The organism is Phytoactinopolyspora limicola (assembly GCF_011320225.1).
Taxonomy (GTDB): Bacteria; Actinomycetota; Actinomycetes; order Jiangellales; family Jiangellaceae; genus Phytoactinopolyspora; species Phytoactinopolyspora limicola.
In genome coordinates, this window is record NZ_JAAOEN010000007.1 from 183,253 (window position 1) to 240,923 (window position 57,671).

The window sequence follows — 57,671 nt, forward strand, 5'->3', positions numbered from 1 at the left end:
CCGGTTACCTGGGGCTTTTCCCTCCCGGTCCGTGTCCCAAAATCCAATGCACCCCCGGGACTGGGGAGGGTTGGTGTCTGGATCGATCTCCGCGACGTGGACGTTGACCCCGCGGTCCCGCAGCGCCCGGATGGTGTCCGGTGCCGCCCCGCCGTCGACGACCACGTCGTCGAACTCCGACAGCGGCGCCAGCTGGTGCAGGGCCGTGTTCCCGAGTTTGGTGTGGTCGATCAGCAGGACACTACGCCCGGCCGATCGCATCATGGCCCGCTTGACCAGCACGATCTCCTGTTCCTGGTGGAACGCGTGGCTGGTGGAGACGGCCGAGGTCGACGTGAAGAGCACGTCGGCCCGCAGAGACTCGATGGCCTCGATACATGGGACGCCGAGGAAGGAGTCATGGGTCGGGTAGTACTCCCCACCCAGCGACAGCAGCCGCATGCCCGGCACCTGGCTGACCGTCTTGATCACTTCAAGGAAGTTGGTGATGACCGTCAGCGGGGTGATATCCGGCAGCAGGTGGGCGAGTTCGAGAGTGGTGGTGGAGTCGTCGAGCATGACCGCCATCCCGGGCTCGATCATCACCCGGGCATACTGCGCGATGGCCGCTTTCTCCGCCTTGGCGGTGCGCAGCCGGAAGGCGACGTTGCTCTCGAAGACACTCGACGGTTGGGCGCTGACGCCACCGCGGAACTTACGCACCACACCCTGGCGTTCAAGCTCGTCGAGGTCGCGGTGCACGGTCATGAGGCTGACCCCGAACAACTCGGCCAGCCGGCTGGCCGATACCGACCCTTCGCGGAGCACGTAGTCGGCTATCTCACTCTGCCGGGTCGCCCGCGAGTTGCGTGCCGCCGCGGCGGGCTCAGGTGACTTGGACACCGGACACCTCTTCGTTCGGGACGGTGGATGGCGTTCGGTTGTAATACTGGAGCATCACCGGCTGGTCTGGGGAGAACAACAACCGGGTGGTCGCCACCGGATCCAGCCCGCGCAGCACCGTACGGTAGCGGCCCATCGGAACTCCCAGGTAACGGCAGACGATCAATCTGATGAGCGTGTTGTGACAGATCACCAGCACGTGCTCACCCGGGTGCCGGGCGGCGATATCGGTCAGCGCGGCCGTGGCCCGGTCGGCGGCCCGTTCGGGATGTTCACCACCTGGCAGATGGTGCTGAGCCGCGTCGGCCTCGAACAGCGCCACCACCTCGGGATGTGTCGTCCGCAGCTCGGCCAGCGTCGTCCCCTCGGCGGCACCGAAGTCCAACTCGACCAGCCGGGCGTCGGTGTGTACCGGCACCCCCAACACGTCGGCCACCGGCCGGGCGGTCTGGCGGGCTCGGCGCAGCGTGGACGCGTACAGCACGCTGGGACGTTCATGTGCGGCCCAGGCGGCCAGCTGGTTGGCCTGGCGGCGGCCGACATCGTCGATGTCGACGTCGCTGGACCCGGTGTATCGGTTGCCCTTATGCCACGGGGTGCGTCCGTGCCGGGCCAGAGTGACGATGGTCGAGCTGGTCATGGTGTGCTCCACTCCCTGTCTGCCACGTCGTGTTCGACGTAGCCCCGGTCGACGAGTTCGGCGACCAGCCGAACGTATCCGGCCGACAAACGCTCGTGGCCACCCGGACGTGGCTGGACCACGCCGCGGCGGGACACCATCCCGGCCGCTCGCGCCGTGACGGCGTCGTGTCGCGCGGAGGCCAGCACCGCCATGCCGAACGCTGGTTCGGGGGTGGCGGGCAGGACGAGTGGCCGGCCGAGCACGTCGGCGCGGAGCTGATTCCAGTACACGTTGCGGGTGCCGCCCCCGGTGATGGCGATGTCACCGCTGGTATCGGCGCCCAGCGCCGCCAGGTGCTCGAAGCACAGCCGCTCGACGAAGGCGACCCCTTGCAGCAGGGCGGCGAACCGTTCGCCCGGCCCGCCGGGGTCACCTGCCTGGAAGCGCACGGCGTCGGGCCGGACGAACGGGAACCGCTCACCCGGCGCCGTCAGCGGGTAGACCACCGCCGACGCCGGCTCGAATCCGCTGGCCGCGACGCTGAGCGCGTCGAGATCGGCGTCGGGGAACTCGTCGGCCAGCACCCCGGCGCCAACGTTCGAGGCACCGCCGGGCAACCAGCCACCATCCGGATGGCGATGACTGTAGACCGACCCGCCGGCCACGTCGATCAGCCGCTCCGACACCCCCTTGAGCACCAGGGTGGTGCCGAGCACCGAGTTCCACGACCCCGGCGAGAGGGCACCGGCCGCGATCTGCGCCGCACATCCGTCCGTCATGCCGGCGACGACGGGTGTTCCGGCCGGGATCCCGGTGTGCGCCGCTGCCCGCGGGGTCACCACCCCCAGCGGCGTGCCGGGCCGCACCACGTCGGGCAGGACGGCCGGATCCACCCCGGCCGCCTCCATCAGCTGGTGATCCCAACGGTCGTGCTGGAGGTCGTAGCCGGACTTCAGGGCGTGACTGTTGTCCGTGCAGACGCGGTGTCCGACGAGCGCGGCGGCGACGACATCGGCGCTGTGCGCGACGTATCTCACCGCCTTGTCGGGGTGGCGTCGCCGGAGCAGCCAGCCGATCTTCGGCAGCGCCCACGAGAGTTGTACGTCGGGTCCGCCGCCGTGGTGCACCGAGTTGTTGATCCGGGCCAGCTCGTCGACCGCGCGAGCGTCGTCGTACATCAGGGCCTGGCTCACGGCTGCGCCACTGGCGTCGGTGAGTGCGATGGTGCCCGACGTACTACAGATCGCCAGCGCGCCGACGGGACGGCGGATCACCGGTGGCGGCAGACTGGCGAACGCCTGCCGGGCCGCCTCGCCGATCGCGGCCCACCATTGCCTGGGGTCCTGCTCGTGGTGCCGGTCCGGTGCTGCGCTCCGCCGGCTCTCGAGGGCGGCCGCCCCCAGGGCCAGGACGGTGCCGCCGTCGTCGACGATCACCACCCGGACACTCTGCGTGCCCAGATCGATGCCGGCCCACAGCTGGTCACTCGCGGGATCCCCCACCACACCTCCGTCGTCGCAGCACCTGAATGCGGTCAATATAACAGCGATTGCTGTTATAACCACACAACCAACGCCCCCGACGCGCACTCCCGTAACCTTCCAGGCTGGCCTCATGGTGCACGGCTCGCCACCACATGGCGCTCATTAATGGGCGACGACGCTGGCCATCCACCCTGACCAGCGAGCTGCGGCAAGGCGTCGTACGACACCTGAGCGACGCCCGCCATTCATCTCGACATTAGGTTAAGTCTATCGCTCATTGATGTTAAGTCTGTTATGGTCATGGCCACGCCGCACCGAGCGGACCCACCAGGCAGTGGCCCTCGGCACGGAGCGACAAGGCCATTCGTCCATCTCGGGGAGGCACTTCGGTGGCATCTCGGACCGCGTCGACCACCACCGGGGCACCAGCGCCGCGACCGGACCCAGGCAGCACCCCTGGCTCGCCCCGGACGATCGACCGCCGGGCACAGCGCCGCCGCGGCTGGCGTCGGAACCGGGGCGAGTACGCCCTCTTCCTCCTGCTCCTGTCGCCCAACCTCTTGATCATCGCGACGTTCGAGTATTGGCCCGTCATCTACAACGCCTACCTGAGCATGACCCGATGGAACATGCTCTCCGGCGTACCTCAGTGGGTCGGCCTCGACAACTACCACACGCTGCTCAACAGCGAGACGTTCCACCAGGTCATGCGGAACACGCTGGCCTTCACCGGCACGGTCGTCATCGGCAGCGTCGTACTGGGGTTGGCTTTGGCGGTCCTGTTCAACCAGCGCCTCCACGGCCGTGGACTGGTGCGGACCGTTGCTTTCGCGCCACACATCGTCAGTGGGGCCGCCGTGGCCACCCTCTGGCTGTTCATCTTCGACCCCAACTACGGGTTGTCGCGTGTGGTGCTCAACCAGTTCGGCTTCGGTTCTCCCCGGTGGGTGACCGACAGTGATTGGGCGCTCGCCAGTCTGATCATCGTCTACCTCTGGAAGGGGGTGGGCTTCGTCGCCATCGTGTACCTCGCCGGCCTGCAGAGCCTGCCGGAAGAGCTGTACGAGGCGGCGAAGATCGACGGCGCCGGAGCGTGGACGACCTTCCGGCGGATCACCCTGCCCCTGCTGTCGCCAGTGACGTTCTTCGTCATGGTCATCACCATCATCGGCACGTTCCAGGCCTACGACATGATCGCGGTGTTGACCGGCGGTGGTCCAGGCAACGCCACCACCACTCTGTCTTGGTACATCTACGAACAAGGCTTCCAGGCGTTCGACGCCGGCCGGGCAGCGGCCAGCGCCATGATCCTCTTCATCATCCTGCTCATCGTGACCGGGCTGCAGACGAAGTTCGTCCAGCGCAGGGTCCACTACCAATGAGGAGAGTCGGCCACCACCATGAGCGAGCACACCACGTCCCGCGAGCCGACCACCGGGCAGCCGCCACGCCGGCGCTCCCCGGATCGGCCGGCGCTGACCAAGCGGGTATCGTCGCGACGCCGCCGGCTCAACGAGGACCCACTCGTGCGTCGCGTCCTGCTCTACGCTGCCCTCGTCTTCGTTGCCCTGCTGTTCGTCGGCCCGTTGTACTGGCTGTTCACGTCGGCCCTCAAAGAGCCCGGCGACATCTACCAGTATCCGCCGGAGTGGGTGCCCAGCAGCCCGCACGTGGAGAACTTCACCGAGGCGTGGCGCGCGGCACCGTTCGCGAACTTCTTCGTGAACTCGCTGATCGTCACCGCGGGTGGTGCGGCCATCAAGCTGATCAACGCCACCCTCACCGCCTACGCCTTCGTGTTCCTGCGGTTCCCGTTCAAGAACGTGATCTTCCTGGTGATGCTGGGCGCCTTGATGGTGCCCAACAACGTCACCCTGATCGTCAACTACATCACCGTGTCGAACCTCGGGTGGATCAACACCTACCTCGGGTTGATCATCCCGAGTGCCGGCTCGATCTTCGGGATGTTCCTGCTGCGGCAGTACATGATGACGTTGCCCAAGGACATCATCGAGGCGGCCCGCGTCGATGGTGCCGGACATCTACGCACTATGTGGCAGGTGGTCCTGCCCATGTGCAAACCCATGCTGGTCACCGTCGGCATCATCGCGGTCGTCGACATGTGGAACGACTTCATCTGGCCGCTGATCGTCACGAACACGGTCGAGATGCGCACCCTGCCCATCGGCCTGCTCTACCTCAGGACTACCGAGGGTTACGCCAACTGGGGCGCGATCATGGCGGGCACCGTCATGGTAGCGCTGCCCATGCTCATCCTGTTCCTCTTCGCTCAGCGGCATATCGTCCGCGGCCTCACCGGCGGCGCGGTCAAGGGATGAGCGCCTACGCAAGCACCCACTTCCATCGAATCCTCCCGAAAGGACGTGCTGGATAATGCGATACCGCACCGCTCAGCGCCCGTTGACCGGACGCCGGCACAGCCGGCGCGATTTCCTCGGCCTCGCCGCGGCCGCCGGCATCAGCGTGCCGCTGCTCAGCTCCTGCGCCGGAGGCGTCGGCGGCGATGACGACGATTCCGGCGGCGGGATGGGCCAGGTCGACGTCAACCCGCCCAGCCAGTACCGCGACCGCGAGTACAACGTCGTCATGTGGAGCGCCATGGGCGGCGTCAACGGCGAGGCGCTCGACGCACTCGTCGAGAAGTTCAACGAGTCGCAGGACGATATCTACGCCGAGGTCCAGTTCCAGGGTCCGTACCACGAGTCCGCACCCAAGCTGACCGCCGCGCTACAGGCTGGGAGCATCCCCGACATCGCCATGCTGGCCGACACGTTCTGGGGCCGGTTCTTGCTCAACGACGTTCTGGAACCGCTCAACGGGTACCTGACCGACGACTTCAACCGGGACCACTACGTCGAGACATTGTTCGACGAAGGCCTGGTGGGCGACGAGCTGTACTGGCTCTCGTTCGGCCGCAGCACCCCGCTGTTCTATTACAACAAGGACCTGTTCGCCGAGGCCGGCCTGCCCGACCGTGGCCCGGAGACCTGGACCGAGCTGCGCGAATGGGGTGCTGAACTGTCACGGCTCACGGTGGAGGGACAGTCGCTGAAGACCCACGCGTTCACCCGCGACGACGACTGGCAGTTCATGGCGGCTGCCTGGCAGTTCGGCGGCCGGCTGTCCGACGGGCTCGACGTCACCATCAACGACGGTGGCGCGGTCGAGGCGGCCGAATGGCAGAAGCGGTTCGTCTTCGAGGACGAACTCGGATACATGGCGCAGAGCTCGGCGACCGACTTCGGCGCCGGTGTCGTGGCTACAGCCATGACGTCCACCGGTGCTCTGCGCGGGATCTACGAAAACGCCCGGTTCGAGGTGGGCGCCGACTTCCTGCCCGCCGAGGTGCAGCGCGGCGTGCCAACCGGCGGTATGGGGTTCTCCATCCTCAAAGGGGCGTCGCAAGAGCGCAAGGATGCCTCCTTCGAGCTGCTCAAGTTCCTCGGCCAGCCGGCCAACGCCGCCGAGTGGACGCTGGCCACGGGGTACTTGCCGATCATCAAGGCCGCTATGGACGAGCCGGAGCTGGCGCAGAGGATCGCCGAAGACCCCAATTACAGCATCGCCATCGACCAGCTTCCCGAAGCTGAACCCAGCGACGCGATCCGCTCCTACCTACCGAACGGGACCGACCTCATCATCGGTGGCATCCAGCGTGTGTACGGCAACCGCAGTGAAGCCGTGCAGGACGTGTTCGACCAGGTCGCCGACGAGTTGCGGGCCGGCGCGGACAACATCCGGGACAGCTACGACCGCTACTTCGGCTAGCCCCTCCCCCTCCCCCCTCCCCATGATCATGAACACTTTGCCGTGCTATCGCACGGCAAAGTGTTCATGATCATGGGTGCGAATCAGGAGTGTGAATGGACTTCGTCAACTGTGGGCATCGCGGAGCGATGGCGGTAGCCCCCGAGAACACCATGGTGTCGTTCCAGCTCGCCGCCGAACTCGGCGCCAACGAGGTAGAGCTGGACCTCCGACTGTCCAAGGATGGCGTACTCGTGGTGGTGCACGACGCCACCGTAGAGCGCACCACCAACGGTGCCGGTGCGGTAGCCGACCTCACCTATGCCGAGTTGCGTTCTCTTGACGCTGGAGACGGGCAGCCGATCCCGACGTTCGAGGAAGTACTCGACGGCACCACGGTCGCGCTACAAGCGGAGATCAAAGCACCTGAGGCGGTCGACCCGCTCGTCGCGCTGCTAAACCGCCGCCCGCGGGATGCCGCCCGCGTCTCGCCGTGCTCTTTCGACCCCGACGTGGTGGCCGAGCTAGCCCGCCGGCGCCCGTCGAACCTCGTTGGCTGGATTGGTCGAGAAGCGTCACCGGCCGCGGTACACCGGGCCCGGACACTGGGCGCCGGCCGGATTCTGTTCGGCTGGCCGGGAATGGACGACGATCTAGTAGGGCTGGCCAGAGAGCTAGACCTGCACGTCAACGTGTGGCCGGTGAACACGCCGGACCAGGTCCATGCCGCGGCGGCGCTGGGTGTCGACGGATTCACGACGGATCAGCCGTCACTGCTGTTCGACACCGGATACACCATCCGCGACGGCCGCCTGGCACCGAAGGCGAGCTAACTGCCCGGCCACTAGTGGCCCACCCAGGCCACTAGCTTGATCATGTGCGAGTTACACCCCGCAGGGTGGGGGTAACTCGCACATGATCATGACCAGGCGCTCAACCGGCCCCGGCCCTTATCGGAGGGTGTCCTTGTAGAAGATGGTGCACAAGCGGTCGTCGGCCGGGTCCGCCGTCAGACTGGTCCCGAAGGCGAACCCGAGTCGAGCGCTCGACAGCCGGCCCGGCTCGGCCAGCCACACACCCATACCCTCTGGCTCACGCCGGTGCAGTTCGTGCCCGTCGATAGTGCGAACTCGCTGCTCTACCTCACCGGTACGCCAGTTGACCCTGGTCAGGTGCGCGTTGCCTTTGCCTTCCGGTGGGTTGGTGTCGCTGTAGATCTGCCCGTCGAGCAGGTAGAGGTACTGCCCGAACGTCGCGTATCCCTGGAAGACGGTGCCACTGAGAACCCCTGGCTGGGCCACGTCGGCGATCGGTGTATACGACGAGCGTTCTTGTCGGACGTGGCTCAGCCGGAATAGCCCATATCGGAACAGGCCGTCCCTGCGATAGCGCATGACCAGCGTCTTGTACACCGGGTCGACGTTGACCGTCGTCCGGTCCACACCCGGCAGGAGTTCCCGGCGCTGAAGGCCGGCGGTGGCGTCGGCATCGATGACCTGACCATCGTGGAACGGAAACCGCACCAGCCTGGTGCCCCAGCCGTTGGCGCCCTCCGTCACCGCGTCGATCTCGGTCCACAGATGGACGTGTGGGCCGATGCGCTCGACCCCGATGGCCACGCCGTGACCGAACCGCTTCAGGTACATGTGGCCGAGCAGGGTGCCGTTCATGTCGAGCTTGCTCAGGGTCAGGTCGCCGCGGGCGGCGCGCCGCGCATACGCCTCGTCGCCAGGTTCGTCACCGGGCAGCGTCGTCCCGGCCTGGGTGACCTGCACGACGTAGACATGCCCACCGATGCTGTCCACCGCGAACGACTGCATGATGGTGCGATAGTCGCGTAACCGCTGGTTGACGAACAACGGTTGGCCGGGCGTGTCCAGCTCGAACCACCTCGACGACGGCGGCCTGGGTAGCACCGCGGAGGCCGCCCCTGCCGCGGCCGTACTCCCGACTGCCCCCAGGCCGAAGCCGGCAGCCACGGCCCCGCCACCCCACTGGAAGAGTCGCCTGCGGCTCACGGCGTCGGAGTGGCTGCTCCCCGGGGGAAGGTTGCGGGTGTGGGGACGGTGTGACTGCTGTGTCATGTTCCCTCCTCGACATGCGGCCCGAGGGCAGTGTTAACAATGTTCCGTTAACTTAACAGCAAATTTAGTTAAGCGACAAGATCCCCATCATGAACTCTTGGTGGCGTTTGACTGGACGAGCCACCCAGCTGACTGCCCGCAGAACCAGACACCCGCGTCGAACAGGCGTAACACGCCAGCGACGTTCCGCTTCGGAGTGCCGGCGGACTGATCAGAGTGCTACCCAAAGTTATCGACGAGGTGTTACAACCGGCCGCTGTACCACCTGACGGCACGTTCCAGCCGGTGCACGACGCTTAGGGCAACAAGGATCAGCCCCGACGGATCGAGTTGACCCGCCAAGCGAGCGATGGCGCCTCGACCATGACCGACCAATGATGACGACGGCCCTGGCCGGGTGCGACACCAGCGAACGTGTCGCACCCGGCCAGGGCCGTGGAACCGGTCAACTCCGCCGCGTCGGTCAACTCCGCCGCGTCGGTCAACTCCGCCGCGTCGGTCAACTCCGCCGCGTCGGTCAACTCCGCCGCGTCGGTCGACTCCGCCGCGTCGGTCAACTCCGCCGCGTCGGTCAACTCCGCCGCGTCGTCTCGCTCAGCTCAACTACGCGAGTCGTCACCTACCGGCACTCGGCGTCTCGCCGCGGGATAGCGGATCCGCTCCACCATCTCGGACAACTCTCTCGACGGCGGCGCGGTCAGCTTCGACACCACGATCGCCACGGAGAAGTTCACCAATGCGCCGATGGTGCCGATACCCTCCGGACTGATGTTGAGGATGTGCTCGTTGGCCGACGTTCCGAAGACTTCGAGCGTGTACACCATGTAGGTGATGGTCAGTGCCAGCCCGGCGATCATGCCGGAGGCCGCACCCACCGCGTTGCATCTCTTCCAGAAGATCCCCAACACCAACGCGGGGAAGAAACTCGCGGCCGCGAGGCCGAAGGCGAAGGCGACCACTTGTGCCACGAACGCCGGCGGGTTCATTCCGGCCACCACGGCCACCACTACGGCACCGGCCATCGCGATCCGGCCGACCAGGAGCCGCTCGCGATCGTTGGCGGTCTTGCGGATCCGCCGGAAGTAGAAGTCGTGTGACACCGACGACGAGATGACCAGCAGCAGCCCGGCGGCCGTGGACATCGCCGCCGCCATTCCCCCGGCGGCCACCAGACCCACAATCGGCGCTGGTAGGCCGGCGATCTCCGGCGAGGCCAGCACCAGGATGTCGTTGTTCACCACTAGGTCGGCTCCGGACGCTGCGTTGTTGCCGACCGATGTGATCACGTCGACGTCGTCGCCGATGGTCACCAGGCCCGTGGCGGCCCAGTTCTCGATCCATTGCGGAAGTTCCGACACCGGCGTGTTCCGTACACCCTCGAGGAGGTTGAACTTGGTGAAGGCACCAACCGCCGGAGCTGTGGTGTACAGCAACGCGATGAAGAACAGCGCCCAGAAGGCCGAGTATCTGGAACCACGGACGGTTTTCGTCGTGTAGAACCGGATGATCACGTGTGGCAGACCGGCCGTGCCGATCATCAGCGCCATCGTCACCATGAAGATGTCCACCTGCGGCCGCTCGGTGAACGCCTGCGTGTACTCGTTCATCCCGAGTTCGGTGCCGAGTGAGTTCAGCGCGTCGAGCACCTGCCCGAAGGACACCTGTGGAACTGGTACCCCGGTGATCGTCTGCGCCACCGCGACCGCCGGGATCAGGTAGGCGGTGATCAGCACGGTGTATTGGGCTACCTGGGTCCACGTGATGCCTTTCATCCCACCCAGTACGGCGTAGATGAAGATGATCGCCGCGGCGATCATCACACCGCCGTTGAGGCCGATGTTGAGGAAGCGGCTGAAGACGATGCCGCCACCGTTCATCTGCCCGACCACATACGTGAACGAGATGATGATGGCCGCGCCGGCCGAGATGGTCCGGACCAGCTCCGAGTACCGGTCGCCTACGAACTCCGGGACCGTGTACTTGCCCCACTTGCGCAGGTACGGCGCTAGGAGCAGGGCCAGCAGTACATAACCGCCGGTCCATCCCATCAGGTAGATGGATCCGTCGGAGCCGAGGAACGCGATGAGCCCGGCCATCGAGATAAACGATGCCGCCGACATCCAGTCGGCCGCGACGGCCGCACCGTTCGCCACGGTCGGGATGCCGTGTCCGGCGACGTAGAAGCCCTCGGTCTCCTTCACCCGGCTGCGCCAGGCGATGAAGATGTAGGTTCCGAAGGACAGCGCGATGAAAACCGTGGTCCATGCCTGGATGTCGCTCACCGCTGCCCTCCGTCCCGAGAGTCCCCACCGGCGTCCGGACCAGCGTCAGCATCGGCGCCCGGCCCATCGTCGTCAGTCTCACTGACCCCGAACTGCCGGTCCAAGCGGTCCATGCGCAGCGCGTAGACGAGGATCAGAACGACGAACGTGTAAATGGACCCTTGCTGTGCGAACCAGAAGCCCAGCGGGTAGTCGAAGAAGGTGATCTCGTTCAGCTGCTCGACGAACAGGATCCCGCAGCCGAACGAGACGGCGAACCAGATCACGAGGAGCACGGCCATCAGGCGTAGGTTGCGCCGCCAGTACTCACGTCTCCAGTCGTCCGACGGCGGCGGGCTTTCCTGCCGGGTCGTGTCGGTTTGGGTCACGCCCGCTCCCTTCATGTCGGCCACATCCCGCCGTCCCGCCCGTGATCGTCAGCGGCTTCCTGTCCCCCACCCCGGTGATCGTCGGCGGATCTGCGTCGCTATAGCGACCGGAAACGGCTAACGATCACCGGGGGTGGGGGCGGGATTGCGGCAACGATCACGGCGGATGCGGGTCGGGCATTCAACGGTGGATCAACGAACCCACCTCGAGACACCCAAGGACAAGACCCACCCACACGAGTGGCGGGTTTCGGCTTCCGAGCGGTCGCACCAACGGCGATGTCAGCCGTGGTGGACCCCGCCGGCACCGCTCGGGCGCCGATTCTCGCCGCTCGGACGTCCCCGCCGACCTCTGGCGAACCAGCGCTGCCAGTGGTCGCCGCAACCGCGTTACACTCCGGAAACACCCAATTCACCAGGGCGTTTCTCATCAGAGGCGGTGCCTCTTGGTCTCGGCCTTCGCCCACCGCGTAGGTACGGACCGGGATCTCGAGAACCCAGGAGGTCACGCATGGCAACGACCGCTCATCCGACCACCACCGTCGGTCGCCGCCGCGTCCTGCACGTGGGCAGCGCCGGCATGATCCTCGGGGGCCTGCTCGTAGCCGTCGGGTCGTTGCTGCCCTGGGTGGCCACACCGGCCGGCAGCCTCTCCGGGGTGGCCGGCGGCGGGTTGTGGACCCTGTGCGCGGGCATGATCGCGATCGCCGGGGCGCTGCTCCCCTTCCGCCGCCTGGCACTGGCCCATGCCGCGCTACCAGGCATCATCGCGGCCGGCATCGTGGGATGGCAGCTCGTCCGGCTGGCGGAGTTGAGCGCGGTCACCGGCAGTTGGGGCAAACTCCTGCCTGGTGTCGGCCTCGTCATGGTGGGTGGTGGTGCGGTGTTCCTGCTCCGCTCGGCCTTTCGGATCCGCTCGGCAGGCGTGGCGACCACCCCTTAGAGTGCCAGCGTGGCACTGCGCTGGAGGTCGTTCAGCCGCGGCCGCGCTGCACGGCGCGCCGGGCGCTCAGATCCGCACGGGCAAACCCCCGCCCCGGACCCATGGGTGTTCGACTCCCCCGACGAGTACGACATGCCTGCCGAGGTGGACGCGAGCGTACGCACCCTTCGGCGCGTGGCCATCGCCCACTTCGCGGTCTTCCTGGGGGCGGTGCTGCTGGTCCCGCTTCTCACGGTGGCCCTCGACTGGTGGTCCGAAGGACGGCTGTTCGGCGGGATGAGCCCTAACTTCGCGATGGCGGCGTTCGGTCTCTACCTGTTCTTCTTCGTCGTCGCCGTCGCCGCGGCACGCTTGTCGAACGCCATCGAGCATCGCATGCTCGGGGGCTCCTCCGCCCAGAACGTCGAGGAGCCGCGATGACCGTCAGCGTGCTCATGCTCGTTGGTCTGCTGGTCGCGGTGCTCGCCGTCGGGGTGTTCATCCAGCCCCGCCGGGCCTCCACGCTGGACTTCTACCTGGCCGGCCAGCAGGTTGGTGTGGTGACGAACGCCTGCGCCATCTGCGGTGACTATTTCTCGGCGGCGTCGTTCCTCGGGGTAGCCGCCGCCGTCTACGTGTCGGGGTTGGACGGCGTCTGGTACGCCACCGGATTCGCCGCCGGCTTCATCCCGGTCCTCCTCTTCGTCGCGGCACCGCTGCGTCGATTCGGTGAGTTCTCGATCCCCGACTTCCTCGCCCGGCGGCTCCAGTCGGAGCGGGTCCGGCTCACCGCCGTGACCGTCGTCCAGCTGATCATTCTGTCGTATCTGGTCCCGCAGGCGGTCGGCAGCGGTATCACGTGGGAGTTGCTGGTCGGCACCGGCATCGCCGGCCTCTCGCCCTACGCCACCGGGGTGCTGGTGTCCACCACTCTCATCACCGCCCTGGTGACACTCGGTGGTATGCGCGGTACGACGTGGACCCAGGCGGTGCAGTTCCTGCTTCTCCTCGCGGCCTTCGTCTGGCTCACCGTCGCCGTACTCGGCTCCGGCTTCGACTATCCCGACGCGGTCTCCGAGCTGAGCAGGGAACCGCTGACCAACCCGGACATCGTCGACGGCGTTTGGCAGCTCGAAGGTGATGCCAACCGACTACACCCGGACCAGCCGGTCTACTTCGGCGAGCCAGGCGGCCGGTTCGGCCACCTCGGCCAGTTCGCGTTGATCATGACACTCGTGATGGGCACCGCCGGGCTGCCACACATCATGAACCGCTATTTCACCAGCCCCACCGGCACCGCCGCCCGGATGACGACGGTGTGGGTGCTCGGCCTGGCCGGCCTGTTCTACGCCCTGGCAGTGCTGCTCGGCACCGCCGCCCGGGCGCTGATCCCGCAGGCCGTGCCAGACCATCCGTGGCTCGACAACCTCACCGTCGACGGAGTACTGCGCGTCCCCGAACACGCGCTGCTGGTGTTGGGCCGGATCTACGGTGGCGACGCCGGACTCGGCTTCATCGCCACCGGCGCCCTGATCGCCGTGTTGTCCACCATCGCCGGGCTGCTGCTGGCGTCCGCGGCATCGTGGGGCCACGACGTCTACGAACGGCACATCAATCCCCGTGCCACCCAGCGTCAAGCGATCTGGGCCGGCCGTGCCGCCGTACTTGTCGTCGCGGTGTTGTCCGCGCTGATAGCACTCGGGCTACGCCCGGATTCCATGGCCGCTCTGCTCCCCTCCATCGTGGCCACCATGGTCACCTGGGCTTTCGCCCTGGCCGGATCGGCGTTGACGCCCGTGTTCATTCTCTCGATCTGGTGGCGCGGCACCACGGCACCCGGCGCCGTCGCCGGAATGATCACTGGTGCAACCGTCGCCATCACCCTGTTCGCTACCGGTACTGTCTCCGGTGGACAGGGCTTCGGAGAACTGATGCTCACCCCGACCATCATCGCGGCTCCGCTGGCCACACTGGTCACCGTCGTCGTCTCCCGTCGCACCAACACCCCACTCGATCTGGAGCAGCTGTGGCTGCGGCTCCATGGCACCGCGGCGGACCGGCAGGCCGAACGGCTGGCCCGGCTCACCATCGCCGGCATCACCACCCGGGCCGGAAGCCGGCGGGAAGGGTCACGATGAGCAACGGCAGCCTGCCCCTCGCCGGCGCGGTCTCCTTCACCTGGGGCCTGGTCTACCTGGTCACGCAGGTCATCGCCGACCCGTCGCTGGGAATGGGACCTACGTTGGTGCTCGGGGTCGGCCTGACGGTGGTATTAACCGTTGGCTACCCCTCGGCCCTGCGGGGGCTCCGCAGCACAAGGCGGCAGCCCGGCCGGCACGGCACCACCATCGCCGCGGTGGGTGGGTCGATCCCGTTGCGGTCCGGGCTGACGGCCGAGGCCGCGCGGCGCACGGCACAGCTGTTGCACCCGCTGCTCGGCGGCGACTCCGTGGCCATCACCGACCAACACCAGGTGCTGGCGTTCGTCGGCCCCGGCTCCGATCACCACACCGTCGGCGATCCTCCTCAGACGGAGTCGTCGGCGCGCGTCCTGGCCAGCGGAAAAACCGTCGTCGTCCGGCAACGCGTCAAACTCGGCTGCCCCCATCCCGGCTGCCCGTTGCAGACCGCCGTCGTCGCACCACTCGCGAACGGCAAACGCGTCGTCGGCACCCTCAAGGTTTACCGCCTCGACGACAACCCACCACACCGCAGCCTGGTCGAGGGACTGGCCGGCATCCTGTCGCTGCATCTGGAGCTGGCCGAGTTCGACCGCGAACGCAAACTCGCCGTCGACGCCAAACTCGACGCGCTCCGGGCGCAGATCAATCCACATTTCCTGTTCAACACGCTGAACACCATCACGTCCAAGGCGCGCACGCATCCGGAGGAAGCCCGGCAACTGCTGCTGCGGCTGTCCGACTTCTTCCGCTACGCGGTCCGGCAGGACGGTCACTTCGCGGAGTTCAGCCAGGAGTACTTCTTCGTCCGCACGTATCTCTCGCTCGAACAAGCTCGATACGGCGAACGGCTGCGGGTCCGCTACGACGTCGACCCCCAGGTCCTCACCGCACACGTACCCGTCCTCACCATCCAGCCGCTGGTCGAGAACGCCGTCAAACACGGGCTGGCGGCCAAGGTCGACGGCGGCACGGTGACCCTCAGAGCCCGAGTGGACCCGCTGACTCGCACCACCACCATCCGGGTAGCCGACGACGGCGTAGGCATGACCAGGGACGTCCTCGCCGAACTCACCAACGGCGAATGCACGAAGGGCGGTATTGGCCTGCCCAACATCTCCGAGCGGTTGGCGGCCCTGTACGGTGACCGTTACCGTCTCGACATCCAATCCGATGAAGACACGGGAACGGTCGTCGACCTGCGGATTCCGTTGGGGTGATGCGATGCGTGCGCGATGCCTGATCGTCGACGACGAAGCCCCGGCCCGGGCCGAGTTACGCTACCTGCTCACCCAGTTCGACCACGTCCAAGTCGTGGGCGAAGCCACCAATGCCGAAGAGGCCCTCACCCTGCTCCGTTCCATCAGCTACGACGTGGTGCTCCTCGACATCCGGCTTCCTGGCGGCACCGGGCTGGAGGTCGCCGAGACGCTGCGGGCGGCGCCGAGCCCACCCAAGGTCATCTTCACCACCGCCTATCCGGACTACGCCGTCGAGGCGTTCGACCTCGAAGCCGCCGACTACCTGGTTAAACCGTTCGACGCCGAACGGCTCGGCCGCGCTCTCGACCGTGCGCTGTCGGCCGGCCCGGACGACGAGGCCCTCCCCGCCGCACCCACGCCGCCCGAGCCGCGCACCTCCGACCCGCTGGGCCGCATTCCCGTGCAGCAAGGCGACCGGACCGTACTCGTCGACGAGGCGACGATCATCTACGCCACCGCGGCCCGCGGGTACTCGTACCTCCAGTTGGCCACCGACCGGGTGCTGGTCAGCTTCTCGCTGAACGAGCTGGAGCGGCGGCTCGGCCGATACTTCTTCCGTGCGCACCGCTCCCACCTGGTCAACCTCGACCACGTTCGCGAGCTGATCCCCGACTTCAAGGGTGCTCTGGTGCTGGTCATGGACGACCACCGGCGCAGCCGGGTCGAGGTGTCGCGCCGCAAGACCCGCGAACTGCGCCGCCTGCTCGGCATGTGAGCGGCCGGGGTCGGCCGAGCGGTATCAGTTGTCGGCCAGCCGGGCCTGCACGTGCGCGTCGCTAAGATTCTCAGTAGGGCGGGAGACGATCCACTGGTAACCGTAGGGATCCTTGACCCGGCCCTGGCGGTAACCATAAGCCATGTCGCCGACGGGGAACACCTCGCTGCCGCCGGCATCAAGGACGGCCTGGGCCACAGCGTCGGGGTCGTCGACGTTGAGCGTCAAGATGATCGCCGACCCGCCAAGGGTGGTGGCGGCCGCGTCGTAGCTGTCCTCGTCTTTGACGTTGATGGTGCTGGCGCCGATCCGTAGTTCGGCGTAGACCACCGTGCCATCGCCGGCGGTGTAGCGGGTGATCAGCTCGGCGCCGAGGGCCTTGCGGTAGAACTCGATGGCCTCGTCGGCACCGCGGATCACGAGTTTGGGTACAACCGTTGCTTCAGTCATGCCTCCAGCATGCGCCGGGGGTGCGTCGCCGCGATTGGAATTTCTTGCCGCCGTCGCCAACGGTGGCGGGTTCTACCGGCCAGAGCAGGGAAAACCCTCCACCGTCGACCCTGAAAAACCTCCACCGTTGAGCCCACCCCGCGTCAGTCGGAGATGGGCACGTGGTTGGGTTCGGTTACCGAGCGAGGCTCGTAGGCCCCGGGGGTGATGCCGACGAGGCTGCGGAACTCGTTGATCAGGTGAGCTTGGTCGAAGTAGCCGTGCCGCGCAGCGACGTCAGCCCAGTCGATAGCCGCGTCGCGCCCGTAGCCCGGCTCGCCGATCCGACCAGCCGGCTCGCCGATCCGACCAGCCGGCTCGCCGATCCGACCAGCCGGCGCCGATGCGGAGACCTCACCGAGGACCCGCTGCAGCCGCATCACCCGGGCGAACGGCTTGGGGTTGAGCCCGACGGTGGCCCGGAAGCGGCGGCTGAACGTCGACGGCAGGAAACCTAGCTGGTCGGCGACGGCCTGCACGGGTGTGCCCCGCCGCAGCGCCTGGACACCGAAGTCCAGTGCGGGGTCCGGGGGTGACCCGGGCGCGGCCCGCATGAGGTCGGGCCGGATGACCCGTCGCAGTAGTAGCCGCTCCAGGGTGGACATCATGGCCGCCGGGGACGGTTGCTCGAGCAGCCGTTCCCGCAGCGTGCTGCCGTCGCGCCCCCACAACACGTCGAGTCCGATCACCGGCTCGGCCAGCGTGTCGGCGGGTGGGTGGAAGAACGGGACCGCACCGCCGGCGCGGAACGATACGCCGAGGCAGTGGCGTTGTTCGGCGGCGTCGATCCGCACCGGCCGGGCGAGTGGTCCGCAGAGTCCGGCGCCGTTCGAGATACTCGGGTGGCGCGCGCCCTCGTCATACCAGTGAATGGTGTCGGCGGCAAGGTTGATCACGATCTGCATCGTGCCGTTGGGCACGGCGCGTTCCAGGCCGGCCAAGGCTGGCTCGTCGACATACCAGATGGCGTCGACGAACGCAGCGAGGTCGGCTACCGGCGGGCGCGATGTGAACACCACACGTCCGAGCCTACCCACGTGGGGCCAATCCCGCCCCGCGCACGCCGCCGCACCGCCCGGTGATCGTTGCTGGAAATCCGGCAACGATCACCGAGGCGAGTGTCGTGAACCCGGGCGGAAGGTCAGCGAGCGGCGGTGCCCTCGGTGTAGTCGTCGTCGGACTTCACCCAGCTCATGAGCTTGCGCAGCTCACGGCCGGTGGCCTCGATCGGGTGGACCTCACCTTCGGCGCGCAGCCGCTTGAACTCTGGTGCGCCCGCGTCCTGGTCGGCGATGAAACCCGCCGCCCACGAGCCGTCCTGGATGGCGGTCAAGGCGTCCCGCATCCGCTGCTTAACCGACTCGTCGATCACCTTCGGGCCGGTGGTGTAGTCACCGTACTCCGCGGTGTCGGAGACGGACCAGCGCTGCTTGGCGATGCCACCCTCGTACATGAGGTCGACGATCAGCTTCAGCTCATGCAGCACCTCGAAGTAGGCGACCTCCGGCTGGTAGCCCGCCTCGGTCATCACCTCGAAGCCGCTCTGGATCAGCCGCGACACACCACCACACAGCACCGTCTGCTCACCGAACAGGTCGGTCTCGGTCTCCTCGGTGAAGGTGGTCTTGATACCGCCCGCACGGAGTCCGCCGATCGCCTTGGCGTAGGCGAGGGTCAGCGGCCAGGCACCACCCGTCGCGTCCTGCTCCACGGCCACGAGCACCGGTACCCCGCGGCCGTCGACGAACTCACGACGCACCAGGTGGCCGGGGCCCTTCGGCGCGACCATGGCGACGTCGACACCGGCCGGCGGCTTCACGTAACCGAACCGGATGTTGAAGCCGTGGCCGAAGAACAGGGCGTCGCCGTCCTGCAGGTTGGGTTCGACGTCGTCGGAGTAGATGTGCCGCTGGACGTGGTCCGGTGCCAGGATCATGATCAGGTCGGCTTCGGCGGCTGCCTCGGCCGGGGTGACCACCCGCAGGCCTTCTTCTTCGGCCTTCGCCCGGCTCTTGGAGCCCTCTTTCAGGCCGACGCGGACGTCGACGCCCGAATCCCGCAGGCTCAACGCGTGTGCGTGCCCCTGGCTGCCGTAGCCGATGACGGCGACCACCCGCCCCTGAATCACGGAAAGGTCGGCGTCATTGTCGTAGAACATCTCAGCCACTGTGGGCTTCTCCTTCACTCTCTGTGCGCCCCCATGATCATGAACACTTATCCGGGTGATAACACGGATAAGTGTTCATGATCATGGGGAGGCATGATCATCTGGCTGGGTGGTCAGGCGGTGCGATCGAGGCGGTCCAGCGGGCGCAAGGTGCGATCGGTGATGGAACGCGCACCGCGGCCCACCGCCACCACGCCGGATTGTACGAGTTCGCGGATTCCGTAGGGTTCGAGGACCCGCAACAGCGCGTCCAGCTTGTCGGGCGATCCCGTGGCTTCGATGGTCACCGCATCGGCAGCGACGTCGATCACCTTCGCCCGGAACAGCTCCACGGTCTGCAGGATGTGCGGGCGGGTCTCGTTGTCCGTACGCACCTTGAGCAGCAGCAGCTCCCGCTGCACCGACTGCGTCGGTTCCAACTCCACGATCTTGATGACGTTGACGAGTTTGTTGAGTTGTTTCGTGACCTGCTCCAGTGGAGAGTCTTCGACGTCGACGACGACGGTCATCCGCGACACCGCCGGATACTCCGTTGGACCAACCGCCAGCGAGTCGATGTTGAAACCGCGCCGCGAGAACAGCGACGCGATCCGCGCCAGCACGCCGGGTTTGTTCTCGACCAGCACCGACAACGTATGCTTGCTCACTCTTCTTCGCTCCTGTCCCAGTCCGGCGCCATACCTTTGGCGATCTGGATCTCGTCGTTGCTGGTTCCGGCGGCCACCATCGGCCACACCATCGCATCGCGGTGCACCCCGAAGTCGACCACCACCGGGCGGTCGTCAACGGCCATCGCCTTCTCGATGGTGGCGTCGACGTCGTCGGCCTTGTCGCAGCGCAGCCCGACACAGCCGTAGGCCTCGGCAAGTTTGGCGAAGTCGGGGATGCGCTGGCTGTGCAGGTCGGTGTTGGAGTAACGCTTGTTGTAGAACAGCGTCTGCCACTGCCGGACCATCCCGAGGCTAGCGTTGTTGATCACCGCCACCTTGATCGGGATACCTTCGATGGCGCAGGTGGCCAGCTCCTGATTGGTCATCTGGAAGCAGCCGTCGCCGTCGATCGCCCACACGGTGGAATCCGGCTTGCCGACCTTGGCCCCCATCGCCGCCGGGACCGCGAACCCCATGGTGCCGAGCCCGCCGGAGTTCAGCCAGGTGCCGGGTTTCTCGTACGAGATGAACTGCGACGCCCACATCTGGTGCTGGCCGACACCAGCGACGTAAAGCGCGTCCGGTCCGGCGATCTTGCCGAGACGATCGATGACGTGTTGCGGGGCCAACTCGTCGCCCTCCGGTGCGGTGAACCCCAACGGGTACCGGTCGAGCCACTGGTTGAGCTGGCTCCACCACCCGGCGTGATCACCCTGCCGGCCCGCGGTGTGCTCCGCGCGCACGGCGGTGATCAAGTCGGAGATCACCTCTTTGCAGTCGCCGACGATCGGCACGTCGGCCACTCGGTTCTTGGAGATCTCCGCTGGGTCGATGTCGGCGTGTACGACGGTGGCCCCGGGGGCGAACGACGACAGCTTGCCGGTCACGCGGTCGTCGAACCGGGCACCAAGTGCGATGATGAGATCCGACTTCTGCAGCGACGTAACCGCCGCCACCGTGCCGTGCATACCCGGCATACCCAGGTGCTGGGGGTGGCTGTCCGGGAAAGCGCCCCGCGCGGTGAGCGTCGTGACCACCGGCAGCCCGGCCAGCTCAGCCAGCTCACGCAGCTCGGCCCAGGCGCGGGCCCGCAGCACACCACCGCCGACGTACAGGACGGGGCGCTTCGAGGTGACGATGAGCCGGGCCGCCTCGCGGATCTGCTTGGCATGCGGCCGGGTGGTGGGGTGGTACCCGGGCATGTCCAGCATGGCCGGCCAGTCGAATGTGGTGGTCATCTGCATGGCGTCTTTGGCCACGTCGACGAGCACCGGGCCGGGCCGGCCGGTCGAGGCGATATGGAACGCTTCGGCCACCGTGCGCGGGATCTCCGCCGGATCGGTGACCAGGTAGTTGTGTTTGGTGATCGGCATGGTGATGCCGCGGATGTCGGCTTCTTGGAAGGCATCGGTACCGATGGCGGCGGTAGCCACCTGGCCGGTGATCGCCACCATAGGCACGGAATCCATGTACGCGTCGGCGATCGGGGTGACCAGGTTGGTGGCGCCTGGCCCGGACGTAGCGATACACACCCCGACCTTCCCGGTGGCCAGTGCATACCCTTCGGCGGCATGCCCCGCTCCCTGCTCGTGCCGGACGAGGATGTGCCGGATCTGCTGGGAGTCGAAGATGGGATCATAGGCGGGGAGGATCGCCCCACCTGGGATGCCGAATACGGTGTCGACGCCGGCTTCCTCAAGCGAGCGGATCAGGCTCGCCGCACCAGTCATCGTCGTCGCGTCGTCGCGTCGTTCCTGCACCATGTGGGCCTCTTCTGCCTCGTCGTCCCCTACTTGACCTGCGTTCCGGCATTCCCGTGACAACAAAAAACCCCTCGGCCCGAGGGCTCACGAGGGGTAGCGCGCCGACGATGTGTCGTCGAACGCGCTAAGGAAGTACGAGAATGTCGTATCGCACGGAAGTACCGTGACCTACCGTGGTGGTCCGCGTCAAGCACATCGCGCAGATATCTCACCATCCGGACCTTGGGTCCGCATATTGAACTACGACGGCTGTCGTGGCTGGTCAGCTGCGGTGAGCCTGATCTACCTGCGCACAGAGTGGAGTTAGTGCGTGATCGGAGTGCCATCAGTGTCGCCAGAACAACACCTCCGCCGCTCCAACGCTGCACCGACTCCACTCCTTTCACCAACACCACTCCATTCGCCAACTCCAACCCCCAGGGCGCAGCCACAAGGAAGCTTGCTGCAACCGCACCCTCGCCATAAGGAAGCTTGTGGTTGCCTGGACGACAGTAAGGAAGCTTGCTGCAACGCCGGTCTAGCCATAAGGAAGCTTGCTGCCGCTCGACCGCCACGGCATGCCGACCGGCCGTCGTGAACGTGAGCTTCGGCGATTCGCGGCTGGGCCGTTCCGCGATGTTCCCGTAGCGGGCCGGTCACATTTGCGGGCTCCCAGTTGTCAAAGAGCTGACCGACCACAACCCCACGGCGTGGATTGGATGCCGTGGGCCACCCACGATTCGGAGGATCGATCGATGCCCGCACGGATGGAGAATCCGGCAACGCTAGTGTGTCGCGCCGGAGATCCGCGTCTGAAGTTGGTGGTCAGGTGGATGCATCGCAAGGCGCCGGAGGAGGTCGATGTGGTGCATCGATCGACGACGGCAACGCAGCGAGGCGCCGCCTGGGCACTAAATTCAGACGCACGGATCTCCCGGCGCGACACACTAGTTCCCGACGCCCTGCCCGCGCTCGCCGCGATCAATGAGGCGCTCCAGAAGGTCCGGCCCGCAACGTCGTCGATAATGGACGCACAACCCGGAAGATGTGATCGATGAACCACCAGGAATGGCTCGCCCGGCTGGGGTCAACCGGGTAACCCGGCTACCGCGAGGGCTACTCACTCGATCAGCAGCCGGATTCGGCTTGCCCGGAGCTGCCCCGGACGTCGTCGTGTCAGCATGCTGGCCGACGCCACCACCCCTAAGCCGGCTACGAACACCCACGCCGTCCAGCCAGATCCGTCGTGCAACGGCCACGCCCACCACGCATACTCCCGATCTCCGGCGGCCGTCACGGTGGCCCCAAAGGCGGCGCAGCCCAGCGGCACCAGCATCACCGCCAGGTTTGCCAGTACCGGCCCAACCACCCGCGCCACCAGGACGCCGACGGCGATATACCCCATGGTGTTGCGGACCACCATCAACGATTCCGCCGACGGCACCCATGCCATGGTGATGACGGCCGCCACGATCTGGCTGAACACGACAACACCCAACAGGGCTAGGTCGTACGCCGGCGGCGTGCGCACCGCGATCGCTTCCTGATCCGGCTCACCGCGGGTCATATTCCACTGAGCCAGCCACGCCACTAGACACGGCGCCAAGACGGAGAGCGGCAAGGGGAAGTCCACACCGGACAGTGCCCTCGGCACACCGACCGTTGCCGACGCCAGCACCCCGGCCGTCACCACCACCAGGACCGCCACGACGACCGTCAGCCACCAGCGGCGCGCGGCCAGGTACCACCTCACTCGTCCCGCTCCGGCGTGTTCACGGCGGCCTGGTCGGCGGCCTGCGCCGGGTCAGCGAAGCCGCACGCCGAGAGGACGTCCAGCTCGCTCCGATACCAGTTCAGCTGCTCCGGCGGTGCCATGTGCTCGTGTACTGCCCGGCTCTGCCGGAGAGCGTCGACGGGAATGACGGACTCGACGCCGGCATCGCTGACACCCACCGTGAGGTGCAGCCAGCCGGCCACCCGATCCTCGGTGTCGAAGAACACGTCGGTGACGCCGTTCTCACACACCACACTGGGCATCAGGTGTGCGGCCACCGTCGCCCGCACTCGGTCGGGGTCGAGCCCGGTCACGTCGAAACTGAGCGGATCTAACTCAGGTGGATATTCGAGCCCGGCCGCGTCTAGCCGCTCCAACGGCTCGGCTGCCCACACCCGCACATCATCGGCCACCCGATGCTGCTCCGGCCAGATACACAGCTCTGGTTCAGCGTCGTAGCAGCTAGCGTCCGCCATCGGTCGCGGTTGCGTCGGCGTCCAGTCCATCGGGGCGACGAGACGTACTGCGACGACGCCCGAGACGGCCAGTGGCAGCACGGCCACGATCCGCCAGGCCGGGCGGAGTAAAGCGAACCCAACCACCGCTACCAGCGCCGCGCCGTAGAACAGCACGGGCGCCCACAACGCCGCCGGGTCCGGAACCTCGTCCAACCAGCAGCAGGTGTCCAGGCCGGTGCCGACGATATGCCGGAGCCAGACCGGCTCCATGGCCGGTGGCATCGCACCCAGCAGGTACGAGCCGATGGCGACGAGCGGCACGGCCATCACCACCGGCAACAGCCGTCCGACGACATACCCCACGGCCGTGTGGGCCGCGAGCAGCAGGATGAAGACACCAACGATCCTCGGCTCCGGCCCGCCCGGTGTGCCACCGGGAGGCAGATAGAGCCACAACGACAGGCCGAGGGCGGCCAGACCTAGCAGACCAACCGGCCAGCACACATTCAGCATCAGGCGGATCGGAGAGCGGACGGGAATGCCGACAGCGCGCTCCAGGCGACGGCTGCGAAATCCGTCCCAGGCCGCACATACCGCGCAGGCCGGCGCCACAAAGATCATCAGCAAGACGCCGGCAGCAGTTGCCGAGACCCAGTACCGGTCGTCCACCGGTGGACTGTCAGCAGCGTAGACAGCGATGAAGATGGCTACGACGGGCAATGCCCACGGCGCCCACGAACCTCGCAACACAACCCCGACCGGCGGCACCGACCTAGTCCTCTCGTACAACGAGCCTGGCGTAGGCCGCCTCGACCCGCTGCTCGGGCCGCGTATCGCCCGGAGCGACGGCAAGAAACGACGCCATGTCGCCGTGCTGCCGAACCCGCCCATCGGCGAGCACCACGACGTCGTCGTACATGGAGGTCAGGTCTTCGGTCTGATGCGTCGACACAACAACCGCTGCCGTCTCCCGGAGATCCGCCACCAACTCCCGGAACACGTGACGTTGCCCTGGGTCGAGCCCCGCCGTGGGTTCGTCCATGACGATGTAGTCGGCGTCATGGACGAGGCCCTGCGCGATCGCCATCCGGCGCAGTTGCCCGCCGGACAATTGACCGGATGGCCGGGAAGCTAGATCGGTCAGCCGCACCCGGTCGAGGGCCGACTCCGAGGCGTCCCACGCAGCAGAACGCGTCATACCTTTCAGCCAACCGCAGTAGGCGACCTGCTCTCGTACTCGCAGCCCGGGAACGGCCGTTACGTGCTGCGGGATCCAGGCGATCCGGCGGCGGAACTGGCGCACACCGGACCGGCCCTGCGGGTCGAGTCCGTCGAGACCGACCGTGCCCGCCCGTGGGCGCAGCGCCGTCACGGCGACACCCAGCAGCGTCGATTTACCCGCGCCGTTGGGCCCAAGCACCACGGTGGCCTTCGCGTCGAAGCCGAGCGACAACCCGTCGAAGACCAGAGACTTCCTGCGATAACCGAAGACAATGCTGTCCAGCGTCAGCGACATCCTCAACATCCCGTGCCGTAGCGCCCCCGGTGCGGGCGCTGATCAACGGTGAGTACACCACGGACCGGCCACGAGACACTAGTGATGGAACTTGTCTGCCCAAGCGGGCCGCAATGTGTATCGTCGCCGGCGCCGCCACTCGGCGACCAGCTTCCCCACCACCGAGAACACCATGCAAACAGCACAAAGCGCGAGCACGGCACCTACCGAAACCGGCCACACCGATACGGCGTAAGCGCCGCCGACGCCGATGCCGACGAGGACATACCACAGGATCCGCGCCCAGAGATGAACAGTCACACTCCGGCGTTCGATCCACCATCCGACAACGAACCAGGCCACGGCGCCGGGCATCCAGTAGAACGTACCGATCGCAACTCCGGCAAGTAGGCTGCCGCCGCCCGGCAACCCGACCTCGAACAAGACTGCCAACGGGGCGGATATGAGCAGCCACATGGCGAATAGTCCCCAGAGGAGGTCACGTCCGTTGATCCGAAACCTCGCTCGCGCCCTCGGCGCGCCCACGTCCGCCATGGTGTACCTCGCCCCAGCCTCGACTTGCCTGACAGCAAACTACGGGATCAGAGGATCCGGAAGGAACTCGTCGTCGCACCGGCGACAACAAGGAGGCTTACGGCCCAGCGCTCGTCGGCACGAGGAAGCTTGTTGTTGCCATGGCGACAACAAGGAGGCTTACTGCAACGCCGGGTGCACCACAAGGAGGCTTACTGCAACGCCGGGTGCACCACAAGGAGGCTTACTGCAACGCCAGGTGCGCGACCGCCCGACCGCCCGACCGCCCGACCGCCCGACCGCCCGACCGCCCGACCGCACTGAGCGTGCCGCCCGCCCCAGCCGTCCTGCCTCGCCGCGCTGATGCGTGGCACCATGAGCAGCCGACCACAAAGGGAGGGATACATGACCGACGGCCAGGTCACCCGGCTGCTGAACGTCCGCCCCTGGGGTGGTGATCCGGTCGACATCCATCTGGAGGCCGAGAGCATCACCCGGATCACTCCGCACAGTCCCGACGAGGCCGTCGCACCGGCCGATCGCCGCGGGACGGTCGACGGTCGCGGGTTGCTCGCCCTACCCGGATTCATCAACGCCCACGCCCACATCGACAAGAGCTGGTGGGGTAAGCCGTGGGTCAGTTATGGGGGCGAGACCTCCACACAAGGCCGCATCGCCCACGAGCGCGCCCACCGCGACGAGCTGGGTATCCCCGGTGTGGAGCCGACCGTGGAGGTCCTTAGGCAGATGCTGCGGACCGGTACCACCGCCGTGCGCACCCATGTGGACGTCGACACCGGCATCGGCCTGCGTGGGCTCGACGTCGTGCGGGAAGCGGTGGCGGCGGTCGACGGCGCGGTAGAAGTGCACATCGTTGCCTTCCCGCAGGACGGGGTGCTGCGCCGGCCTGGCGTGCTCGACCTGCTGGACACCGCCGCCCAGCAGGGTGCTCAGTACATTGGTGGCCTCGATCCGGCCGGTATCGATCGCGACCCGGTTGGCCAGCTGGACGCCCTCTTCGACATCGCCGAACGCCGCGGCGTCGGCATCGACATCCACTTGCACGACGGCGGCGAACTCGGCCTGTTCGAGATGGAGCTGATCGTCGACCGGACTCGTCGCACCGGGCTGGGTGGTCGGGTGAACGTCGCCCACGGCTTCGCGGTTGGGCAGATCGACACCGCTCGACAGGCCGATCTCGTCGCGTCGTTCGCCGATGCGGAGGTGTCGATGACGACGGTCGCGCCGCCGCGGGTCGCGCCGCTGCCCTTACGGACGTTGCGTTCGGCCCAGGTGCCCGTCGGCCTCGGCACCGACGGTATCCGGGACCTGTGGTCGCCGTTTGGTGATGGTGACCTGCTCACGCTTGCCCGCCAGCTCGCGCAGCTCAGTGGATTCCGCCGCGACGAAGAACTCGTCGACGCCGTCCGGGTCACATCGACCGATGCGGCGTCGTTCGTCGGCCGCGACGTGCATGATCTCGTCGAAGGTGCCAGGGCGGACATCGTGCTCGTCGACGCCGAGAATCCGGCCGACGCTCTCGTCCGGGCGCCGCGGCGAGAACTCGTGATCGCGGGTGGACGAGTCGTGGCGGATGCCCGCGTGGTGACCGGCTAGTCTCGCGGTTGGTCACCGGCGGTGGGGACGGCGCAGACCCCGTCGACGCACTCGCCGGCGCCGGGCTCCCCCATCATGACGAGGCCGGCCATCGACGGGGTGTCGGGCTCACCGACCGGCTCGCTGTCACGGTCGGTCATGGTGACACCTCCTGCCGGGCGACGCGGTCGAGCACGTCGGTGAAGACGTCGGATGGTTGCGCTCCGGAAACCCCGACGCGCCCGTCGAAGACGAAGAACGGCACGCCGTTGATGCCCAGTGCACGCGCCTGCGCGATGTCCGCGGCGACGTCGTCCGCATACCTACCGGAGTCCAGCGCCTGCTGGGCTACGGCCGGGTCGAGGCCGACGTCTCCGGCCAAGGCGACGAGGTTGTCCGTGTGGCCAACGTGGACACCTTGCTCGAAGTACGCCTTCAATAGCCGTTCCTTCAGCTCGACCTGCTTGCCCACCGTCTTGGCGTGGTGGAGCAGTTCATGCGCCTTCAGGGTCTTCGTGTGCTGAAGTGCGGCGAAGTCGAACGCCAAGCCTTCGTCGGCGGCCAGGCTGGTCATCTGGGCAAGCATCTGCTCCACCTGGTCGTGTGGCATCCGCTTGTGACGCACCAGGAAGTCGACCTCTGAGCCGGCAAAATCGACCGGTGTGTCCGGGGCGAGCTCGAACGAATGGAACTCGACGAGGACCTTCCCGCCGAACGCGGCCGTCGCCCGCTCGAACCGGCGCTTTCCCACGTAGCACCACGGACAGGCCACGTCCGACCAGATGTCCACCTTGATCTCGGACTCATCGGCAACAGTCACGTCCACCCTCAACCCGGAACGACGGCCACCTATTCCGGCCGACCACCTACACCGGCCGCGGTCACCGACGAATACGCACGGTGCCGCCGCTCAGCCGACCACGAAGCACATGACCCCCTTCGATCGTGATGGCGACGACGGTCTGGCCATCCGCCATCGGGTCGTGCTGATCCACCGTCATCACGAACGCTCTCTCAGCTGGTTCATCGGCGAGATTGCCCCTACCGGTCAGGCTGAACCAGCCGTCAGCGGTTTGGAGCATGCCGATAGCCGTGCTCCGAAAACTGATCCCACGATCGGGAACGTTGAGGACCAGTCGCCCGTCGGAGTCACGACCGTGCCGCGACGCGCTGAAGGCAAGCTGGGCGTGCCGCCACACCTCAGGGTCGGCCGGAGCGTCGCCCGGCATCCGTGGTGCGCGCTTCCCACCAGTACCAACACTCAGATACGACCAGTCGGTGACCGCACCCGAACAGCAGTGCGACGGGCCGACACCACCGGTCAGTGTCATGATCTCGGGGTCGAACGGTGCCACCTGCACCTGCCAGTCGAGCGGTTCGTCCGCTGAGTCCGGCCACATCTTGCCGCGCAGCATGTTGCCGGCCCGCCGCAGGACCACCCGATACCAGGCATCGTGTTGCACCGGGAACGGCATGGTCGCGCTGTCCAGGGTGTAGTAGCCGCCGTCGAGATACCGGCCGACCTGTAGCTGGTTCGGGGTGCTGTCGTGTTCCTGGACCCGCGCCCGGATGAAATACGACGTCTCCGAACTTGCCTCACCCGAGGTCAGGATCCCGAGGTGGAACAGCGTGCTGTGCCCGCGCGCACGGACCCGGCCGAACATCTCGACGTCACCGTCAACATCACCGACGTCATCCCAGGTCAACGCCCGTCGCCCAGACGTCGATCCCATCCGCAGCCGACGCGGGTCGTCGGCGATCGTCCACGACCCGTCGCGCCAATGCCGCGTCCAGCCGGCCGGCGGCTGGCCCACCTCGCCGCCGGTGAAATCGGCCACGAAGGTCTCGCCGTCGGCGTCTGGTGTTTCCATAGGCAGCAACCGGCCGTTCACGGCGACGCGGGCGCTGGCTTCGCCCGTTTCCGGCCGGGAGATCATGTTGTGCTCTCGACGCAACGCACGACCGCTGCGTGCACCGGTCAGGACACCGTCGTGCAGGGCGAGGCGACCGTTGACGATCACGTGCTCAACCCCTTCGGCGTACTGGCGGGGCTGCTCGAACGTGGCACGGTCGATCACTGTGTCCGGGTTGAATATCGCGAGGTCGGCGACCATGCCGGGCGCGATCACGCCACGATCGACCATGCCGAGGATCGTGGCCGGCAGGTAGGTCATCTTCCGGACGGCGTCCTCCAGGCTCAGCACACCGGCGTCCCGGACGTATCTGCCCAACACCCGCGGGAAGGTGCCATACCGGCGCGGATGGGTGCTCGACGACGTGCTCGCACCCCCGTCGGAGGCGATCGCCACGAGTGGGTGCCGCATGATCCGCCGGAGGTCGTCTTCGTGGCCGAAGTGGAAGATCGACGCGGTGTTCCCGTGGTCCTCGATGATCCGCATGGCAGCCTCGCCGGCGCTGACCGGAGAATCGTCCCACGCTCCGGCTGCGGCCTGAGCCAGGGTTTGCCCGATGGAATGGATGTAGACGTTCCCGGCCTCGCCGACCTTGCTCTCGACCAGTTCGTGGATCTCATTCTCGATCTGCGGGCGCAGCTGCGGATCCGCGAATCGTTGTAGATACGCCGAGCGGCCGCCCTCGAGCACCCATCGGGGAGCGATCCACGTCAACCCGGTCGACGCCGCCAGATAGGGGTACTGGTCCATCGCCGTGTAGACGCCGCGCTCGTTGAAGTCGTCGAGGATGGCCAGAGTGGTGGAGGACCGTCCCCAGCAACAGTTCATGATCTTGTGGTGGGTGACGACGGGGAGTAGGCCCGCGTTCTCGCCGATGGTGAAGTGTTCGCTGACGGCATCGACCACACCAGAATGCTCGTTGCGGATGTGACTGCCGGTGTTGGTCCGCCAGTCTCGGGCTACCTCGACGACGTCGACGACCTGATCGGTCTGGGCGAAGTAGGCCCGTGAGTACTCCAGGCCCAACGACACACCCCATGCCCCGTTCTTCAGCCCACTGAGCACGTTCCACCGCATACGCTCGATCTCCTCGGGCGTGGCTCGCCGGTCCTCGGTTCCGACGGTCTGCCCCCACACCGCGTTGAACCCGATGTAGGCACCGATGTTGATGCCCAGGCCCTGTTCCTCCAACGACAGCCGCTCCGCGATGCGGAGAATGCCACCACCATCGGGATGCAGGATCTCGGTGGTTACGCCTTGCCGCAACGAACTCTCGGCTATCGGCAACGCCCCATCCGCGGCATGCGAGTGCAGATCGATGAATCCGGGAGCGACGACGAGGCCCCGGGCGTCGATCTCGACCGACGCCGATACGGCGGAGAGATCGCCGATACCGGTGATGAAGCCGTTGTCCACCCCGATGTCGGCCACGACCCGATCTTGACCAGTGCCGTCGACCACCATCCCGCCCCGCACCACGATGTCGATGTGGGATCCGGTGCCGTCTACGTCGGCCGTTGACGGGCGCGCGGATCTATCCGCCCAGGCATGGCCGCCGACGGCGGTGACCACCGCCCCCGCCAGCGGGAGCGCCAGAAAACGGCGCCGTTCGATGGGCCGCCGCGGGGTGTCCTCCGACTCGTCACACATCTGGCAACCTCCTGAAGGGTTGGGTTCTCGGTGTGTCGTCGTGCTGCTCCGTGCGCCCCCGGATGGTCAGTGCGGGCCGCCGGTGAACCAGCCTCGGGTCCAGGCGATCTCTCCGCCGCGGACGGTCCGGTACCAGCCGTTCTTCACCTCACGGGTGAGGACAAGCGCACGGCTGGCCCCGTACTCGTCGATCTTGTTGCTCGTGTCGGGCCAGTTCTGCCCGTCGACCACCTTGTTGCCGTAAACATTGAGCCCGTCGATCCGGGTTCGGCTGTGGAAGATGTCGCTGTCCTCGGCATCTCCGGGCGCCATCCAGCCGTACTTCCATATCGCCGACTGCCCGGACACCCGATGTGGACAGCCGCCCAGCGCCGCGTAGCGGTCGTCGGGGTCGTCGCTGCGGTTCTGGGCCTCGGTGCACCGCCACAGCACCAGCCGCCACGAATCGCTGGTCCCACCCCGTCCGTACCCCAACAGGTAACGATCGGCCGAGCCACGCGACGGGTCATGCACGCCGATCAACTCCCCCGATGCACTCGGGGTCCGGCGCACGTCACGCGGGCCCGATCCCGTCACCCGGACCGGAAACAGCTGCGAATCCGCCGGTGCCGTGCCCGAGTGTGCGATCCAGCCCAGCTGCCCGTCGTCGAGCTCCACCCGATATTGACCTCGCCGGCTCTCCCGCACGGTGTAGACGTCGCCGACGTCGAGATCAGCGAGCCGCCCACTGGTTTGGCGGCCCGTCGTGGCATAGGCCCGCATGCCGCCCGCGGTCACCCGCACATCGAACAGCCGCGACGGCTGCTGGATCGGGCTCAACCCTTCGTATTCACCGGGAATGAACTCGTTGACGTCCACCCAATCGCCGATCTCGAAACCCGGGATCGAGAACGGCGGACCACCCATGGTGTCTTTACGAATTGAGAAATGAACATGTGGCCCCGCCCAATACGCGCTGCCAGTCCGGCCGACATAACCGAGCGGAGTGGAAAGTCCGACGTCGTCGCCCACCGACACCAGCGGCTGGTCGGCCATATGGACGTAGGACGTGAAATACAGTTGCCCCTGCTGACCCTCGTGCCGGATCACCACCTGATAGTTGTTGCTGGAGAAACGGGCCCGGGTCACGGTTCCCGGCCGCGCCGGATAGACCACCGCATAGTGCGGTGCGGTCAAATCCGCCGAGCCGTTGTGATGGCTGCCCGTCGGGTAATAGTCCGTGGCCGACACCCACGACGAGACAGGCCAGACGAACTGCCGACCGTTGCCGGGCCCCGGCGTCACGTGCGACATCGTGGTGACGTGCCCTTCGGGGCCGGAGCTTCCTACATTGACGTTGCGCGCCCAGGTGTCCACTGCTCGCCCCGCCGCGTGTGCCTGACCGCCGAGTGCCACCGCCAGTGCGCCGGCCACAGGCAACGCCAGGAATCGTCGCCTGCCGAGTTCGTTTGGCACGTCTTCCGGCTCGCCACTCATGTGCATTCCTCCTCGGAGTTCCGAACGCTGAGATCGTCGACGATCCGCTCTATTTCGGCGCGGATTGTTCTGGCATGGCAGAAGTTTCCGATGAAGCTCGGAATTCACGTCGAGCCTGGAGAAACGAATCCCGAACTACTACCACCGTTTCGAGTAACGCTCATCTAGGGAATGCAACTTGAGCAACATTTGAGGTCGGGTGAATATAAGGTCAGCGCGTCGAACACACGAAATTCACTGCACAGTCGACCCGCGCCGAGGCATCCCGGGTGGAGAGGACACGAAAAGGCGGCCCGGCCGATAAGGCCGGGCCGCCACAGGGAGGTGGTCGTCGTCCCCCGTTAGTACGACGACCACCCGTTCATGTGTGAATCAGCGGTCGAAGGCGTCCTTGATGTTCTCGCCAGCTTGCTTGACATCGGACTTGGCCTGATCGGTTTTACCCTCGGCCTCCTTCTCCTCATCGCCGGTGAGTTTGCCCCAGGCCTCCTTCGCCTTGCCAGCGATGTCTTCGGCCATGTTCTTGGCCTTGTCCTCAGCACCCATGAGTGCCACTCCCTTTCCTTACTCGACGCGTCGAGTCACTCAGTGACCGACACGTATCGCCGTCCCCCGACGGCGACGTCTACTGCACCCGGCTGGTCTTCGACGTGGTTCCCCGCCCGGTGAGCACGATCCGATAGCGCAGCCCCGACTCGAGGCCAACCTGAGCGCTCAGCACTGCCGAGGCATGACGCGCCGCGTCAGTGGCCTCGCCGAGATCGGCGCCCGGATCGATGCCGGCACGCAGGTCGACCAGCCGCTCCCCCCGTTCGTCGACGATCACCCGGCCGGACCGCAGCTGCAATCCGGTGGCTCCTTCCAACGTGTCGCGCGCGGACTCGACGAGCGCGTCGCAGCTCACGGTGAGCCGCCCACCACGGCCACTGCCGGACAGCTCAAGACGGTGCACCGTCCGTCGCCGCAGGTGTGCTGCCAACCAGGCGACACCAACAACGGTAAGCACTATCCCGGCGCCGCCGACGGCCCACGGCCACCAACGGGTGTCCGTCCAATCGAGAACCGGGCCAGCATCCAGTTGATCGACCGCGCCGGAAATCCAATCCTGGCGCCAAGCCACCGCCGCCGCCCCGGCCGCGAGCAGAAGGAGCCCCATGACGAAGACAACCACCCGCTCCGTACCAGCTGCACCGCGTCTCATGGCCGCACCTCCATCCGCTCCATGTCCACCCGTCTCATGGCTGAACCCCGCTGCGCCGCACCGACGTGCGGACGTCGTAGGGGCCGTCCAGACGGTCGAGCCGTTCATGCACGGCGTCGCGCACCTCGCTCTCCGCGGCGGCCTCACCGTCGGTATCGAGCCGGACGACAACGGACGTGCCGCGGGCCACCGCCCTGACCTTGATGACGCCGGGGTGCTGACGAGCGGTGTCGGCCACGAGCCCCTCGACTGCCCCACGTGACACATACACTCCGGTGTCCGAGGTGAGCGGTAGTGAACGGCGCGGACGTCGCCACAGCGCCGCCAGCACGAGCCCCAGACCCACGACCATGGCCAGCGCGCCGGCCACCACCATCCAGTCGGCCGGGCGCAAGCCGTCCACCCGCTCCAGCACCGCACCGATCGGACCGTCGCCCTCGATGACGCCGGACGCGACGAGTGCATCGAGGCCGGCGACGACGCCCAGGGCGACGGCGACCAAAGCCAGCAACACCCCGGCCGCTCGTGCTGGGCCGGGCCGCGCGGGCCGGTCGGCCGCCGGCAGGACGGGTGTGTTGTCGGCAACCGATGGTGTTCCGACGGCGGCCAGGTGGACGTGGGCGATGTCGACCGTCAGCCCCGCCAATTCACCCACCCGCCGGCGGACCACATCGCGCACCCGACGGGCCCAGTCCGGCAGCGAGCCACCGTCGGGTGTGGCGACCTCGATCTCGATCCGCACATGCCGGCCGATCACCTTGACCTGGGCCTGCGGCAATGACCGCGCGCCGAGACCGGCCAACCCCTGCTTGGATCTGGTCCGGCCGGTGACCTCGGCGGCGGCCTGTTCGGCTATCCGCCGCACCGCCCGTTCGTCGATCCGCAGCCGGCCGCGGTCCGATGGGTCCGGCACCCCCAAGGATTCACCCATCGGTTCCGCGCCGGACTGCCCCATCGGTTCCGCGCCGGACTGGCCCGCCGATGCCGCGGCTGGCGACGCCATCGGCTCGGCGCCGAGCTCGGGCTCGTGCTCGTCGACCTCCCGCGACATGGTTAGTCCCGCTCCCGGCCTCGCAGGGCGGCCCGTAGGTCGAGTTCGCCGGACAGCTGGCCGGCGATCAACCACCCCAGCGCGCCAAGCCCCAACGCCACCAGGAAACCTCCGACGCCGCCGGCGGCCGCTGCGATTCCCAGCAGCAACCCGGCGAACAGCCCGGTGTTCATCGCGTTCACGACGTTCCCTCCTCACCCTCGTCCGAGCCCTGGCCCGGCCTGTTCCGCGCCTGCGGCGTTTCGGCACCGCGAGCGGCGACATCTGCGACCATCACGTCGACGTCGCCGGGGCGCACCGCCGTCACCGCCCGGCGTACGGCGTCCGCGGTCGGCGGCACCGGCGCTCCCCACGCCACGATGACGTGCACCTCCGTGCTCCCGTCGTGCAAGCGCACACCGGGGACGCGGCGGCCGGGTAGGTAACTGCCGACCTCACCGAACAGCCCTTGGTACAGAGACGCCACACCGTCGACGGCCAGAACCGCCTCGGCGACCGCGTCGGCCACGCTGGCCTCGTCCGGCCGGCTAGCACCCGGCCGGCCGGCACTCGACGGGCTGGTGCCCGCAGGCTCCGCCGGGTTCATTCGACCCGGCTCTCCCGCGGTTCGGTATCGTCGTCACCCTCCAGGTGGACGTCGTTGACCATGATGTTCACTTCGGTGACCTGGAGCCCGGTCATGCGCTCGATGGCGGTGATGACGTTGCGACGAATACCCGCCGCCAAGTCGACCACCGACACCCCGTACTCGGCCACGATGTCCAGATCGATGGCGGTCTGCCGTTCTCCGACCTCCACCGACACCCCCTGCTGGAAGTTGGTGGTAGAGCCTGGGAACCGTTCGCGCAGCGCGCCAACCATTCGGGCGGTGCCACCGCCGAGGTCATAGACGCCAGCCACCTCTCGCGCGGCGATGCCGGCAATCTTGGAGACGACCCCGTCCGCGATAGTGGTGCGCCCCTGATCGGTGACCAGCGGCCCGTTGTCGTTCTTGGTCGCAACTTCGGAGGACGTTTTACCGCCGCCCTGGGAACTCGCCTGGGTGCTCTTGTCGGTCCGCTCAGCCATGATCGGCTTCCTTCCGTTCAACTTCCGCCTACCGTCTCGGTGTGGCCCGTCGCCGGTAGGACACGGCTCCCACCGGAAACGTCACGCTCACGTCGACGTGACCTACATCACGCTACCGCTCGACCCATCAGCCGTACGGCCATTCAGGAAAGAACGTCACACTGGCGCCGTGGGCACCTCGCGAGACCCGACCGCGGTCGACGACCTAGTCCTGGCCCGGCGGGCCGGGCTGGGCGATCGCCAGGCGTTCACCGAGATCGCCCGAAGGCACGGCGCGGCCATGTACCGCTTCGCCCGACGGGTCTTACTCAGCGACGCCGACGCCGAAGAGGCAGTCCAGGATGCTTTGGTCTCCGCCTGGCAGCATCTCGCCGAGTTCCGTGGTGACGCCGCGTTGCGAACGTGGCTGTTCCGGCTCACCCTCAACCGCGCCCACAACCTGCGACGGCAGCGGCGGCCGGAGCCGCGAGAGGTGGACGAGGACACCCTGCCGCCGGCCAGCGGAGCCGACCCCGAAGGCAGCACCATCGAACGTGAACTGGTGGCGGCACTGGATCGAGCGCTTGCTCAACTGCCCGAGCGGCAGCGGATCATCTGGTTGCTGCGCGAGGTCGACCAACTGAGCTACGAAGAGATCGCGGACATCACGCACACCTCGAAGGACGCCGTTCGTGGACAATTACACCGCGCGCGGCGCACCCTGGCGGAGAGGTTGGCACCATGGCGATGACACCAGACCCGCAGCACGAGTCGCGGTCCGACGGCGCGGCCACACCACAAGGCGACGCCGTACAGACGTCGAAAGACACCACCGAGCCCGAACTCGACACCCGGGTGGTCGACCGGGCCGCGTCAGCCTTGCGCGCCTACACCGACCACGGCTGGAATCGGGCGTCGCCGCGCATCCTCGATCAGATCCTCAGCGCCACTCGCCGATCCCGCCCGATCCAGGCTCGCGGCGCCACCGGAACCTTCCACGTCAGCGATCAAGTAGCCACGGCCTACCTTCGGGAAGCCATCGACGAGGTCGCGGGTGCCGAGGCCACACACATCGGCTTGGAATTGGACGACGACGTACTCGTGGCGGTGCGGCTGGCGGTTGCCGTCGACTACCCCCGCGCCGTATATCCGCTGGCCGACGAGGTACGCAGGGCGGCACGACGCTGCCTGAAGGAGGTGCTCGGCAGTATCGACCCAGCACCGTCGATCGATGTCGACGTCCACATCTTCGACGTCAACCCCCCTCCCGAGTTGTCCTGAGTGGCGCCCCCTCCACACCCGGCGCACCAGCCCGCGCAGACGTGTACCCCAGCCGGGATGTGCGGACGTGTCTGTCCGCCATGGCACGATAAGATCCGGTTGACGCCAGAGGGGACAACACCATGACAGGCGGTAATCGCGGGGCGGGCGGTGGGGCGCCCGATGAGCCGTCCGGCGCGGCGTGGGCTCCACGGTCCAGCCCGACGCCGGAACGCGCCATGCCAACAAGTGGCGATTCGTCGTTCCACCTCGCTGGCTACCACGACTTCATCGAGGTCGCCCGGGGCGGCGACAGCGTCGTCTACCGCGCCCGCCAGGATGGCCTCGAACGAGACGTCGCCATCAAGGCGGTGTCGATCGACGATCCCTCGACCCGCGCCCGCTTCCAGCGGGAACTAGACATCACCGTCCGGCTCGGCCGGCAGCATCCACACATCATCACCGTCCTCGACACCGGCACCAGCGCCTCGGGCCACGCGTGTATCGTGATGGACTTCTTCGACCTGGGGTCGGTCCACGACCGCGTCACGACCCAGGGGCCATTGTCCGTCGACGACGTCATCACCGTAGGGTCCGTGGTGGCCGACGCGCTGCATTTCGCCCATGGTCACGGCGTGCTGCACCGCGACATCAAACCGCAGAACATCCTGGTCCTGCCCACGTCATACGTGTTGGCGGACTTCGGCATCGCCCGGATGGCCGACGCCGGCCACACCGCGTCGTTGGAACGGTTCAGCTACCGGCACGCCTCGCCCCAGGTGCTCGATGGCGAGCCACCAACCCCGGCCGACGACGTCTGGTCGCTCGGGTCCACCATGTTCACTCTGCTCGACGGCCGCCCGCCGTTCTCGGCCGACGACCCCGACGACGACACCGCCCTGGCCTATCTGCGCCGCGTCCGTAGCGGTGAACTACGGTCCCTATACCGCCCGGACGCTCCTCGCGAGCTGGTGCGGATCGTCGAGTGTTGCCTCAGCGCCCGGCGGGAGGAGCGCTTCACCGACGCCGCTACCCTCGCGGCGGCGCTGAGCGGGCTGCGCGCGGCCGGATCGTCCTGGGCGCCTGGTGGCGCGGGAACCGCGGTGGGCGCCGGCAGCGAGAGCACGGGTGAAACTCCGGGCGACGGTGGGCGCGGGGTTGGCGACGCCTCGCCGACGTCGCCTCCCGGCACTCATCCAGCGCCCGCGCCTACGGGTAGCACCGTCACCTGGGGGCCGGTCGACGCCGTGCCGTCGCTGCCTCCACCGCAGCCGGCCGCCCCAGGACCGGTTGCACCGTCGGCCTTGGCCCACCTGGCTGCGCCTGCCGCGGGCACCCAAGCACTCGGACGGGTCGCGTCCGGCCCGTCCACCTTCGATCCCGACCCCGACGTCACCGGCCTCCGGCCCGCCGAGCCGTCGCCGGCTGAGCCGGTCACCCCCGACGACACCCCCACCGGCACGCGCTCTGGGCGCTCCCGGTGGATGGTCACCGTGGCATTCCTAGGTGGGGCGCTGCTGCTCGGCACCCTCGGCGGCGCACTCATCGCGGTGCTCGGATCCGGTGGCGACGCCGACCCGGGTGTCCAGGCGTCCACCCCACCCGCCGGCGGTCAAGAGATCCCCGTCGACCCCGAACTCACCCCGGCCAACGACGCACTCGACCCGACCGTGAACGACCCCGACGTGGCGCCCAGAAGAGTGCTCATCAGCGACCAGGGCACCAGCGTCCGAGTCAGTTGGACTGATCCGACTGAGGGCAACGCCATCTTCATCGTCGTCGACGTCACTGACGAAACCAGCACGCCGCATGCGGTCGCGCAAGTGGCGCAGGAGCGGGAAGACGTCACCATCGAGGGCATCGACCCGCAACAGCCGGAGCTGTGTTTCCAGGTGGTTGGGATCCTCGCCAACGACCCCGACCGCGCCGGTGCATCCGAGCGCACCTGCCTCACCCGCTAACCCCCTCCCCCGTTGTGCACCTGATCGTCGTTTTGTCACCTGATCTTCTTTATGGCGACGATCAGATGCGTAAGCGATGGCGACGTTGCTGGTCAGCGCGCGGTAGCGTCGTCTGATCGCATCCCGCGATACGGACGGTAAACGATCAGATGCACCAACGGGCCCGGCACGGCCGTTTATGCATCTGATCGTCCAGCGCTGCGCATCGCGGCATCGACCGCTCCGCCACAAATCTTCTGGTCGAATGCCTATGTACGCCAAGCGCCGGCGCCTGGTGCGTTGAACGCCGGTTGGCGCGCCCGCTATGCACCCTTTGTGGAGGCGCTCGGCGTACCAGGCGTCAGTGTCGAGGGTTGCCACTGTCACAAACAGCGACGGTGCTCTGCGGCGATGGTCGCTAGGCACGACGCGCGGAGCAGGCTGGATCGCAACGCGAAACGGCGACGATCACCGAGCAGCGCGGTGAACGAACGAGTGGCCGGGGCCCGATCCGGCCGCACATGCCCGGACGTGGTCGCGCTTGTCCGGTCCACGACGTAGACGGCTGACGATCAGATGCATAAACGGCCGTGCCGGGCCCGTTGGTGCATCTGATCGTTTACCGTCCGTATCGCGGGATGCGATCAGACGACGCTACCGCGCGCTGACCAGCAACGTCGCCATCGCTTACGCATCTGATCGTCGCCATGAAAAAGATCAGGTGACAAAACGACGATCAGGTGCACAACGGGGGTTAGGGGCGGCGCAGGAGTCGGGGGTCCACCCACCAGAGGAGCCGACGGGTCAGGCCCGCTCCGCGACGCAGGTCGCGGCTGACCGCGGAGGCGAGCAGCCACGGCTCCGACGTTCCACCGCCGGCCCGCCGGCCACTGCGGGCAGGTTCGGCACGCGGCGCGAAGGCGGCCCGTTCGGCGAGTTCGGCTAACAAGCCGGCCCCGACCCGGCCCGGCGCATCCTGGGCCAGCGCACCGGCCAACCCCGGGGCGGGCAGGTTGGGCACCGGACGCTGCCCGGCCAGCCACCACGCGTCCAGCGTCTCCTGCCAGGCGCCGACCGCCCCGGTGCGCCGATGCCTCAGCCGGCGGCGCAGCCGCAACCCTACGATCAGCGCCGCGGCGGCAGCCACCAGCAGTCCGGCCGTACCGGCGAGTACACCGATGGCGGGTCCCGCGGCGGTGTCCTCGTCGTCGCGGTCCGCGGCCTGTGGTTCGGCCGTGGGCTCAGGAGAGTTCGCCGGATCGTCAGGGCCGTCGTCCTCGGGGATCTCGTCTTCGCCGGTGAGGATCTGCCGGTCGCCGTCGCCGAGGTCACGTTCGGATGGAGTCGGATCGAATGCCACCCAGCCCGCGCCGGAGAGGTAGACCTCGGGCCACGCTTTGGCGTGCCGGCCCATGATCACCGACACGCCGTCGGCGTCTGGTGGCGGGACGTCGAAGCCGACGACGAGCCGGCTGGGTATTCCCAGCGACCGGGCCATGACGACGAACGCGGTGGCGAATTGCTCGCTGGTGCCTCGTTGGGCCCCGGGTAGGTCGTCGTCGCCGAACAGGAAGTCTTCGAGCCGGGCATACGAGGATCCGACCGGCGCGACCGGGTCGAGGGTGCGGCCGACCCGGACCAGCTCCTCCAGGGCTAGCGCCTGCTCGCGCCTCGTGGTTGCGTGCTCGACGCCGCTGGCCGCGTATTCGGCGAAGGAATCGGGTAGTCGCGGCACGTCGAGGTAGCGCTGGGGGACGACGGCGGGTACCCCGGCGCGTCGTTGTGCACCGACCGGCGCCCGGTCGGCCGTGCCGCGCACGGTGTAGCGGAGCCCGGTGTGCAGCCCGGCTGGGCGCACGACGCTGCCGGTGTCGGGGTCGACGTAGACGTCGTCGAGTGAACTGGCCGAGGGCAGCCCGGCCGCTGGCAGCCAGTTGCCGTCCAACTCGGCGATCTCGACGACGATGTCGTAGTCCTCGTTGTGCCGCCCAGGTGGAAGATCGGCCCGGCCCACCGATCCCAACGGCTGGAATCGAGCGTCGACCCGCCACCGGGCGCCGTCGAAGTCCGGCATGGCCACCAGTGCCAGCTGTGCCGGCGGTGTGCCTCCCACCCGGAACAGTTCCAGGTCTACCTGTTCCTCCCACCACCCCAGTAGCGGGAGTGGGCTGGTGGCGGCGACGTCGACCACCGGGGGCGCGACGTGTTCTCGGGGCTCGAAGGCGTCGTCTCCAGGGAGCGCGGCGGCGACCAACGCTGCCGACGCCGAGACGACCAGAGCCCCGATCCCGGCCAGGGCCGCGGCGCGGCGGCCGGGCGATCTGCGCAGTGCGGCCCGGGCGGCTCTCGATCGGGCGTCGGGGCGGTCCAGCAGGATCCATCCGGCGCCGGCCAGAACCACCACCGCGACGGCCACCACGCCGTACCGGTCCGCTTCGCCGGCGGTCAGCAGCGCACCGGCGACGTACACCAGCGCGGCACCGGCCACCGGGGCAACACCGAGCCGGTGCCCCCGGTCCACCAGCAAAAACACGGTCAGCGCCACCAGTGCTACCAGCAACCCGGTGGGCGCCAGCAACTCGGCGACGGCGGGGGCCGGCCGCGGCGAGGTCAGCAGCGTCGGCACCGCATCGATGAGCGGTCCGAGCAGCGACAACCCCGGGGAGTCCCGCCATGCCGGCAGTTCGGTGACCACGGCGGGGTCGTGTGCGGCCCGCAGGACGGCCAACGCCACGGCGGTGCACAGCCCGCTGGCGGCGGCCGCCACGAGCCATCGGGGCAGCTTGAGGGCGCGACCGGCCATCACCAGCCCGAGCGGGATCAATACGGCGAGGGCCAACGCCGGCAGGGCAGCCCAGCCTTGGTAGGCGGGTGCGAGCGTCAGGCTGGCGGTCAGCAGCACCAGTGCCGCCCAGGCGAACCTCATCGGATCACCGCCAGGTTCCATCCGTCGACGATGTCGTCGGCCCGCGGTCCACGCAGCACCACCACGCCGGCGACCATCTCGCTGAATCGGTCACCGTGCGGGTCGATCAGCGCCAGCACTCCGAAGGCCGAGCGGCCGGCGTCGACCAGCAGCGACGCGGTCGGTGCGAACTCCCCGGAGATCACCGCGACGATGTCGGAGCCGTGCAGGGCGGTCGCCGCCGCCGCGGTCTCGTCCCGGTCCGTGGGTTCGAGCGCGGCCAAGCCGTCCAGCACCGGTCCCGTCACCGCGACCGCAGCGGCGCCGCCGTCGGAGTCGACGCTGGTCTCCCCGGGGAGTTCGACGTCGAGCGCGCCGCTGAGGGTCACGAGCCGCCCGGGGTGCCCGCCGGCAGCGGCCGCGGCCACCAATGACGCCGCGACGTCGGCGGCCTCTTCGAAGCCGTCGCCGGAGTAGCTCGACAACCGGTCGTCCAGGAGGACGGTCAGGTGTGGCCGCGAGGGGTCGGCGTCGTCGCGGATCATCAGCGTCCCCGTGCGGGCGCTGGATGCCCAGTGCAGGCGGCGCAGGTCGTCGCCGGGTACGTACTCGTGCAGGCCAACCAGGTCCGTGCCGCCGTGTTCGACGCGTTCGTCGGCGCCGACGTGGCTTCGTTGGATGCCGCGTGGGAGGCCGACGACGGGCAGCACCCGCGGCAGCACCGTCACCGTGGCCCGGTCGCCGAATCCGCTGCGAGCTACCGCCAGGCGGGCCAGGCCGCGCCGCAGCAGGGTCAAGGGGCCCATCTCGACGATGCCGCGCCGGTGGGTGGGGACGTCGATGTCGATCCGCTCGGTGGCGCCCGCGGCCAGCACGGGGACCTCGACCGGTAGCGGCCGACCGGCCACCAGGTCTTCGCCGTCGATGCGCACCGGCAGCCACGGCGAACGGTTGGTGAGCGACAGCCCGGCCTGGCATGGCGTCAGTCGGCTGACCCGGGCCTGCGGGACCATCCGACGCACCGTCAGCGGCGCCGGAAGGGCGGCGCCGCCGACGGACACCACCACCATGGCGAGCAGGGCCGCGCCGAAGCCGGCCACTCCGGGGTAACGTGCCCATAACCCGGCGGCCAGCATCACGACACCAGTTGCGAACACTCCCCAGCCGCGGGCGGTGAGCCGTACCGGCATCGGGCTCACACCGCGGACGGTCGCGGGACGTCGACCCGCGACAGGACGTCGTCGAGCACCCCGGCGGTCGTCTCCCCGGCCAGCAGCGCCTCCCGGCTGAGCACCAGGCGGTGCGCCAGCACCGGCTGGGCGAGCCGTTGTACGTCGCCAGGTACGACGTAGTGCCGTCCCTGTGCGGCGGCGTAGGCCTGGGCACAACGCACCAGGCCACGCAGGCCGCGGGTGCTCGATCCGAGCCGCAACCGGGTGTCGTCGCGGGTGGCGGCGCCGATGCCGCGGATGTACCGCAGCAGCGGCTCGGCCACGTGCAGCCTGGCCAGCGCCCGGGTCTGGGCGGCCACCTGCTCCGGGGAGCTCACCGTGGCGACCTGCGCGACCGCGCCGGCACCGCTACCGGGGCGCAGCACGTCGAGTTCGTGTTCGACGTCCGGGTAACCGATCGTGGTACGCACCAGGAACCGGTCGAGTTGTGCCTCGGGGAGCCGGTAGGTGCCGTCGAGGTCGATCGGGTTCTGGGTGGCGATCACGATGAACGGGTCGGGTACGGCGTGCCCCACGCCATCGACGGTGACGGTGTGTTCCTCCATCACCTCGAGCAGCGCCGACTGGGTTTTGGCGGCGGCCCGGTTGATCTCGTCGGCGAGCACGACGTTGCTGAACACCGGGCCGGGGCGGAACCGGATCTCGCCGGTCTGGGGGTCGTAGATGGACGTGCCGGTCACGTCCGACGGCAGCAGGTCCGGGGTGAACTGGACCCGGTGCGACGAACCACCGACGGCCGCCGCCAGCGACCTGGCCAGGGTGGTTTTCCCGGTGCCGGGAACATCCTCCAGCAGCACGTGCCCACCGGCGAACATGGCGACGGCGGCCAGTTCGACGACACCTCGTTTGCCGCGCAGCGCCACCTCCACGGCGTCGACGATCCGGCTGTGCAGCGTCCGGAACGACGCGACCTCGTCCTCGGTGAGGGCGTGGGTACCCGTCACGGTCATCTCTGTTTCTCCATCGTTGTGGTCTTCTCCTCGTCACGGCCGCGCAGCCGCACCGCCCGCAGCGCCCCGGCCAGGCCGAGCCCGACCAGCCCGGCCACGGACTGGGCGGACACCAGGCCGGAGCGGTCGGCTGAATCGCCGGCCGCAAGCCCGGAACCGATGTTCGGCGGCGGCATCGGGCACAACGTGTTGTCCGGGTCTGACGGGAACGGGCCAGGGTAGTAGCAGTCCATCGGCTCCCAGGCACTCACCGTTTGAGCGGCGGAGTCGGCCACGGTGCCTCCGGAGGTGTTGAACGCCCGCACATAGGCGGTGACGTCACCGGCGCTCGTATACGACGCCGAGCCCAGATAGACCGTCGAGGTGGAGCCACAGTCCACAGCCTGGCTGCCACTGACCGTCCCGGACCAGCGCAGCTCACATGTGCCGTTGTGGGCCGCCCAATGCGACGGTGCGGCCAGCGTGACGCTGTACGACGTCGTCCCCCACCTATCGTCTTGGCTGCGCGTGGTCGGCGCGCTCATGGAGCCGACGACGGCGTCACCGTTGGCCGGAGGCGGCGGCGGGGGCGCCGGAACGCTGACGCTGGCACTACCCGCGGGGCCGGTGCCCGCCGTGTTGGTTGCGGTGACGCTGACGTTGACGGTCCCGCCGCTGGTACACAGGGACTGTCCGCCACAGTTGATGGTCAGCGTGGTGCTCGTCCCGCCCGTTGTCGTGCTGGCGCCACCACCGGAGACGGTGTACTGCGTAACCGGGGCGCCGCCATCCGACGACGGCGCGGACCACGACACGTCGAGCCGGACCTGGCTGCTGTCCGGGCGATCCCGGTACGAGCCCGCGACGCTGCGCGGCGCGCTGGGCACCTCCACCTGCGGCGGTGGCTCGATGACGGTGACCTGCGGACTCTGCGACGAGACCACCTGCTCGCCGTTGCGTTCGGCGATGATCTCGAACCTGGCCGTGGTCCCGTACGGAACGTCGACGTCCAGGCGGGTCGAGGTGGGGTCGGGCACGTTCCAGGTGTTGCCGGTGCCGGCCCGGCGGACGATGAGTCGGTCCTGGACCGACGATGGCGCGGACCACTGCACCCGGACCCGCGGCTGGTCGTCGATCTGCGCGGCCTGCACATTGGTGGGCGCTTCGGGTGGATCCGGCGGGGTTTCCATCACCCGCACGTCGGCCGACTGCGTCCCGGCCGTTTCACCGTCGATGACGGCGTCGACCCGGAAGGCCACCACCGAGTCCTCCGCCAGCCCGGTGAACCGGGTGTCGAGCTGGTTGCCGGCCAGCGTCACCGGATCGACGCCGCTCCCCCGGACCTGGACCACCCGGTAGTTGTCCGGCACCACGTCGACGTCACCATGGCGCCAGCTCAGATCCACCGTGCCCGGGGAGTTGCTCTCGGCCACGACGTTGATCGGCGCCACCGGTTCCGGCGGCGGACCCGGTACCTCGAACGGCTGGCTCCAGTCCGAGGCGACACTCTGCTCGTCGGCGCCGATCGACCACACCCGATAACGAATGGTGCGGCCCGGGGTCAGATCCCGCACGACCACACTGGTGGTGTCGCCGGACACCGTCTCCACCGAACCGCTTCCGGCGAGCTCGGGAACCACCCGGAAAGACTCGGGACGCTCCGCCGGTGGATCCCACGTCACGACGTACTGACCACCACTCTCGCCGATCTGCACGTTGGTGGCCGGCTCCGGTTCCGGTTCCGGCTCGCCGTTCTCGTCGCCACCGTCGGTGCCATCCTCGGTTCCGTCGTCGGTGCCATCCTCGGTTCCGTCGTCGGCGCCATCCTCGGCACCCTCCACGGCACCGTCGTCGCTGCCATCGTCGGTTCCGACGTCAGTCCCCACGTCGGTGCCGGTGTCGGCGCCACCGTCGCCGCCGCGATCGCCGCCACCGTCGGTTCCGTCGCCGCCGCCATCACCACCCCAGCCCGACTCCGAACCACGGTCGTCCCGGCCGCCGTCGTTGCCCGACCCGCCGTCGTTGCCCGACCCGCCGTCGTTACCCGACCCGCCGTCGTTGCCGCCGCCACCGCGGCCACGGTCCCGGTTGTTCGAGTCGCCGTTTCCGCCTGAACCGCCGCCGTTGTCCGACGAACGGTGATCGTCGCGGTCGTTCGATCCGGAGCCGTCCCGCTGGGACCGGTCCTGGTTGTTCGGGTTCGACGACGATCCTCCGCTACCGCCGCCCGGTGGCGGCGGCCGGAGCGACTGCGGCACGTCGGGCAGGTTCACCTGGCGGGGCGGGGCGTGGGGGTCGAACACCTCGACCCCGTCGCCGCCGATGTCGATGACCTTGGTGGAGCCGTCGGGTTCGACGACCACCACCTCGGGGCCACCCGCGGTGGAGATGAGCAGCCGCCCGTCGTCCACCACCAGCTGCGGGTCCTCGCCGTCGGGGGTCATGATGTCGGGCGCTGCACGTTGACCGGCCGGATCCAGCACGATCACTTTGCCGTCCCCCGTACAGGGCACGTATACCCGTTCGGAGAACACCGCTGGTGCGCCCGGTTCGGCGCACCCCATCGCGGAGACGTTCACCTCGAGGACGTCTTCGTCGTTGACGAGCACCACCATCGACGTCTCGGGGAACGATCCCGGGGCGAGGTCGGCCGGTGCCTCTCCGGCGACGAACACGGGGCCACCGGCGTCGAACAACACCGTGGCGAACTCGCGGCCAGTGCCCACCTGCGCCACCACCGGGCCTTCCGGCGCGAAGACACTAACCCCTTCGTCGTGTGGCACCAGACGCGTCTGCGAGCCGGTGTTCGGCATCGGCCGGCTCGACTCGACGACGAACCGGTGGACCAGATCGGAGTAGCGCAACTCGACCAGCTGCGTGTCGTGGTCGAGCAGCCACACGTGCCCGTTTTCGTCGGCTACCACGTCCGCGAATGGACCGGCGCCGGTATACGGCTCGCCGAGGTCGCGCAGCGTCAGGGGGTCGACGGCGCTCACCGTGCCGTCCTCGAGGTCGGCGATGAACGTCTGCCCACCGGCGATGAGGACCTTCGTGGCCCCGTCCGCACTGGCAGAACGCTGACCACTCTTGAGCAGGGTGGCGAGGTCGATCGAGATGATGTGGCCGGTGGTGGCGTCGTCGACGATGAGCCACCCGTCGCGTTGGGCGATACCCAGCAACGAGTCTCCGGCGGCTACCTGAAGCCGGGTCTCGGCCCGGCCGGTGGCCGGGTTGACCTGCACCACTTGGCCGGTGGAGTCGTCGGAGAGCCAGGTCAATCCGTCGAACATGTCGACCGCGGTGCGCGCCACGCCGTTGCCGACGGCCGCCCCCACCACGAGTGCGGCGGCCACGCCGGCCACGCCGACCTCGATCGACCCACGTTCCCATGCCCGGCGCATGGATATGCGCTTCCGGGCCGCCGTCCACCAGTTACGCACGATCTCCCCCTGCTGCCTCGGGCAACCGATCAGCGCTCACGCCGCCGCTCCCTTCGTCGCTGCGGTTCCAGCCGCCGAGCCATTGGCCGCCGGAGCAGATATTACGTGGACTACTTGCATCGCGCCCGGTGTGCACAGCAGACCCCGCCCTGGGCCACTCATCGGCTCCAGCGTGTTCATCGGCACGGTCACCGATACCAGAGCACCGTCGGACATCTCCGGCGCCAGCAGAATAGCCCGGCGGAACCGGCGCACGGTGGCAACCAACCCGGGTACGTGGCCCTTGGATCGGGCTTCGTCCGGGTCGGCCGTCACTACCAGCCCGGTGCGGGTGGCCGACGCCGTGCCGGCGAGGGTCGCCAACGCTTCCAACGCCGTTTTCGCCTCGGCTGAGCCGTCCCAGGCCCGCTCCCACTCGTGGGCATCGTCGACGAGCACCAACCGCCAGTCGGCCGGATCGTCCGGGGCCGTGACAGCCGCCGCCCACTCGCCGGCCTTCTCCAGATCGTCGATGGCGACGTCCACCCCTGCCGCTGCGGCCACTCCCGGCCCGAGCAGCACCGTCTCGACCGGTGGCCGGCTGGACCGGGCGGCGAGTTCGGCCAGCCCGGCCAAGATACTCGTCCGGCCGCTGCGGGCCCGCCCGGCCACCAGCAACGGCGCCTCGGTCAGCGGCAGCGTGACCGCGCCGGCGTACTCCGCCTCGACCGCCACACACAGGGCGTCGGCGTCCGGTGCGGGCACCAGCGCCGGCGGCAGCATGGTCGGCATCGCCGGCACCTGGACAGCGGGGCGGCCGGCATAGCTGGGCTCGACGGTGGTCGCCAAGGCCCGCAACCGCTCGAGCTGTATCGGCCCACCGGCCCCGCCAACCGTCGCGATCTGCACCTCGTGGCCGTTGAGCAGCCCCCGCCCGGGAACGGTGTCCGCGTCGAGCACCTTGCTGGGCACGCCGAGCATCTGATAGTCCTCCTCGGCGGTCATCCGCAACACGATCCGCTGACCGAACCCGGCCTGCATGGCGCTGGGCACACCGGATCTGCGCGGCGAGGTCCCGACCACGTGCACCCCGCACCGCCTCCCCTCCTGCAGCACAGCGGTCAGCTTCTCCAGGTGCGACCGCTTCAGCGCCGGGCCGCTCTCCAGCGTCTCCACCAGGGACGGCAGGTTGTCCACGAGGAGGTACACCCGCGGCATCCCGACGCCCTGCTCGGCGAGCGCCGCGATGTCGGGGACCCCGTACGATGCCAGGGTCGCGTTGCGGTCCTCGACCGTTTTGTGCAGCATCCGAATCATCCGCTGGATCCGCTCCATCGCCTGCTCGACGACGATCGATCCGACCGACGGCAGGGTCTCCAGCACACCGAGCGAGCCACCACCGCAGTCGATGCCGTAGACCAGCGGCGGATGGTCCCCCGCGGCGGCCGTCGCGGCGGCGGCGAGGGTACGCAGCAACTCGGTTTTGCCCGACCCAGAAGCGCCATAGACGAGGAGGTGGCCGGACCGGGCGAAGTCCGCGTACAGCGGCCCTTGCTCCTGTTGCGCCGGCCGGTCGACCAGGCCGATCAGCACCTGCCCGTCGGCCGGTCGGAGTTCGTCGGGCGGCTCCGCTGACCCTGGGTCCAAGGTCACCGAGCCGGGCGCCGGGCAACCCAGTACCAACTCAGCCGGCAGCGGCGGCAACCACGGCCGGCGCGGCGCGGCCAGGCCGGAGCGGTCGAATGCGGTGTTCGTCGTCGCCACGAGCCGTTCGAGGTCGGTGTGCGGGTGCACGCGGCTGCCGTCGCCGGCCGCGGCCGCACCGGGCCCGACGGTGACGGCCGTGAACGGAGAGACGTCGACGACGGACGCCCCCTCCCGGGCCGGTTCCCGCGCGCCTACCCAAGCCACCTGCACCAACTCGCGGGTGCCGTGCCCGGTACGCCGCAGCCAGGCCCGGCCGGGGGTGCGGCGGGACAGGTGCCCGGCGTCCGGGGCGTCGATGACGTCGTTGGAGTCGTCGGTCGAGGCGACCCGCAGCGCGATCCGGAGGTCGGTGTTGGCCTTGATCTGTGGGGTGACCACACCGGCCGGTCTCTGGGTCGCCAGCACCATGTGCATGCCGAGCGAGCGGCCCCGCTGGGCGATGTTCACCATTCCGTCGACGAAGTCCGGCACCTCCGCGAGTAGCGCCGCGAACTCGTCGACGACGATCAGCATGCTCGGCGGCGCGGCGTCGGGGTGGTCGCGTTCCAACGCGATCAGGTCCTTGGCGCCGTATTCGGCGAGTTGGTGCTCCCGCGTGGTGAGCTCGGCGTGCAGCGACGTCAGGGCCCGCTGGACCAGCGCCGGCGTGAGGTCGGTGATGTAGCCGACGGTGTGGGGTAGGTCGGCGCACTCGCGGAAGGCCGCGCCCCCCTTGTAGTCGACCAGCAAGAACGAGATCCGCGACGGCGGGTTGTTCAACGCCAGCGAGCAGATCAACGTCTGAAGCAGTTCGCTCTTGCCCGCACCGGTCGTGCCCGCGACCAGGCCGTGCGGCCCGTCGTCGCGCAGGTCGATGGTGACGACGCCGTCGGCGCCCGCACCGAGTTGGGCGCGCAACCCGCGGCTGGACGACCACCGGTGCAGCAGCGCGTCGGCGTCGTCGGCGTCGTGCAGATCGGTTCCCAGATCCGGCAGCCGGACCGCGTCCGGTAGAGCGGTGTCGGCCATGGTCACGGCCGCGTCGTCGCGATAGGCCGTCATCATCCGGGCACAGTTCCACGCCGGCGCCAAGTCGAGTGCGTCGACCGTCGTAACTGCGTCCAGACCGCCCCGATCGCGGCGGGCGATCACCCCCACGGGCTCGGGCCCGCTGGGTGGGGTCAGGTCCGCGCGACCGGGGGCGCCGAGGGACGCGAGTACACCGGTCGACGCCGGGACCCGATCGGGATCGGCGCCCATCCACACCAGGTGTAGCCGGCGTTCGGCCGCCACTTGGGCCACCGCCTCCACCACCCGACGCGGCAGACCCGCGTCTTCGTCGAGCAGGCATACGGTGTGCCCCATCCCGCCTTCGTCGGCGCAGAGCAACTCCAGCAACATCTGCCCGTCGGGCGCACCCATCGCCACCGGTGCCACACCGCCGGTGCGCCGGGCCGTGTGCGGCAACCAGCGCAGCCATGCCTCGACGTGCTGGCGTCCGTTGCCCAGCACCGCCGCCAGCGACACGTCGGCCGGTGAGTGGGTGGCGGCCAGCCGCGTCACCATCGCCCGCACACACGCATCGACCTCGGTCGGTGCACCGGCCACCGCGACCAGGCCGTGCTGGGCCAGCGGCAGCACCACCGGCATGTGCGGCAGCGACGCTCGCTGGGCCAACTCGCCACGCATCAGCGCCTGTGCGTCCCGGTCGACGCTGCCTCCGCTGCCACCACGTGGTGGTTTCGCCGTCACCAGCGCCGGGACCGGACCGCGGCCCACCCGGACCGCCAGGAAGTCCGCGTCGCCGGCCCGCCGAGTCCACAAAGTGCGGTCGCGGGAGACGATGCGGGACCGGACCACGTCCGGGTCGGGTGCGTCGTCCTCGGCGTGCGCCCGCTGAATGGTCGCTTTGCCGTCCAGCTCGTCCAGTCTCTCCTGCAGTTCGGCCCGCCACGCGGCGAGATCCTCCGCGTGTTCTTTCAGCTTCTGGCGCCGCTGCATCTGGTGGTTGAGCAGCATCATCAGCGGGAACCCGAAGGCGAAGACCAAGGAGTAGGCCCGCTGCGTAAACATGAACATGGCGCCGCCCATCATGAGCGGCATCAGCATCATCGCCCACGGGAAAGCCTGTTTGCCGGGTTTGCTCGGCGGCTGCGGGACGTCGAGCTCCTCTTCGCTGATGTCCGCGCCGAATCGAGGCGGACGCAGCACGGCCACGTCGCGGCCGTCGTCGGTGCCCCGGCCCGGCTCCAGGACGATCCGGGTGTCGCCGAGCTCGATCGGCTCACCCCATTCGACGTTCACCGGGCGGGTGACCTCACGCCCACCAACGGTGGTGCCGTGCGCGGAACCCTCATCCATCACTACCGGGCCCGCGGCCAGCATCACCCGGGCGTGCAACCGGCTGACCAGCGGATCGGCCAGCACCACCGTGCAGTCCCGACCGCGTCCAATCGTCAGCGCCGCGCCGTGCACCTCCACCGTCGCGCCGGCGTCGGCACCGGTCAACACCCGCACCACCGCGCGAGGCTGGCGTCGCCGCGCCGGCGTCGTCAGCCAGCCGCTGGGAACCGCGGCGACCTCGACCACGTCGCCATTGCGTAACCCCGCCTCAGCCAGTGGCAACCCCGCGGGCCAGGGGGCGCCGTCGCTGTGCGGTGCGAGGAGAAGCCCGGACGTGGCGTCGCCAAGGTGCCCACCGAGCGCCTGCGCGAGATCGGCCACCCTCGCCCCCGGCTGCGCCGCGATCACGACGTCCACCGGGTGCAAGCCGCTCTCGGCGCTGGGCAGCACCGACAACCGCCACATCATCCGTCCTCCTCTCGCTACCTGTCGGTCGGCAGCGATCGTGGGCGGCCCCGTCTCCGGACCCGCCCACGATCACCGGCCGCGACGCCATTCACGACGTCGGTCAGCTCGACGCGCGGCGCTGGTCCTCGGCCTGGACCCGCAGGATGTTGGCGTTGGCGTTGAGCGCCTCGACCACCCGGCCCAACGCCGGGACGAACTCCCCCGTCCACTGAGCCTCGAACGTGTTGCGGTCGTTGCCGAGCCACTCCGTGGCGGCCAGCTGCTGGGTCAGCCGCTGGGTGATCTCCGTGATGCTCTGCGCATCGACGTCCATCACCGCAGCGAGTTGATCGGCCTGCTCGACGTTCATCCCCAGAAGAGCCATGATCGTCCTTCCTTTCCGCACGTGGTGTGCTGTACCTGCCTTGCCTGTCTCCCCCGGCCCGATGGCCAGGTGAGCGTCACACGTCGGTCGGCTATGCCGACTCGACGCGGAACGATTCGTGAATGGCGCGCAGCGCCTGCCCGACCTCGGCTCCGGAGCCGTCGGCCCAGCTGGACACCACCGTCATCGCGTGGGTCACCCCTCCGGAGTGCCGGGTGGGCAACACCCAGACGGTCGCCACCTGGATCACGTCGACCCCGTCGACCGTGCGGCACAACCGCTGGCTGGCCGCACCGGTGGCCTCGATCTCGGCCGGCGCCCCGACGGCTACCTCGCCCGCCTGCGCCGCGACCATCGCGGCCAGCAGCGCCTTCGGGTCGGCGCCTCCGGGCACCAGATCGGCGGTCACGGTGACGTTCGGGGTGAACGCCCCGGGGCTGCCCGCGTCGGCCTCGGGCCGGACGACGGCGAGAGCACGAGGCGCGGCGTGTGCCACATACCCGTCGGGTACGTCGATCCGGAACGGCGGCGCCGCCGGTAGCACATGGCTGGGGTAGTGGACCGTCGTCGCCTGAGCTGTCTGGTCCACCGGATCAGCCAGTTGTGCACCAGTGGTGTCGGTCATCGTCATCGTGCTCCTTCATGAGTCGCTGCGCCCGGCCACACCAGGCCTGCCGTCTCCGCCGCCCGGGCCGCCGCCCCGTCGACGTCCGCCCCAGCCGACGCGGCCGACCACCAACGGGCCACGGCGCCCGCGCCATCGGCACCGGCTGTTCCGCCGGCGGCGTCCGCTCCGGCCACCGCGCTGTCCACCGCTACCCGGCCGTAAGGCGTCTCGTAGCTGATGCCGTGCTCGCCGTCGGATGCCGGCTGCCATCCGGTGTCCATGCCCGCGTCGAGTACGGACGTCACCCCGGTTCCGGCCGGTGCGACCGGATCGAGACCAGCGTTCAGCGGCCCGGCCGCCCCGTACACCGCCCGGTCGGCATCCGCGCCGGGAGCCCAACTCGTCTCGGGCACCGCACTGGCTCGGGTCGCCGCGTCGAGCGAACCCGCGCCGAGCCAGTTCACCGGTCCGGCCGCGGCCCCGGTCCGGGCCCTCGCCGAGGCCGGTGTTTCCTCGCCGTCGTCGTCTTCGTCGTCTCCGTTGCGGGCCCGGGCGTGGGCTAGAGCCGCCGCACCAAGCCCGGCCAGCCCCAGCGGCGCGGCGAGCAATCCGGCGTTCGGACCACCGCCCGACCCTTCCGGCACGGTCCCGAGCCCCGACTCGCTGGACGTACCGTCCATCCCGCCACCGCCACCCACGATGGGGGTCGCGCTGACTGTCGGCTGGCCACCGCCACGGCCGGTCTGCCCAGCAGCGTCTCCAGCACGAGCCGATGTGTCCCCGCCGCCGTCGGCGGAATCCAAGCCACCACCACCGAAGGAACCCGCACCGCCAAGCCCGCCGTCGGAACCGCCCGAGCCGGCCCGGCCCGCTGCTGATCCACCGAGGGCGCCACCCAGCGCGCCGAGAACGCCACCTGTGCCGCCGGCCGACCCAACGCTGCCGTCGGGCACGAACGGTGGGGTCGCCACGGACCCGCTGGGGCCACCTACCGCACCAACACCACCACCGGACCCGAAGCCGCCACCACTGGCCGGCGCGATCGGGGTGCCCGGTCCGGTACCACCCCCGGCCCCGCCGCCACCGCCGCTGACGCCACCGTGCGCCGGCGCGTTCACCTGCGGACCAGTGGGTGTGTTGACCCCGCCGCCCGATCCGCTCGCTCCGGTCGAGCCCGACGACGGCCCGCTAGGACCAGGCACATGCTGGAATCCACCACCTCCGGTGGAGCCCCCCTGATCCGGCCGGGGGTTGATCGGGCCAGGCAATACCGGCTTCTGGATCTGCACTCCGGTCCCGCCGTCGTAGACCTCGAATGCCCGGGTGTTCTGCGGCGTCCTCAGCATCGGCGGGTTCACCGGGCCACACGGCGGCAGCGCGGGTGTCTGGTACATCGGCGGGATGACCACCTGCGGCGCGTCCGCACTCACCTCCTTCTGCTGGCTGGAGGCGAACTTGATAACCGCCGCGAACCGTTGGAGGGCCTGCATCGTGGTCTGCACCCACGGGATCACGACCCCCTCGAGGTATGCCGCGAATGCCGCGGCCCAGCCGGTCCACGACATCGCCCGCAGAGCCCGGACCGTCAGCCGAAGCACCACAAGGACGGTCCGAGCGAAATCGATGGCCTGATCGAGCTTCTGCGCGATCCGGTCAAGGCCCTCGACATCGGCTCCCTTGAACATCCTTGCCTCCTCATCGCGTTGGAAGTCGGCGAGCTGGGAGCGACCCTTCCTGGCGTCACATCCGCTTGCCGACATCGAAGTTAGGCGGCTGACGGGCCCGCGGCCAGCGCGGCGGGGGTGGAAACTTCCACCTTGTCGACCAGCGGAAACTTCCGCTCTGGGCAGGTACGACAACGACGGGGCGGGAACGGATCGGTGGACCTGGCGATGCGGGGGTCGACGCGGGGTATTCACGCGGCCGACCGCAACTCTGCACAACAGGTTCGTATCCCCTCGCGAACACGTGTTTCCACCCGGATCCACACCAGTCGAACCGGCCTATTGTGCTGACGGTTTTCTCGCCGTGTCGTGTTTCCCAGACAATCCCGGACATCAGACCGGTGCCGTCGAAGGCACGGGACCATGGCGCCGCGTGCGGCTACAAGGAGCCTTGCCGCACGCCGAGCTTCACCACAAGGAAGCTCACTGTCGCCATAGCAACAACAAGGAGGCTTACTGCGCGAGGGTGGTAGCCGTAAGGAGGCTTACTGCACGAGGGTGGTGGTTTCGTGCGGAGCGACACACTAGCGGCTGGCTTCTTCCTGCATCTGGGCGCGCTGGCTCAGCTCGACGGCGTTCTCCCGGATGGTCTCCGTCGCACGATCGAGCTCCGGGCGCAGCGAACCGTTCCAGTCGGACATGAACCGCTTGGCGTCGTCGCCTTCCCAGAACACGCTGTCGAGCATCGAACCAAGCATCGACACCATGGAGCCGAGGTTGTCGGCCGTGCTGTCCATCTGCTGGCTCGCCGCCCGGGTCTGCTCCGGGTCGATTCCCATGAAGTTCGCCTTGTCGACCATCTGCTTGTCTCCTGTCGTCGCATCGTGTCGTCATCGAACGCTACGGCGATCGATTCCTCTTGTGCACGTAGTGACCGGCGGAAACTTCCTAATCTGGCGGACCAGGGCTTTAGCCGGGTACCGGCAGTAGGTACCCTCACGCTGACCATATGCTCGACAGTAGCGCTGCCTTGCCCGAGCTATGCCGAACGACAACGAGAAGGACCCGTGCCAAAGGCTGATCCCGTCTTGACCGCCGCCATCCGCCCGCCCACCCCGGTGGGCGTCGCCACCCTTGATGATCTCAGCAACCGGCTACGCGAGCTCCGGGAATGGTCCGGCTCACCGTCGTATGCGCAGATCGCCCAACGAATCAAAGCGCTGCGGGAAAGGCGCGGCCTGCACCCGCACCGGCAACACCTCAGCAGGGCTACGGTCTATGACTGTTTCCGGCTCGGCCGGTCCCGGGTCGACGTCGACCTCGTGCTGGAGATCGTGCAGGCGTTGGGGGTGTCACCGACGGACGCCGTTGCATGGCGGCAAGCTCACGCGGCCGCGATGGGCACCACCTCTACCGCCGCAGTGGTCGAGGTCCTCCCGTCGATCCCGACCCCGGCTACCACGTTCACCGCCCGCGGTGACGAACTCACCGAGATCGTCACACAGCCGCTCGGCAGCACCATGGCCATTGTCGGCATGCCTGGAATCGGGAAGACCGAACTCGCCCTGCGGTCATCCGCGGAGCTCACCCGATCGCACGTCTACCCAGACGGCACGTTCTTCGTGGATCTACGTGGCCACCATCCCGCCCATCAGCCGGCTCAGCCAAGTGCGGTGGTGGCCGGCTTGCTCACGGCCACCGGCCACTCCGCGAGCAAGATCGGCCGGCTTTCTCCGGCGCACTTGTTCACCGTGTGGCAGACGTGGGCGCGTGATCGTCGGTTCCTCGCCGTGTTCGACAACGCTGCCGGGGATGATCAGCTCGATCCGCTCATTCCCACCAATCACGGTGGGCACATCATCGTCACCAGCCGCCGGCGGCTGTCCCGGCCCGCCAAACTCCAGCAACGTGAGCTGGATCCGCTCACCAGTGACAACGCCATCGAACTCCTGGCTGAGACCGCTGGCCGGGAGCGGATCCTGGCCGACCTGTCGTTGGCCAAGCGGCTGGCCGAGTTGTGCGGGTTCCTGCCGCTCGATCTCAACGTCGTCGCCGCTCATCTGAACCAGCATCCGGCGTGGACCGTCGACGACCAGATCCGGCGGCTAGAAGCTTCCGTTCGGGGCGCATCGATGCGACCAGCGCTGAGCACGTCCTACGAGCGCTTGGAACCGGCACAACAGCGCATGTTCCGCCTGCTCGCACTCTTCCCGGCGCCCTCGTTCTCGCCACCGGCGGCCGCCGCGCTGGCCGACTGTGACCCGGAGACCGCGCTGGACGTCCTTGCGTCGCTCCGCGCTGAACACCTCGTGCGCATCCCGGAACCCGGCCGGTTCGGATTTCACGACCTGGTACGAACATTCGCCGAATCGCTCCTCCATGAGGAGGAGCCGTATTCCGCCCAGCGCGCCGCGGTCCGCCGGCTGCTCGACCACTATTTGGCCTATTCCCTGCATGCGGTGCGAGTCAGATGGCGGGACGAGGAGCCGATGGAGCCAGCTGTCTGGAACGGATCGGCGCCGACGGTCGACCTCGCCGACCCAGCAGGTTGGCTGGACGGTGAACACCAGGCGGCGACGATGGTGGCAGCCTTGGCGGTCGAATACGACCACGAGGATTACGTCGCCGAATTGTCCGGCACACTGGCGACCTACCTGTACGACGACGGCAAGCTGCCCGCCGCCGAGATCCTGCACAGCCTGGCGACGAGCTCCGGTGACCTGCCGAAACAAGGTGAAGCACACCGGTACCTCGCTCGGGTCTACGAGAAACAAGGCCGCTTCGAGAAGGCGATCCACCACCTTGAACGGGCCGAATCGGTTGCCCCCAACGCCGTCGTGGGCCGGACTCACCTGCTCATCGGCAACATTTACAAGGGGCTCGGACGTCTCGACGACGCTCTGCGGCACTACCAGCTCGGCGAGGAAGAAGCGCTAGCTGCCGACAACGCGACCCGGATCACCGCCGCCCGGAACAACCAGGCGATCATCCACCGGCTGGCCGGCGATCTAGAACTGGCGGAACGGATCTACACCGAACTCG

At 68.3% G+C, this 57,671-nt stretch carries 49 protein-coding genes (1 of these 49 running past the window's edge); 14 read left to right on the plus strand and 35 right to left on the minus strand.

Features of this window, described 5'->3' with window-relative positions; genetic code table 11:
• The 3 genes from G8760_RS17950 to G8760_RS17960 form a co-directional block, all read right to left on the minus strand.
• A partial coding sequence (locus G8760_RS17950) for a DeoR/GlpR family DNA-binding transcription regulator (protein ID WP_207782470.1) occupies window positions 1-882 on the minus strand: 882 nt, incomplete at its 3' end.
• Window positions 866-1,522 (minus strand): histidine phosphatase family protein, encoded by a 657-nt coding sequence (locus tag G8760_RS17955; RefSeq protein WP_166353697.1) that lies wholly within the window; start codon window positions 1,520-1,522, stop codon window positions 866-868. The genes G8760_RS17950 and G8760_RS17955, both read right to left, overlap by 17 nt.
• Entirely contained in the window at window positions 1,519-3,006 is a 1,488-nt protein-coding gene (locus tag G8760_RS17960) for an FGGY-family carbohydrate kinase (RefSeq protein WP_207782471.1), read from the minus strand. The genes G8760_RS17955 and G8760_RS17960 overlap by 4 nt, the downstream gene beginning before the upstream one ends.
• A gap of 371 nt (window positions 3,007-3,377) precedes the next feature.
• On the opposite strand from G8760_RS17960, the gene G8760_RS17965 reads away from it, so the two are divergent.
• From G8760_RS17965 to G8760_RS17980, 4 genes are all read left to right on the plus strand, one after another.
• Complete coding sequence (locus G8760_RS17965; protein ID WP_207782472.1) at window positions 3,378-4,370, plus strand: carbohydrate ABC transporter permease; 993 nt, start codon at window positions 3,378-3,380, stop codon at window positions 4,368-4,370.
• 18 nt (window positions 4,371-4,388) lie between these two features.
• On the plus strand, window positions 4,389-5,327 hold the full coding sequence (locus G8760_RS17970) for a carbohydrate ABC transporter permease (RefSeq protein WP_166353701.1): 939 nt from the start codon (window positions 4,389-4,391) through the stop codon (window positions 5,325-5,327).
• A gap of 55 nt (window positions 5,328-5,382) precedes the next feature.
• Entirely contained in the window at window positions 5,383-6,777 is a 1,395-nt protein-coding gene (locus tag G8760_RS17975; protein ID WP_166353703.1) for an ABC transporter substrate-binding protein, read from the plus strand.
• A 95-nt stretch (window positions 6,778-6,872) separates the two neighbouring features.
• Window positions 6,873-7,589: a glycerophosphodiester phosphodiesterase gene (locus G8760_RS17980; RefSeq protein ID WP_166353706.1), complete on the plus strand. Its 717-nt coding sequence runs from the start codon at window positions 6,873-6,875 to the stop codon at window positions 7,587-7,589.
• Window positions 7,590-7,706: 117 nt separating this feature from the next.
• On the opposite strand, the gene G8760_RS17985 is transcribed toward G8760_RS17980, so the two are convergent.
• From G8760_RS17985 to G8760_RS18000, 4 genes are all read right to left on the minus strand, one after another.
• The gene (locus tag G8760_RS17985) at window positions 7,707-8,840 is read right to left on the minus strand and encodes a phage baseplate protein (RefSeq protein ID WP_166353708.1); all 1,134 of its coding nucleotides are present in this window, start codon (window positions 8,838-8,840) and stop codon (window positions 7,707-7,709) included.
• A gap of 311 nt (window positions 8,841-9,151) precedes the next feature.
• Window positions 9,152-9,415, minus strand: coding sequence for a hypothetical protein (locus tag G8760_RS17990; protein WP_166353710.1), 264 nt, complete (start codon window positions 9,413-9,415; stop codon window positions 9,152-9,154).
• Window positions 9,416-9,439: 24 nt separating this feature from the next.
• Complete coding sequence (locus G8760_RS17995; RefSeq protein WP_166353713.1) at window positions 9,440-11,122, minus strand: sodium:solute symporter family protein; 1,683 nt, start codon at window positions 11,120-11,122, stop codon at window positions 9,440-9,442.
• Entirely contained in the window at window positions 11,119-11,505 is a 387-nt protein-coding gene (locus tag G8760_RS18000; RefSeq protein WP_166353715.1) for a sodium/substrate symporter small subunit, read from the minus strand. The genes G8760_RS17995 and G8760_RS18000 overlap by 4 nt, the downstream gene beginning before the upstream one ends.
• 496 nt (window positions 11,506-12,001) lie before the next feature.
• On the opposite strand from G8760_RS18000, the gene G8760_RS18005 reads away from it, so the two are divergent.
• The 5 genes from G8760_RS18005 to G8760_RS18025 are packed head-to-tail and all read left to right on the plus strand — an operon-like array spanning window position 12,002 to window position 16,569.
• On the plus strand, window positions 12,002-12,433 hold the full coding sequence (locus G8760_RS18005; RefSeq protein WP_166353718.1) for a hypothetical protein: 432 nt from the start codon (window positions 12,002-12,004) through the stop codon (window positions 12,431-12,433).
• A gap of 9 nt (window positions 12,434-12,442) precedes the next feature.
• The gene (locus G8760_RS18010) at window positions 12,443-12,853 is read left to right on the plus strand and encodes a hypothetical protein (protein ID WP_207782473.1); all 411 of its coding nucleotides are present in this window, start codon (window positions 12,443-12,445) and stop codon (window positions 12,851-12,853) included.
• Window positions 12,850-14,550 (plus strand): solute symporter family protein, encoded by a 1,701-nt coding sequence (locus G8760_RS18015; RefSeq protein ID WP_166353720.1) that lies wholly within the window; start codon window positions 12,850-12,852, stop codon window positions 14,548-14,550. The genes G8760_RS18010 and G8760_RS18015 overlap by 4 nt, the downstream gene beginning before the upstream one ends.
• Entirely contained in the window at window positions 14,547-15,812 is a 1,266-nt protein-coding gene (locus G8760_RS18020) for a histidine kinase (protein WP_166353723.1), read from the plus strand. Before G8760_RS18015 ends, G8760_RS18020 begins: the two co-directional genes overlap by 4 nt.
• A gap of 4 nt (window positions 15,813-15,816) precedes the next feature.
• Window positions 15,817-16,569: a LytR/AlgR family response regulator transcription factor gene (locus G8760_RS18025; RefSeq protein WP_166353726.1), complete on the plus strand. Its 753-nt coding sequence runs from the start codon at window positions 15,817-15,819 to the stop codon at window positions 16,567-16,569.
• A 24-nt stretch (window positions 16,570-16,593) separates the two neighbouring features.
• On the opposite strand, the gene G8760_RS18030 is transcribed toward G8760_RS18025, so the two are convergent.
• The 9 genes from G8760_RS18030 to G8760_RS18070 form a co-directional block, all read right to left on the minus strand.
• On the minus strand, window positions 16,594-17,019 hold the full coding sequence (locus tag G8760_RS18030; protein WP_207782474.1) for a VOC family protein: 426 nt from the start codon (window positions 17,017-17,019) through the stop codon (window positions 16,594-16,596).
• Window positions 17,020-17,162: 143 nt separating this feature from the next.
• A complete protein-coding gene (locus tag G8760_RS18035) occupies window positions 17,163-18,077 on the minus strand; it encodes a DUF6597 domain-containing transcriptional factor (protein ID WP_166353729.1) in 915 nt (304 codons plus the stop codon).
• A 122-nt stretch (window positions 18,078-18,199) separates the two neighbouring features.
• Window positions 18,200-19,216: a ketol-acid reductoisomerase gene (gene ilvC / locus G8760_RS18040; RefSeq protein WP_166353732.1), complete on the minus strand. Its 1,017-nt coding sequence runs from the start codon at window positions 19,214-19,216 to the stop codon at window positions 18,200-18,202.
• Between the two features lie 122 nt (window positions 19,217-19,338).
• Complete coding sequence (gene ilvN, locus G8760_RS18045) at window positions 19,339-19,872, minus strand: acetolactate synthase small subunit (protein ID WP_166353734.1); 534 nt, start codon at window positions 19,870-19,872, stop codon at window positions 19,339-19,341.
• Window positions 19,869-21,701, minus strand: a complete 1,833-nt coding sequence (locus tag G8760_RS18050) for an acetolactate synthase large subunit (RefSeq protein WP_343074420.1) — start codon at window positions 21,699-21,701, stop codon at window positions 19,869-19,871. Before G8760_RS18050 ends, ilvN begins: the two co-directional genes overlap by 4 nt.
• A gap of 1,036 nt (window positions 21,702-22,737) precedes the next feature.
• Window positions 22,738-23,370 (minus strand): hypothetical protein, encoded by a 633-nt coding sequence (locus tag G8760_RS18055; protein ID WP_166353739.1) that lies wholly within the window; start codon window positions 23,368-23,370, stop codon window positions 22,738-22,740.
• On the minus strand, window positions 23,367-24,617 hold the full coding sequence (locus tag G8760_RS18060) for a DUF7224 domain-containing protein (protein WP_166353742.1): 1,251 nt from the start codon (window positions 24,615-24,617) through the stop codon (window positions 23,367-23,369). The genes G8760_RS18055 and G8760_RS18060 overlap by 4 nt, the downstream gene beginning before the upstream one ends.
• 4 nt (window positions 24,618-24,621) lie before the next feature.
• Window positions 24,622-25,365 (minus strand): ATP-binding cassette domain-containing protein, encoded by a 744-nt coding sequence (locus G8760_RS18065; protein WP_166353745.1) that lies wholly within the window; start codon window positions 25,363-25,365, stop codon window positions 24,622-24,624.
• A gap of 78 nt (window positions 25,366-25,443) precedes the next feature.
• Window positions 25,444-25,890: a hypothetical protein gene (locus G8760_RS18070; RefSeq protein WP_166353747.1), complete on the minus strand. Its 447-nt coding sequence runs from the start codon at window positions 25,888-25,890 to the stop codon at window positions 25,444-25,446.
• 393 nt (window positions 25,891-26,283) lie between these two features.
• Here G8760_RS18070 and G8760_RS18075 point away from each other — a divergent pair, with 393 nt between their 5' ends.
• Window positions 26,284-27,495, plus strand: a complete 1,212-nt coding sequence (locus tag G8760_RS18075; protein WP_166353750.1) for an amidohydrolase — start codon at window positions 26,284-26,286, stop codon at window positions 27,493-27,495.
• On the opposite strand, the gene G8760_RS18080 is transcribed toward G8760_RS18075, so the two are convergent.
• The 10 genes from G8760_RS18080 to G8760_RS18125 form a co-directional block, all read right to left on the minus strand.
• Entirely contained in the window at window positions 27,492-27,635 is a 144-nt protein-coding gene (locus G8760_RS18080) for a hypothetical protein (RefSeq protein ID WP_166353752.1), read from the minus strand. The two genes, G8760_RS18075 and G8760_RS18080, sit on opposite strands and share 4 nt — an antisense overlap.
• Window positions 27,632-28,294 carry a DsbA family oxidoreductase gene (locus G8760_RS18085; protein WP_207782475.1) on the minus strand — a complete coding sequence of 221 codons (663 nt, stop codon included), beginning with the start codon at window positions 28,292-28,294 and terminating at the stop codon, window positions 27,632-27,634. Before G8760_RS18085 ends, G8760_RS18080 begins: the two co-directional genes overlap by 4 nt.
• Window positions 28,295-28,355: 61 nt before the next feature.
• Window positions 28,356-31,037 carry an N-acyl-D-amino-acid deacylase family protein gene (locus G8760_RS18090; RefSeq protein ID WP_166353754.1) on the minus strand — a complete coding sequence of 894 codons (2,682 nt, stop codon included), beginning with the start codon at window positions 31,035-31,037 and terminating at the stop codon, window positions 28,356-28,358.
• Between the two features lie 66 nt (window positions 31,038-31,103).
• Window positions 31,104-32,513 carry a M23 family metallopeptidase gene (locus tag G8760_RS18095; protein WP_166353756.1) on the minus strand — a complete coding sequence of 470 codons (1,410 nt, stop codon included), beginning with the start codon at window positions 32,511-32,513 and terminating at the stop codon, window positions 31,104-31,106.
• Between the two features lie 372 nt (window positions 32,514-32,885).
• Complete coding sequence (locus G8760_RS18100; RefSeq protein WP_166353759.1) at window positions 32,886-33,059, minus strand: CsbD family protein; 174 nt, start codon at window positions 33,057-33,059, stop codon at window positions 32,886-32,888.
• Window positions 33,060-33,138: 79 nt separating this feature from the next.
• Window positions 33,139-33,714, minus strand: coding sequence for an Asp23/Gls24 family envelope stress response protein (locus tag G8760_RS18105; protein WP_166353762.1), 576 nt, complete (start codon window positions 33,712-33,714; stop codon window positions 33,139-33,141).
• A gap of 34 nt (window positions 33,715-33,748) precedes the next feature.
• The gene (locus G8760_RS18110) at window positions 33,749-34,765 is read right to left on the minus strand and encodes a DUF6286 domain-containing protein (protein ID WP_166353765.1); all 1,017 of its coding nucleotides are present in this window, start codon (window positions 34,763-34,765) and stop codon (window positions 33,749-33,751) included.
• A 2-nt stretch (window positions 34,766-34,767) separates the two neighbouring features.
• On the minus strand, window positions 34,768-34,938 hold the full coding sequence (locus tag G8760_RS18115; RefSeq protein WP_166353844.1) for a DUF2273 domain-containing protein: 171 nt from the start codon (window positions 34,936-34,938) through the stop codon (window positions 34,768-34,770).
• Window positions 34,939-34,943: 5 nt separating this feature from the next.
• Window positions 34,944-35,351: an Asp23/Gls24 family envelope stress response protein gene (locus G8760_RS29925; RefSeq protein WP_207782477.1), complete on the minus strand. Its 408-nt coding sequence runs from the start codon at window positions 35,349-35,351 to the stop codon at window positions 34,944-34,946.
• Window positions 35,348-35,833: an Asp23/Gls24 family envelope stress response protein gene (locus G8760_RS18125; RefSeq protein ID WP_166353767.1), complete on the minus strand. Its 486-nt coding sequence runs from the start codon at window positions 35,831-35,833 to the stop codon at window positions 35,348-35,350. Before G8760_RS18125 ends, G8760_RS29925 begins: the two co-directional genes overlap by 4 nt.
• Window positions 35,834-36,002: 169 nt before the next feature.
• On the opposite strand from G8760_RS18125, the gene G8760_RS18130 reads away from it, so the two are divergent.
• The 3 genes from G8760_RS18130 to G8760_RS18140 all read left to right on the plus strand — a co-directional run bounded on the left by G8760_RS18130 (window position 36,003) and on the right by G8760_RS18140 (window position 39,033).
• Window positions 36,003-36,563 (plus strand): RNA polymerase sigma factor, encoded by a 561-nt coding sequence (locus G8760_RS18130; protein ID WP_207782478.1) that lies wholly within the window; start codon window positions 36,003-36,005, stop codon window positions 36,561-36,563.
• The gene (locus G8760_RS18135) at window positions 36,554-37,093 is read left to right on the plus strand and encodes a hypothetical protein (RefSeq protein ID WP_166353772.1); all 540 of its coding nucleotides are present in this window, start codon (window positions 36,554-36,556) and stop codon (window positions 37,091-37,093) included. Before G8760_RS18130 ends, G8760_RS18135 begins: the two co-directional genes overlap by 10 nt.
• 122 nt (window positions 37,094-37,215) lie before the next feature.
• Window positions 37,216-39,033, plus strand: a complete 1,818-nt coding sequence (locus G8760_RS18140) for a serine/threonine-protein kinase (protein ID WP_166353774.1) — start codon at window positions 37,216-37,218, stop codon at window positions 39,031-39,033.
• Between the two features lie 733 nt (window positions 39,034-39,766).
• Here G8760_RS18140 and G8760_RS18145 read toward each other — a convergent pair.
• The 9 genes from G8760_RS18145 to G8760_RS18185 form a co-directional block, all read right to left on the minus strand.
• Window positions 39,767-41,938 (minus strand): transglutaminase TgpA family protein, encoded by a 2,172-nt coding sequence (locus G8760_RS18145; RefSeq protein ID WP_166353776.1) that lies wholly within the window; start codon window positions 41,936-41,938, stop codon window positions 39,767-39,769.
• Window positions 41,935-43,107, minus strand: a complete 1,173-nt coding sequence (locus G8760_RS18150; protein ID WP_246222600.1) for a DUF58 domain-containing protein — start codon at window positions 43,105-43,107, stop codon at window positions 41,935-41,937. The genes G8760_RS18145 and G8760_RS18150 overlap by 4 nt, the downstream gene beginning before the upstream one ends.
• A gap of 5 nt (window positions 43,108-43,112) precedes the next feature.
• The gene (locus G8760_RS18155; RefSeq protein ID WP_425502353.1) at window positions 43,113-44,093 is read right to left on the minus strand and encodes an AAA family ATPase; all 981 of its coding nucleotides are present in this window, start codon (window positions 44,091-44,093) and stop codon (window positions 43,113-43,115) included.
• Between the two features lie 2 nt (window positions 44,094-44,095).
• The gene (locus G8760_RS18160; RefSeq protein WP_166353782.1) at window positions 44,096-47,518 is read right to left on the minus strand and encodes a fibronectin type III domain-containing protein; all 3,423 of its coding nucleotides are present in this window, start codon (window positions 47,516-47,518) and stop codon (window positions 44,096-44,098) included.
• A 36-nt stretch (window positions 47,519-47,554) separates the two neighbouring features.
• Window positions 47,555-51,994: a type VII secretion EssC family protein gene (locus G8760_RS18165; protein WP_207782479.1), complete on the minus strand. Its 4,440-nt coding sequence runs from the start codon at window positions 51,992-51,994 to the stop codon at window positions 47,555-47,557.
• A 100-nt stretch (window positions 51,995-52,094) separates the two neighbouring features.
• Window positions 52,095-52,358, minus strand: coding sequence for a WXG100 family type VII secretion target (locus G8760_RS18170; protein WP_207782480.1), 264 nt, complete (start codon window positions 52,356-52,358; stop codon window positions 52,095-52,097).
• A gap of 91 nt (window positions 52,359-52,449) precedes the next feature.
• Entirely contained in the window at window positions 52,450-52,983 is a 534-nt protein-coding gene (locus G8760_RS18175; protein ID WP_166353784.1) for a hypothetical protein, read from the minus strand.
• Between the two features lie 2 nt (window positions 52,984-52,985).
• Window positions 52,986-54,650 carry a hypothetical protein gene (locus G8760_RS18180; RefSeq protein WP_166353786.1) on the minus strand — a complete coding sequence of 555 codons (1,665 nt, stop codon included), beginning with the start codon at window positions 54,648-54,650 and terminating at the stop codon, window positions 52,986-52,988.
• A gap of 563 nt (window positions 54,651-55,213) precedes the next feature.
• Complete coding sequence (locus tag G8760_RS18185; RefSeq protein WP_166353788.1) at window positions 55,214-55,489, minus strand: WXG100 family type VII secretion target; 276 nt, start codon at window positions 55,487-55,489, stop codon at window positions 55,214-55,216.
• 207 nt (window positions 55,490-55,696) lie between these two features.
• Between G8760_RS18185 and G8760_RS18190 the strand changes: the two genes are divergently transcribed.
• On the plus strand, window positions 55,697-57,671 hold the 5' portion of the coding sequence (locus G8760_RS18190; protein ID WP_166353790.1) for an ATP-binding protein. The gene runs 695 nt beyond the window's last position; only the first 1,975 of its 2,670 coding nucleotides appear in the window; the start codon lies at window positions 55,697-55,699; the stop codon falls past the right edge of the window.

Excerpts from the sequence above, each read along its gene's own strand:
- G8760_RS17955 (WP_166353697.1), bottom strand. The coding sequence starts at position 1,522 with ATGACCAGCTCGACCATCGTCACTCTGGCCCGGCACGGACGCACCCCG.
- G8760_RS17970 (WP_166353701.1), top strand. The coding sequence starts at position 4,389 with ATGAGCGAGCACACCACGTCCCGCGAGCCGACCACCGGGCAGCCGCCA.
- G8760_RS17975 (WP_166353703.1), top strand. The coding sequence starts at position 5,383 with ATGCGATACCGCACCGCTCAGCGCCCGTTGACCGGACGCCGGCACAGC.
- G8760_RS17980 (WP_166353706.1), top strand. The coding sequence starts at position 6,873 with ATGGACTTCGTCAACTGTGGGCATCGCGGAGCGATGGCGGTAGCCCCC.
- G8760_RS17985 (WP_166353708.1), bottom strand. The coding sequence starts at position 8,840 with ATGACACAGCAGTCACACCGTCCCCACACCCGCAACCTTCCCCCGGGG.
- G8760_RS18000 (WP_166353715.1), bottom strand. The coding sequence starts at position 11,505 with ATGAAGGGAGCGGGCGTGACCCAAACCGACACGACCCGGCAGGAAAGC.
- G8760_RS18005 (WP_166353718.1), top strand. The coding sequence starts at position 12,002 with ATGGCAACGACCGCTCATCCGACCACCACCGTCGGTCGCCGCCGCGTC.
- G8760_RS18015 (WP_166353720.1), top strand. The coding sequence starts at position 12,850 with ATGACCGTCAGCGTGCTCATGCTCGTTGGTCTGCTGGTCGCGGTGCTC.
- G8760_RS18020 (WP_166353723.1), top strand. The coding sequence starts at position 14,547 with ATGAGCAACGGCAGCCTGCCCCTCGCCGGCGCGGTCTCCTTCACCTGG.
- G8760_RS18025 (WP_166353726.1), top strand. The coding sequence starts at position 15,817 with ATGCGTGCGCGATGCCTGATCGTCGACGACGAAGCCCCGGCCCGGGCC.
- G8760_RS18030 (WP_207782474.1), bottom strand. The coding sequence starts at position 17,019 with ATGACTGAAGCAACGGTTGTACCCAAACTCGTGATCCGCGGTGCCGAC.
- ilvC (WP_166353732.1), bottom strand. The coding sequence starts at position 19,216 with ATGTTCTACGACAATGACGCCGACCTTTCCGTGATTCAGGGGCGGGTG.
- G8760_RS18065 (WP_166353745.1), bottom strand. The coding sequence starts at position 25,365 with ATGTCGCTGACGCTGGACAGCATTGTCTTCGGTTATCGCAGGAAGTCT.
- G8760_RS18075 (WP_166353750.1), top strand. The coding sequence starts at position 26,284 with ATGACCGACGGCCAGGTCACCCGGCTGCTGAACGTCCGCCCCTGGGGT.
- G8760_RS18080 (WP_166353752.1), bottom strand. The coding sequence starts at position 27,635 with ATGACCGACCGTGACAGCGAGCCGGTCGGTGAGCCCGACACCCCGTCG.
- G8760_RS18090 (WP_166353754.1), bottom strand. The coding sequence starts at position 31,037 with ATGTGTGACGAGTCGGAGGACACCCCGCGGCGGCCCATCGAACGGCGC.
- G8760_RS18095 (WP_166353756.1), bottom strand. The coding sequence starts at position 32,513 with ATGAGTGGCGAGCCGGAAGACGTGCCAAACGAACTCGGCAGGCGACGA.
- G8760_RS18100 (WP_166353759.1), bottom strand. The coding sequence starts at position 33,059 with ATGGGTGCTGAGGACAAGGCCAAGAACATGGCCGAAGACATCGCTGGC.
- G8760_RS18105 (WP_166353762.1), bottom strand. The coding sequence starts at position 33,714 with ATGAGACGCGGTGCAGCTGGTACGGAGCGGGTGGTTGTCTTCGTCATG.
- G8760_RS18110 (WP_166353765.1), bottom strand. The coding sequence starts at position 34,765 with ATGTCGCGGGAGGTCGACGAGCACGAGCCCGAGCTCGGCGCCGAGCCG.
- G8760_RS18115 (WP_166353844.1), bottom strand. The coding sequence starts at position 34,938 with ATGAACACCGGGCTGTTCGCCGGGTTGCTGCTGGGAATCGCAGCGGCC.
- G8760_RS29925 (WP_207782477.1), bottom strand. The coding sequence starts at position 35,351 with ATGAACCCGGCGGAGCCTGCGGGCACCAGCCCGTCGAGTGCCGGCCGG.
- G8760_RS18125 (WP_166353767.1), bottom strand. The coding sequence starts at position 35,833 with ATGGCTGAGCGGACCGACAAGAGCACCCAGGCGAGTTCCCAGGGCGGC.
- G8760_RS18135 (WP_166353772.1), top strand. The coding sequence starts at position 36,554 with ATGGCGATGACACCAGACCCGCAGCACGAGTCGCGGTCCGACGGCGCG.
- G8760_RS18140 (WP_166353774.1), top strand. The coding sequence starts at position 37,216 with ATGACAGGCGGTAATCGCGGGGCGGGCGGTGGGGCGCCCGATGAGCCG.
- G8760_RS18145 (WP_166353776.1), bottom strand. The coding sequence starts at position 41,938 with ATGAGGTTCGCCTGGGCGGCACTGGTGCTGCTGACCGCCAGCCTGACG.
- G8760_RS18150 (WP_246222600.1), bottom strand. The coding sequence starts at position 43,107 with ATGCCGGTACGGCTCACCGCCCGCGGCTGGGGAGTGTTCGCAACTGGT.
- G8760_RS18165 (WP_207782479.1), bottom strand. The coding sequence starts at position 51,994 with ATGATGTGGCGGTTGTCGGTGCTGCCCAGCGCCGAGAGCGGCTTGCAC.
- G8760_RS18170 (WP_207782480.1), bottom strand. The coding sequence starts at position 52,358 with ATGGCTCTTCTGGGGATGAACGTCGAGCAGGCCGATCAACTCGCTGCG.
- G8760_RS18175 (WP_166353784.1), bottom strand. The coding sequence starts at position 52,983 with ATGACCGACACCACTGGTGCACAACTGGCTGATCCGGTGGACCAGACA.
- G8760_RS18180 (WP_166353786.1), bottom strand. The coding sequence starts at position 54,650 with ATGTTCAAGGGAGCCGATGTCGAGGGCCTTGACCGGATCGCGCAGAAG.
- G8760_RS18185 (WP_166353788.1), bottom strand. The coding sequence starts at position 55,489 with ATGGTCGACAAGGCGAACTTCATGGGAATCGACCCGGAGCAGACCCGG.